Source organism: Flagellimonas hymeniacidonis, assembly GCF_008040165.1.
Lineage (GTDB): Bacteria > Bacteroidota > Bacteroidia > Flavobacteriales > Flavobacteriaceae > Flagellimonas > Flagellimonas hymeniacidonis.
Genome location: NZ_VRUR01000002.1, coordinates 519,045 through 576,715 on the forward strand (window position 1 = coordinate 519,045; position 57,671 = coordinate 576,715).

Annotated in this window: 49 protein-coding genes (2 of these 49 cut by a window edge); 14 read left to right on the plus strand and 35 right to left on the minus strand. The window is 38.4% G+C overall.

Annotated elements, in window-relative coordinates:
- The 5 genes in view from FVB32_RS11230 to FVB32_RS11250 are tightly spaced (at most 44 nt apart) and all read right to left on the minus strand, a layout consistent with a single transcriptional unit that may run on beyond the window.
- Positions 1 to 1,115 carry the 5' portion of an adenylosuccinate synthase gene (locus FVB32_RS11230; protein ID WP_147743890.1) on the minus strand. The gene continues 154 nt to the left of window position 1, outside the view, so 1,115 of the gene's 1,269 nt are visible here — the first part of the coding sequence; the start codon lies at positions 1,113 to 1,115; its stop codon lies off the left edge, out of view.
- Positions 1,116 to 1,127: 12 nt separating this feature from the next.
- Positions 1,128 to 1,583 (minus strand): Fur family transcriptional regulator, encoded by a 456-nt coding sequence (locus FVB32_RS11235; RefSeq protein ID WP_147743891.1) that lies wholly within the window; start codon positions 1,581 to 1,583, stop codon positions 1,128 to 1,130.
- 42 nt (positions 1,584 to 1,625) lie between these two features.
- Positions 1,626 to 3,830: a RelA/SpoT family protein gene (locus tag FVB32_RS11240; RefSeq protein WP_147743892.1), complete on the minus strand. Its 2,205-nt coding sequence runs from the start codon at positions 3,828 to 3,830 to the stop codon at positions 1,626 to 1,628.
- A gap of 44 nt (positions 3,831 to 3,874) precedes the next feature.
- Positions 3,875 to 5,107 carry a M48 family metallopeptidase gene (locus FVB32_RS11245; RefSeq protein WP_147743893.1) on the minus strand — a complete coding sequence of 411 codons (1,233 nt, stop codon included), beginning with the start codon at positions 5,105 to 5,107 and terminating at the stop codon, positions 3,875 to 3,877.
- Between the two features lie 3 nt (positions 5,108 to 5,110).
- Positions 5,111 to 5,914, minus strand: coding sequence for a TrmH family RNA methyltransferase (locus FVB32_RS11250; RefSeq protein ID WP_147743894.1), 804 nt, complete (start codon positions 5,912 to 5,914; stop codon positions 5,111 to 5,113).
- A gap of 66 nt (positions 5,915 to 5,980) precedes the next feature.
- Between FVB32_RS11250 and FVB32_RS11255 the strand changes: the two genes are divergently transcribed.
- Positions 5,981 to 6,784 (plus strand): DUF6503 family protein, encoded by an 804-nt coding sequence (locus FVB32_RS11255; protein ID WP_147743895.1) that lies wholly within the window; start codon positions 5,981 to 5,983, stop codon positions 6,782 to 6,784.
- Between the two features lie 52 nt (positions 6,785 to 6,836).
- Here the strand turns inward: FVB32_RS11255 and FVB32_RS11260 are convergent, their stop codons facing one another.
- From FVB32_RS11260 to FVB32_RS11285, 6 genes are all read right to left on the minus strand, one after another.
- On the minus strand, positions 6,837 to 8,129 hold the full coding sequence (locus FVB32_RS11260; RefSeq protein WP_147743896.1) for an amidohydrolase family protein: 1,293 nt from the start codon (positions 8,127 to 8,129) through the stop codon (positions 6,837 to 6,839).
- A gap of 10 nt (positions 8,130 to 8,139) precedes the next feature.
- Positions 8,140 to 11,082 (minus strand): amidohydrolase family protein, encoded by a 2,943-nt coding sequence (locus FVB32_RS11265; RefSeq protein ID WP_147743897.1) that lies wholly within the window; start codon positions 11,080 to 11,082, stop codon positions 8,140 to 8,142.
- A gap of 64 nt (positions 11,083 to 11,146) precedes the next feature.
- Positions 11,147 to 12,214 (minus strand): DUF3810 domain-containing protein, encoded by a 1,068-nt coding sequence (locus FVB32_RS11270; protein WP_147743898.1) that lies wholly within the window; start codon positions 12,212 to 12,214, stop codon positions 11,147 to 11,149.
- Between the two features lie 156 nt (positions 12,215 to 12,370).
- On the minus strand, positions 12,371 to 13,480 hold the full coding sequence (locus tag FVB32_RS11275; RefSeq protein ID WP_147743899.1) for a peptidylprolyl isomerase: 1,110 nt from the start codon (positions 13,478 to 13,480) through the stop codon (positions 12,371 to 12,373).
- A gap of 13 nt (positions 13,481 to 13,493) precedes the next feature.
- Positions 13,494 to 14,039, minus strand: a complete 546-nt coding sequence (gene gldI / locus FVB32_RS11280) for a gliding motility-associated peptidyl-prolyl isomerase GldI (RefSeq protein WP_147743900.1) — start codon at positions 14,037 to 14,039, stop codon at positions 13,494 to 13,496.
- Positions 14,036 to 15,052: a DHH family phosphoesterase gene (locus FVB32_RS11285; RefSeq protein ID WP_147743901.1), complete on the minus strand. Its 1,017-nt coding sequence runs from the start codon at positions 15,050 to 15,052 to the stop codon at positions 14,036 to 14,038. Before FVB32_RS11285 ends, gldI begins: the two co-directional genes overlap by 4 nt.
- 176 nt (positions 15,053 to 15,228) lie before the next feature.
- On the opposite strand from FVB32_RS11285, the gene FVB32_RS11290 reads away from it, so the two are divergent.
- Positions 15,229 to 15,648 carry a nucleoside-diphosphate kinase gene (locus FVB32_RS11290; protein ID WP_147743902.1) on the plus strand — a complete coding sequence of 140 codons (420 nt, stop codon included), beginning with the start codon at positions 15,229 to 15,231 and terminating at the stop codon, positions 15,646 to 15,648.
- A 50-nt stretch (positions 15,649 to 15,698) separates the two neighbouring features.
- Here the strand turns inward: FVB32_RS11290 and FVB32_RS11295 are convergent, their stop codons facing one another.
- Genes FVB32_RS11295 through recF form a run of 4 tightly spaced genes read right to left on the minus strand, consistent with a single transcriptional unit; the run spans position 15,699 to position 18,021 of the window.
- A complete protein-coding gene (locus tag FVB32_RS11295) occupies positions 15,699 to 16,205 on the minus strand; it encodes a GNAT family N-acetyltransferase (protein ID WP_147743903.1) in 507 nt (168 codons plus the stop codon).
- A 16-nt stretch (positions 16,206 to 16,221) separates the two neighbouring features.
- Entirely contained in the window at positions 16,222 to 16,518 is a 297-nt protein-coding gene (locus tag FVB32_RS11300) for a DUF721 domain-containing protein (protein WP_147743904.1), read from the minus strand.
- Positions 16,518 to 16,940: a lipocalin family protein gene (locus FVB32_RS11305; protein WP_147743905.1), complete on the minus strand. Its 423-nt coding sequence runs from the start codon at positions 16,938 to 16,940 to the stop codon at positions 16,518 to 16,520. Before FVB32_RS11305 ends, FVB32_RS11300 begins: the two co-directional genes overlap by 1 nt.
- A gap of 1 nt (position 16,941) precedes the next feature.
- On the minus strand, positions 16,942 to 18,021 hold the full coding sequence (recF, locus tag FVB32_RS11310) for a DNA replication/repair protein RecF (protein WP_147743906.1): 1,080 nt from the start codon (positions 18,019 to 18,021) through the stop codon (positions 16,942 to 16,944).
- Positions 18,022 to 18,147: 126 nt separating this feature from the next.
- Between recF and FVB32_RS11315 the strand changes: the two genes are divergently transcribed.
- From FVB32_RS11315 to FVB32_RS11345, 7 genes are all read left to right on the plus strand, one after another.
- The gene (locus FVB32_RS11315; protein ID WP_147743907.1) at positions 18,148 to 18,909 is read left to right on the plus strand and encodes a tetratricopeptide repeat protein; all 762 of its coding nucleotides are present in this window, start codon (positions 18,148 to 18,150) and stop codon (positions 18,907 to 18,909) included.
- 3 nt (positions 18,910 to 18,912) lie between these two features.
- On the plus strand, positions 18,913 to 19,395 hold the full coding sequence (gene ribH / locus FVB32_RS11320; protein ID WP_147743908.1) for a 6,7-dimethyl-8-ribityllumazine synthase: 483 nt from the start codon (positions 18,913 to 18,915) through the stop codon (positions 19,393 to 19,395).
- A gap of 117 nt (positions 19,396 to 19,512) precedes the next feature.
- A complete protein-coding gene (locus FVB32_RS11325) occupies positions 19,513 to 19,797 on the plus strand; it encodes a riboflavin synthase subunit beta (protein ID WP_147743909.1) in 285 nt (94 codons plus the stop codon).
- The gene (gene mutL / locus FVB32_RS11330) at positions 19,797 to 21,644 is read left to right on the plus strand and encodes a DNA mismatch repair endonuclease MutL (protein WP_147743910.1); all 1,848 of its coding nucleotides are present in this window, start codon (positions 19,797 to 19,799) and stop codon (positions 21,642 to 21,644) included. The genes FVB32_RS11325 and mutL overlap by 1 nt, the downstream gene beginning before the upstream one ends.
- On the plus strand, positions 21,645 to 22,379 hold the full coding sequence (locus FVB32_RS11335) for a rhomboid family intramembrane serine protease (RefSeq protein ID WP_147743911.1): 735 nt from the start codon (positions 21,645 to 21,647) through the stop codon (positions 22,377 to 22,379).
- A 3-nt stretch (positions 22,380 to 22,382) separates the two neighbouring features.
- Entirely contained in the window at positions 22,383 to 23,249 is an 867-nt protein-coding gene (locus tag FVB32_RS11340) for a rhomboid family intramembrane serine protease (protein ID WP_147743912.1), read from the plus strand.
- Between the two features lie 3 nt (positions 23,250 to 23,252).
- Complete coding sequence (locus FVB32_RS11345) at positions 23,253 to 24,281, plus strand: endonuclease/exonuclease/phosphatase family protein (RefSeq protein WP_147743913.1); 1,029 nt, start codon at positions 23,253 to 23,255, stop codon at positions 24,279 to 24,281.
- Here FVB32_RS11345 and FVB32_RS17825 read toward each other — a convergent pair.
- The 11 genes from FVB32_RS17825 to udk form a co-directional block, all read right to left on the minus strand.
- Positions 24,273 to 24,581: a DUF6122 family protein gene (locus tag FVB32_RS17825; protein ID WP_147743914.1), complete on the minus strand. Its 309-nt coding sequence runs from the start codon at positions 24,579 to 24,581 to the stop codon at positions 24,273 to 24,275. The genes FVB32_RS11345 and FVB32_RS17825 overlap by 9 nt on opposite strands.
- Positions 24,574 to 25,206 (minus strand): WbqC family protein, encoded by a 633-nt coding sequence (locus tag FVB32_RS11355; RefSeq protein ID WP_147743915.1) that lies wholly within the window; start codon positions 25,204 to 25,206, stop codon positions 24,574 to 24,576. The genes FVB32_RS17825 and FVB32_RS11355 overlap by 8 nt, the downstream gene beginning before the upstream one ends.
- The gene (gene lepB, locus FVB32_RS11360) at positions 25,203 to 26,942 is read right to left on the minus strand and encodes a signal peptidase I (protein ID WP_147743916.1); all 1,740 of its coding nucleotides are present in this window, start codon (positions 26,940 to 26,942) and stop codon (positions 25,203 to 25,205) included. The genes FVB32_RS11355 and lepB overlap by 4 nt, the downstream gene beginning before the upstream one ends.
- A gap of 48 nt (positions 26,943 to 26,990) precedes the next feature.
- Positions 26,991 to 27,692, minus strand: a complete 702-nt coding sequence (dapB, locus tag FVB32_RS11365; RefSeq protein WP_147743917.1) for a 4-hydroxy-tetrahydrodipicolinate reductase — start codon at positions 27,690 to 27,692, stop codon at positions 26,991 to 26,993.
- Positions 27,693 to 27,695: 3 nt separating this feature from the next.
- Positions 27,696 to 28,337, minus strand: coding sequence for a DUF5683 domain-containing protein (locus FVB32_RS11370; RefSeq protein ID WP_246139875.1), 642 nt, complete (start codon positions 28,335 to 28,337; stop codon positions 27,696 to 27,698).
- Positions 28,330 to 29,241 carry a ParB/RepB/Spo0J family partition protein gene (locus FVB32_RS11375; protein ID WP_147743918.1) on the minus strand — a complete coding sequence of 304 codons (912 nt, stop codon included), beginning with the start codon at positions 29,239 to 29,241 and terminating at the stop codon, positions 28,330 to 28,332. Before FVB32_RS11375 ends, FVB32_RS11370 begins: the two co-directional genes overlap by 8 nt.
- Entirely contained in the window at positions 29,242 to 30,015 is a 774-nt protein-coding gene (locus FVB32_RS11380) for a ParA family protein (RefSeq protein ID WP_147743919.1), read from the minus strand.
- Between the two features lie 135 nt (positions 30,016 to 30,150).
- Complete coding sequence (scpA, locus tag FVB32_RS11385; RefSeq protein WP_147743920.1) at positions 30,151 to 32,229, minus strand: methylmalonyl-CoA mutase; 2,079 nt, start codon at positions 32,227 to 32,229, stop codon at positions 30,151 to 30,153.
- The gene (locus tag FVB32_RS11390) at positions 32,222 to 33,619 is read right to left on the minus strand and encodes a methylmalonyl-CoA mutase subunit beta (protein WP_147743921.1); all 1,398 of its coding nucleotides are present in this window, start codon (positions 33,617 to 33,619) and stop codon (positions 32,222 to 32,224) included. The genes scpA and FVB32_RS11390 overlap by 8 nt, the downstream gene beginning before the upstream one ends.
- Positions 33,612 to 33,944, minus strand: coding sequence for an FtsB family cell division protein (locus FVB32_RS11395; protein WP_147743922.1), 333 nt, complete (start codon positions 33,942 to 33,944; stop codon positions 33,612 to 33,614). Before FVB32_RS11395 ends, FVB32_RS11390 begins: the two co-directional genes overlap by 8 nt.
- A 1-nt stretch (position 33,945) precedes the next feature.
- Positions 33,946 to 34,554: a uridine kinase gene (gene udk, locus FVB32_RS11400; protein ID WP_147743923.1), complete on the minus strand. Its 609-nt coding sequence runs from the start codon at positions 34,552 to 34,554 to the stop codon at positions 33,946 to 33,948.
- A 297-nt stretch (positions 34,555 to 34,851) separates the two neighbouring features.
- Here udk and FVB32_RS11405 point away from each other — a divergent pair, with 297 nt between their 5' ends.
- On the plus strand, positions 34,852 to 36,060 hold the full coding sequence (locus tag FVB32_RS11405; protein ID WP_147743924.1) for a multidrug effflux MFS transporter: 1,209 nt from the start codon (positions 34,852 to 34,854) through the stop codon (positions 36,058 to 36,060).
- Here FVB32_RS11405 and FVB32_RS11410 read toward each other — a convergent pair.
- The 7 genes from FVB32_RS11410 to FVB32_RS11440 all read right to left on the minus strand — a co-directional run bounded on the left by FVB32_RS11410 (position 36,057) and on the right by FVB32_RS11440 (position 46,654).
- Positions 36,057 to 37,139 (minus strand): anhydro-N-acetylmuramic acid kinase, encoded by a 1,083-nt coding sequence (locus FVB32_RS11410; RefSeq protein WP_147743925.1) that lies wholly within the window; start codon positions 37,137 to 37,139, stop codon positions 36,057 to 36,059. The two genes, FVB32_RS11405 and FVB32_RS11410, sit on opposite strands and share 4 nt — an antisense overlap.
- On the minus strand, positions 37,139 to 37,804 hold the full coding sequence (locus FVB32_RS11415; RefSeq protein ID WP_147743926.1) for a class I SAM-dependent methyltransferase: 666 nt from the start codon (positions 37,802 to 37,804) through the stop codon (positions 37,139 to 37,141). Before FVB32_RS11415 ends, FVB32_RS11410 begins: the two co-directional genes overlap by 1 nt.
- The gene (locus FVB32_RS11420) at positions 37,801 to 39,399 is read right to left on the minus strand and encodes a glycoside hydrolase family 3 protein (RefSeq protein ID WP_147743927.1); all 1,599 of its coding nucleotides are present in this window, start codon (positions 39,397 to 39,399) and stop codon (positions 37,801 to 37,803) included. The genes FVB32_RS11415 and FVB32_RS11420 overlap by 4 nt, the downstream gene beginning before the upstream one ends.
- Entirely contained in the window at positions 39,392 to 40,672 is a 1,281-nt protein-coding gene (locus tag FVB32_RS11425) for an MFS transporter (RefSeq protein ID WP_147743928.1), read from the minus strand. Before FVB32_RS11425 ends, FVB32_RS11420 begins: the two co-directional genes overlap by 8 nt.
- Before the next feature lie 31 nt (positions 40,673 to 40,703).
- On the minus strand, positions 40,704 to 42,215 hold the full coding sequence (locus FVB32_RS11430) for a glycoside hydrolase family 10 protein (RefSeq protein ID WP_147743929.1): 1,512 nt from the start codon (positions 42,213 to 42,215) through the stop codon (positions 40,704 to 40,706).
- An 88-nt stretch (positions 42,216 to 42,303) separates the two neighbouring features.
- On the minus strand, positions 42,304 to 43,635 hold the full coding sequence (locus FVB32_RS11435; RefSeq protein WP_187269561.1) for a RagB/SusD family nutrient uptake outer membrane protein: 1,332 nt from the start codon (positions 43,633 to 43,635) through the stop codon (positions 42,304 to 42,306).
- 16 nt (positions 43,636 to 43,651) lie between these two features.
- Entirely contained in the window at positions 43,652 to 46,654 is a 3,003-nt protein-coding gene (locus FVB32_RS11440; RefSeq protein ID WP_147743931.1) for a SusC/RagA family TonB-linked outer membrane protein, read from the minus strand.
- Positions 46,655 to 46,847: 193 nt separating this feature from the next.
- Here FVB32_RS11440 and FVB32_RS11445 point away from each other — a divergent pair, with 193 nt between their 5' ends.
- The gene (locus FVB32_RS11445; RefSeq protein WP_147743932.1) at positions 46,848 to 47,594 is read left to right on the plus strand and encodes a DeoR/GlpR family DNA-binding transcription regulator; all 747 of its coding nucleotides are present in this window, start codon (positions 46,848 to 46,850) and stop codon (positions 47,592 to 47,594) included.
- A gap of 36 nt (positions 47,595 to 47,630) precedes the next feature.
- Here FVB32_RS11445 and nagB read toward each other — a convergent pair whose 3' ends face one another.
- The gene (gene nagB / locus FVB32_RS11450) at positions 47,631 to 49,574 is read right to left on the minus strand and encodes a glucosamine-6-phosphate deaminase (RefSeq protein WP_147743933.1); all 1,944 of its coding nucleotides are present in this window, start codon (positions 49,572 to 49,574) and stop codon (positions 47,631 to 47,633) included.
- Positions 49,575 to 49,762: 188 nt separating this feature from the next.
- Between nagB and FVB32_RS11455 the strand changes: the two genes are divergently transcribed.
- Together FVB32_RS11455 and murQ are read left to right on the plus strand one after the other, a co-directional pair.
- A complete protein-coding gene (locus FVB32_RS11455) occupies positions 49,763 to 50,512 on the plus strand; it encodes a DeoR/GlpR family DNA-binding transcription regulator (protein ID WP_147743934.1) in 750 nt (249 codons plus the stop codon).
- 5 nt (positions 50,513 to 50,517) lie between these two features.
- Positions 50,518 to 51,327: an N-acetylmuramic acid 6-phosphate etherase gene (gene murQ, locus FVB32_RS11460; RefSeq protein ID WP_147743935.1), complete on the plus strand. Its 810-nt coding sequence runs from the start codon at positions 50,518 to 50,520 to the stop codon at positions 51,325 to 51,327.
- Positions 51,328 to 51,351: 24 nt separating this feature from the next.
- Here the strand turns inward: murQ and FVB32_RS11465 are convergent, their stop codons facing one another.
- Positions 51,352 to 52,470, minus strand: coding sequence for a PQQ-dependent sugar dehydrogenase (locus tag FVB32_RS11465; RefSeq protein WP_147743936.1), 1,119 nt, complete (start codon positions 52,468 to 52,470; stop codon positions 51,352 to 51,354).
- Positions 52,471 to 52,616: 146 nt separating this feature from the next.
- Between FVB32_RS11465 and FVB32_RS11470 the strand changes: the two genes are divergently transcribed.
- Positions 52,617 to 57,671, plus strand: partial view of a T9SS type B sorting domain-containing protein gene (locus tag FVB32_RS11470; protein WP_147743937.1) — the 5' portion only. It continues 3,267 nt past the right edge of the window; only the first 5,055 of its 8,322 coding nucleotides appear in the window; it begins with the start codon at positions 52,617 to 52,619; its stop codon lies beyond the right edge, outside the window.

Consider the following 57,671-nt stretch of genomic DNA (forward strand, 5'->3'; position numbering starts at 1 on the left):
ATTTCGGTATAAACAGGTGTTACGTTTTCACTTTCAATATTATAGGGTAGGTGATGGATTTCTGCTCCCTTGTACTGATACGCAGTGCAAACTTTAATGTTTTTAAATCCGCTAAGCACATCTGCCTTCATCATCATCAATTCCGTAACTCCATTGATTTGTACAGCGTATTTAAGTGCAACCAAATCCAGCCATCCACAACGTCTGGGCCTACCTGTTGTGGCACCAAACTCGTTTCCTACGCGCCCCATGGTCTCGCCATCATTATCGAATAATTCGGTGGGAAACGGACCGCTTCCAACCCGAGTGGTATACGCCTTAAAAATACCCAATACGCGACCAATTTTATTGGGTGCGACCCCCAAACCTGTGCAGGCACCGGCGGCAGTAGTGTTGGAGGATGTTACAAAAGGGTAAGTACCAAAATCAATGTCCAATAGAGAACCCTGGGCACCTTCTGCCAATATTTTTTCACCCTTGGCTTGGGCATTAAAAATAAATTCCTCGCTATCTATGAACTTCAAACGTTTTAGCGTTTCAATACCTTCATAGAATTCAGCTTCGAGCTCCGCTAAATCATATTGGATATCTACATTGTAGAAGTCAATCATGGCCTCATGCTTATTGGCCAAGGCTCTATATTTTTCTTTCCAGTTATCAAATTCAAGATCACCAACCCGCATTCCATTTCTACCAGTCTTATCCATATAGGTTGGTCCAATTCCTTTTAGGGTGGAACCAATCTTGGCTTTCCCTTTTGAGGCTTCAGAAGCTGCATCCAACAAACGGTGTGTAGGTAGTATTAGATGGGCCTTTCTGGAGATAAAAAGCTTGGAAACAATATCGATGTTGAACTGATCTAGATTATCCAACTCCTTTTTAAAGATTACAGGATCTATGACCACTCCATTACCCACAATGTTTATGGCATTTTTATGAAAAATTCCTGAAGGGATGGTATGTAGTACATGTTTTATACCATCAAACTCCAAGGTATGGCCTGCATTTGGTCCTCCTTGAAATCGAGCAATGATATCGTAGTCTTTGGTAAGTACATCAACAATTTTTCCTTTTCCTTCGTCTCCCCATTGGAGTCCAAGCAATAAATCTACCATGAAATGTGTTGGTTATTCTGTTAGGTTTTCTTCTTTGTTTCGGGTTCCGTAGAAATATAAGGAGTGGTTATTGATTTTGATATCAAATACCTCCTCAATGGTTTTTTTGATGGATTGAATGCGAGGGTCACAAAATTCTACAACTTCTCCAGTATCTGTTAGGATTACGTGATCATGTTGATGATCAAAATAGGATTTTTCGTATTGTGCCTGATTTTTTCCAAATTGATGTTTACGAACCAGTTTGCAATCCAATAAAAGTTCAATGGTATTATAAAGTGTGGCACGACTTACCCTGTAATTTTTGGTCTTCATTTTAATGTAAAGTGATTCTACATCAAAATGATCATCGCTATCGTAAATTTCTTGTAAAATGGCATAACGTTCAGGTGTTTTCCGATGTCCCTTTTCTTCTAAAAAAGAAGTGAACACATTTTTTACAATTTCCTGATTTTTATTGTTCCCCATAGCTTTCTCACCTATGCTAAAGGACAAAGGTACAGCTAAAAATTAAATTCTGGATACTTTGTCAATCCCCTCCACTTGCTTCAAATTATTGATCAGCTTTTTTAGAATATTGTTGTTTTTCACAACTAGGGTTATTTTACCCGTGAACGTGCCTCCATCTGCACTAAAATTAAGATTTCGCATGTTCACATGCATGTTGTCCGAGATAATATTAGTGATATCGTTTACCAACCCTAAATTATCTATTCCGGTAATTTGTACGTCTACAGTAAATTCTTCCTGTGAGGAATCTATCCACTTGGCGGACATGATCCTGTACGCATAATTGGATTGCAGTGAAATTGCGTTTGGACAATTCTTTTTGTGGACCTTTATACCGTCATTTACGCTTACAAAACCAAAAACATCATCACCAGGAATTGGATTGCAACACTGGGACAGTTTATAGGTCAACTTTTCCTCCTCCTTTCCAAATACAAGCATATCATATTTGGTAGTGATTTCCTCCTTATTTACCTCCTTTGGGGTAGGGTTTCTTCGGATTCTATTTTTAAAGAAATTAAGAAAGGCATTGTGGTACGAAGAGGCAAAATCCTTGATTCGCTCATTGTCTATGACCCCAATTCCTACACGATAGAATAAATCCAAGCTGGTTTTCAGCTTAAAGAAAATGACCAGTTTATTAATGGTATCCTCGTTAAGCGTTATTTTTTGGGATTTTAGCTTCCTACGGAGAATTTCTTTTCCGTCTGTTGCAATATTTTTCTTCTCCTCACTAAGTGAAGATTTTATTTTGGACCTTGCCCTGGCAGTTTGGGCATAATCCAACCAACTTTGATTGGGTTTGGCACTTTCGGAGGTAATAATTTCTACCTGATCACCACTGTGCAATTCGGATCCTAAGGGTACCAACTTCCCATTTACTCTGGCACCTCTGGTTTTCATACCCACTTCGGTATGAATGTGAAATGCAAAATCCAGAGGAGTTGCTCCTTTTGGCATTGATTTTAATTCACCCTTTGGCGTAAATACAAAAATCTCCTTGGAATACAGGTTAAGCTTAAATTCCTCTACAAAATCTACAGCATTATTATTGGATGTTTCCAGAGCTTCCTGTAAACGATTTAACCAATCCTCAATACCTTGTTCTTTTTGCTCTCCGTGCTTGTATTTAAAATGGGCTGCATAGCCTTTTTCTGCAATTTCATGCATTCGCTCACTTCTAATCTGTACTTCTACCCATTTTCCTTTGGGTCCCATAACAGTGATGTGAAGTGCCTCATATCCTGTAGACTTTGGTGAGGTAATCCAATCACGCAGACGAATTGGATTAGGGGTAAAGTGATCCGTTACAATAGAGTAAATCTTCCATGCTAAAAACTTCTCGTTCTTTCTGTCCGATTTATAGATGATTCTAATGGCAAACTTGTCGTAGACTTCATCAAAAGAAACATTTTGGGCTTTCATCTTTCTACGGATGGAAAAAGTGGACTTCATCCGACCCTTTATATCGTAATTCAACCCTTCCTTATCCAAGGAGTTTCTGATGACATTGGAAAAGTCTTCAATGTATGCCAACTGTTCTTCCTCGGTATCTTCAATTTTGGCTTGAATGTCTTGATAAACTTCAGGTTCCGTGTATTTTAAACTGAGGTCTTCTAAATGGGTTTTGATGTTATATAATCCGATTCTATGCGCAAGAGGGGCGTAGATATAAAGCGTTTCTGATGCAATTTTCACCTGCTTGTGCTCTGGCATGGCATCCATGGTAAGCATATTGTGGTAACGGTCCGCTATTTTTATAATGATTACCCTAACATCATCATGCAATGTCAGCAACATTTTTCTGAAGTTTTCAGCTTGCTGACTGATGTCCTTGTCTTTTTTAAGGTGTGCAATTTTGGTTAGTCCGTCCACAATACGGGCAACACTTTCACCAAACATGCGCTCTATATCATCCAAAGTATAGGCTGTATCCTCGACCACATCATGGAGGAGGGCAGAGGCAATGGAAACAGCGTCCAAACCTATCTTGGAAGCCACAATTTTTGCTACGGCAATGGGATGAAAAATATAAGCTTCGCCAGATTTACGGCGTTGATCTTTATGTGCATCTACGGCTACATCAAAAGCAGAGCGTATCAACTTCTTGTCCTCTTTGGTCAAGGTTTGATAGCTTATACGAAGCAATTCTTTATACTGCTTCGCAATCTCTTTATTCTCTTTTTCAATAGCAGCCTCCGTCATAGTATATTAAAATTACCACAATCTTTAATGGTTACCAACAAAAATTATGCCTTTAAGTTCCTAATGCGCTCAACTAGAGGAGGATGGGAGTAGTGTACAAAAACATAGGCTGGGTGCGGAGTTAGATTGCTCAAATTGTTTTTGGACAGCTTTTTTAAGGACGAGACCAAAGGCATTGCCGCAAAGGTCTTCTTTGCATAATCATCTGCCTGAAATTCAAATTTTCTGGACAAATAATTCATTGCAAGTCCAGTGACTTCAGAAATAGGGCTGTAGAGCAATGCAAAGCCAATAAGTCCTGCATGAAAACTAGGTATTGAAACTCCTATTGCCAACGAAATGTCCGGATTGTTGATAAAGAGCGAAAGGATAAAAAGGGTGAATCCTGTTAACCCCAATGAAACAAACAAATTAACGACAATATGCTTTCGTTTATAATGTCCCACTTCATGTGCCAAAACGGCCACAATTTCCTCTTCATTTAAATCATTGATTAAAGTGTCAAACAAGGTGATTCGCTTTTCCTTCCCGAATCCAGAAAAGTAAGCGTTTGCTTTTGTTGATCTTTTTGATCCATCAATCACAAAAATATTTTTAAGTTCAAACCCTACATTTTTGGCATACCTTTCAATAGCAGTTTTTAGGCTTCCTTCTGATAATGGGGTTTGTTTATTGAACAATGGGACTATGAGTCGGCTGTAGAATAGATTCATGAATAAAATAACGGAACCAATCAAAATCCAGGTATAGATCCAAAAATTAGCTCCTGTCCATTGATAAAAAAGTATGAATAAAGACAGCACGACACCCCCAAATACTATGGAAAGCAACCCTCCTTTAATTTTATCTAAGAAGAACAGTTTTTTGGTGGTTTTATTAAAACCGTATTGTTCTTCAATAACAAATGTTTGATAGTAGGAAAATGGTGTTCCTAAAATAGTACTGCCCAACATTATAAAGCCGAAGAACACTAAAGCCATAGGTATGGTGCTCTCTGTTATTGATCGAGTGATTGTGTCAATCCATTCAAATCCTCCGAAAAACAAAAAACAAAGAGTTAACAGCAGGGAAAATCCATCAGAAAACAAACCAAATTGATAGTTTGCCTTTTTGTATTGCTGGGATTTTTGATATTCTGTATCATCAAAAACATCATTCAATTCTGCAGGAACGTTGGATTTAAAACGCTTTGCATTGAGGTATTCCAACAGTTGATGAATCAAATACTGAACTACTAAGATGATAATGATGATGTAGAAGAGCGTAGTTTTTTCCATAGGCTATAATCCGCGTTGCCGCTTTGCTTCAAATATAAGTATTGCGGCGGATACCGAAACGTTCATTGAATCTATTTCACCCTGCATCGGGATAATTAGGTTTTGGTCGGAACTTTTAAGCCAAGCTTCTGATAATCCTGTGGCTTCCGTACCCACCACTATGGCAGTGGCGCCTTCAAAATTGCAATCCACGTAGTTTTTGGAGGCGGTAAGGGCAGCACCAAAGATTTGAACCTGATTTGACTTAAGAAATTGGATAATATCCTCAGTAGTACCAACCCCGATTTGATTGGTAAACACACAACCTACACTGGAACGAATAATGTTTGGGTTATAAAGATCAGATTTTGGATTTGCAATCAACACAGCATCTATGGCAGCAGCATCCGCTGTTCGTAGAAGCGCACCAATGTTCCCTGGTTTTTCTGGTGCTTCGGCTACTAAAATCAAAGGGGTCTGATTCTTAAATTGAATTTTTTCCAGGGAATGGGTTTTGCTTTTGGCTATGGCCAAAATACCCTCAGTTGTGCCTCTATGCGCTATTTTTTCATAAACAGCTTTGGATATTTGAATGATTTCAGGATTTCCATACTGGGCAAAAGCAATATTGTTTGGAGTTGGTGATATCTCAGGACAAATAAGAATAGTCTGAATTTGATAACCTCCTTTTTGAGTCAGTTCAAGTTCACGTTGCCCTTCCACAATAAAAAGTCCAGTTTTTATACGTTCCCTAGACTTTTCTTTTAGCAGCAATATCTTTTTAACCAACGGGTTTTGGACACTGCTGATTTCTTTGGGTTCCTTCACAGACCAAAAATACGTATTCTTGTAATCTTAAAAAGGTAATCTCGACAAAACGACAAACAAACAACAATGAAAAAAACAACCATCATTTTTCTATTACTAGCAATTGGTGCATGTAAACCAAGTGCTAAAAAAGAGGAGATTAAAGAGAATATTCAAGAAGAAACCGTTGTGCCTGAAAAGAAATTTCCAGAGAAACTTGTGAAGGTTTTTGATGCACATGGTGGATTGGAAACATGGAAGAGTAAGCGGACTTTGGTATATGAGATGCCAAAACCTGATTTTACCGAGACGCATACTATTGATTTATGGTCTAGAATGGATAGGGTAGATTCCGAGCAGTTTGCATTAGGGTCCGAAGGAGAAAAAGTTTGGTTATCCGATGCTGAAGGTAACTACAAGGGAGACGCTGGATTTTATCACAATTTGATGTTCTATTTTTATGCCATGCCTTTTGTTTTGGCGGACGACGGTATTATTTATAGCGAAACGGATGATTTGGAATATGATGGACAAACCTATCCAGGTATTCGTATTGCATATGAATCGGGAGTCGGTACTTCTTCAAAGGATGAGTATTTTATTCATTATGATACTGCAACTGGACAAATGGCATGGTTGGGCTACACCGTAACGTACAGAACTGGAGAAAAATCAGAAACGGTTAAGTGGATTAGATATGATGACTGGCAGACTATTGATGGTCTGGTTTTACCAAAATCAATTACTTGGTATAATTTTGAGGGAAGTAAAATTTTAGATGCAAGAAGTACTGTTCCATTTGAAAATGTTTCGCTTAGTGAAACTTCAAATTCAGATGAATTTTATGCCAAACCTGAAGGTGCGGAGTATGTTGAGGTGAAAAAGAATTAGGAAAAAAATCTAGTATAACAAGCGCGGCGGTCCATGGACCGCCGCGCTTGTTTTATTTTCCTTCGTATTTTTTGGAATAACGTTTCCAAAGTTTCGTTTGGTGGGTTTCCAAGGAAATATCCCGTCCGTCTATAAATGCTTTGGATAATTGATTGGTCCGCATATCCAATGCATCCCCTTCAGAAATAAATAAGGTCGCGCTTTTACCTACTTCCAGTGTTCCATAATCAGTATCAATTCCTAAGATTTTGGCCGTATTGCCGGTTAGCAATTGCAACGCTTTTTCTTTATCCAAGCCTTGTGCTACAACCTGACCTGCATAAAAGGGCAGATTTCTGGTTTGAAAATTGGAAGCTGAAGCATTTTGCAAGCCTACCAACACACCTGAATCCATTAATAGTTTTGGAAGCTTATAAGTGAAATCATAATCATCGTCATCAAAAGTAGGGAGGGAGTGGGTAAAATTTACCAGAACTGGAATATTATGCTTTTTTAAGTAATCTGCTATTTTATGGGCATGATATCCTCCTACCAAAACCATTTTTTCCGCACCTGATGCTTTTGCACTTGCAATCCCATCCATCATTTCCTTTTCTCCGTTCGCATAGATGTACAACCGCTTGCTTCCATCAAAAACACCTTGCATCGCTGCAAAGGCGGCATTATGCTTTGTCGCGTTGCTCTTACCATAAGCATGAGCATTCTGCATAAAGGTTTTTACTTCATTTACCTGCTTTTGATAATTCTTGTTGGGAATGAAACCATTAGGTTCTCCCATCCACCATCTGCCTTTTCTAAAAATAGCGGGCCAATTCAAATGAATTCCATCATCCAATTTTATGGCTGCATCTTCCCAGTTCCATGCATCAAATTGTACAATGGATGAGGTTCCGGAAATTCTTCCCCCTTTAGGTGTCACTTGTCCAAGCAAAACTCCATTGGGACGCATGCTTTCTACAACCTTTGATTCGGCATTATAGGCAATAATACTTCTAATATGGGGAATGATATCTCCAATTTCATCTTGATCATTACTGGCCCTAACAGCATTTACCTCTATAAGACCTAACGATTTTCCAGGGGCGATAAAACCGGGATAAATATGTTTGCCAGTACCATTAATGGTCTCGCCTTTGGCAGTAATCTCTGGACCACCTAATGCAGTTATTTTTCCATTCTCAAAAACTAAAGTGCAGTTTTCTTTAACGGTACCATCACCAATATGTGCAGTGGCTCCTGTAATGGTTATTGCTTCACTCTGAGTGGGAGCTGGTGTCTGTTGGGCAAATGCAATAAAACTGCATAGTAGCCCAAGAATTGTAAATATGGATGTTACTTTTTTCATGTTTTAGTTTTTAAAGGCTTTCGCAGTGGAACCTACTTTTTTTGTTCTGTTTTGGATCTTGCATTTTTTTACCGCTCTCTTTTTCATTTAACATCATGTTAATGAGTTGACTACGTTCTTGTCTTACGGCTTCTCGTAATGCCTTGTCTTTTTCTAAATCGAAATAAACAGCACCTTCAATTATAGTTTTTTCAGCTTTGGCATAAACAGAAAGCGGATGATTGTTCCATAGAACTAGGTCAGCATCTTTGCCTACTTCGATGCTTCCTACCCTATGATCAATATGCAAAAGCTTTGCAGGGTTTAGCGTCACTGTTTTCCAGGCTTCTATTTCTGACATGCCGCCGTATTTTACTGTTTTTGCCGCCTCTTGGTTTAATCTTCGTGACATTTCTGCATCATCACTGTTGATGGCTACGGTGACCCCTTGGCTTGCCATAATGGCTGCGTTATAGGGGATGGCATCATTTACCTCGTATTTGTACGCCCACCAATCGCTAAAAGTAGAACCACCAACACCATGTGCGGCCATTTTATCGGCCACTTTGTATCCTTCTAAAATATGGGTGAAGGTATTTACGCGGAAGTTGAATTTCTCCGCTACTTTCATTAGCATATTAATTTCACTTTGTACGTAGGAGTGACAGCTTATGAAACGTTCACCATTTAGGATTTCTGCGAGGGTCTCCATCTCTTCATCCATACGGAAAGCTTGGCCGCTTTTCTTTTTATTGTCGTATTCTTTGGCTCGTTGAAAGTAGTCCACGAAAACCTGTTCCACGCCCATTCGCGTTTGGGGAAAACGGGAAAAACTCTGCCAATTGGATTGTTTTACATTTTCACCCAGCGCAAATTTTATAAACTTAGGGGAGTTCTGAAAGATAAGGTCATCAGCACTTTTACCCCATTTTAATCGTAGAATCGCAGAACGCCCCCCAATAGGATTTGCGGAACCATGCAGCAGTTGAATGGTGGTGACACCTCCGGCCAGGTTACGATAAAGATCCATATCCTTGGAATCAATAACATCGGTCATTTTAACTTCTGCGGAAGAATTATGCCCCGCTTCGTTTACTGCAAGTGCACCAATATGGGAGTGTTCGTCAATGATGCCTGCTGTCAGGTGCTTGTCGGTTGCATCTACAACTTTGGCATTTCCTGCGCTAAGTTCTTTTCCTATTTTGGCAATCTTGCCATTTTTAACAAGTACATCAGTAGCTTCAATAATACTTTCCCCAGTCCACACCGTAGCATTTTTAAAAAGCATGTTTTCTTGGGTAGGGATGGCTTTATAGCCATAACCAACATTAGGGTAGGTAAGAGGCATCATCTTGGGAGCATCAGCTACACTATCTTCTTTTGCTTTTGCTTCAAAATTCTTTGTTTTAATGGCTTTTGAAGAAACTTCTTTTCCATTAGGAAGTAGTATTTTTCCATTGATATCATCTGAATCTGATGCAATTTGGGCTATTAAGCGATACGCATCTCCTTGCTTATCCGAAAAAGTTACATTGAGCCAGTCACTAGTATAGGTGATTTTAGCATCGAGCTGCACAGTATCTTTCTTTACTGTTGCTTTTGGTTTATTGTGCTCCCCAGAAAGGGAAATGGAATAGGTACTTCCATTTACAGCAAGATTGTAATCGCCTCGTACGTCTTTTTGGTCTTTGGAATTGATTACATGTTTTCTGCCTTGCACCCAATTTTCATGAAGCGTGGTTCCTTTTTCAAAAATATCCCCTGAAGTAATTAAAAAATTGGCCAATCTTCCAGATTGTAAGGTTCCAAGCTGTTGGGATTTCCCCAAAATGGCTGCTGGAGTAGTTGTTAGAGCTTCTAACGCTTTTGTTCTTGAAAGACCATAGTGGATAGCTTTCATCAATTTTGAGGTGAAATCTGAAGGTGATTTTAGGCCGTGTAAGGTGAGCGAAAATGTGATAGCATTGTCTTCTAATGCTTTTGGATTGGAAGGTGCCAAGTTCCAATGACGCATATCTTTTAAGGCCACATATTGTGCTTCATGCGGGTTGGATACATCGTATGCCTTTGGAAAGTTGATGGGAACAATCAATCTGGCATTGGTTGCTTTAATAGCTTGAATGTCTTCATACTCATCCCCACCGGCCAATATAGCATACTGAATTCCAAACTGGTCACCTATCTTATCTGCTCTTAAAACATTTCCATTGCTTCCAGCAGCAAAGATTTGCATCATGCCTTTGTTTTCAATAAGCGCTTCCAGTGCGCGATCTTTAGTATCCACATTTCCTTTCTCGTACCAATCCATATCATAATACAACTGACGCATTAATGCAGTAGCTCCCATTAAAGAGGTTGGATAAGATTGGTTTTTGGCGATACTTTTTTTGAAGGAGAAATACTGAGCAGATTTATCATTCAATATTCTTTTTGATTCGTTCCCTTGATCATTAAGGGTTACCAATACCCCAGTGCCCCTGGCGATTCCATCTTGAATATGGGAATTCACGACTCCAAACCCCACTTTTCGTAGTTCACCGGCTTTTTTGTCATTGTATGTGAAATTCGAAATGGCATTATTTTCTGGCATAACATGATCGTTCCAATAAAAACCTTCACGGGAAGGGCCGTACTGTGCAGATCTCCCTTGACTTTTTGACTTCTCAGGTTGTTTTACACCAAAATTGGAGAATACATCAATAAAAGAAGGGTAGATGTATTTCCCTTTCAAATCTTCTATCACAGCATTTTTAGGAATACTTATTGTACCCCCAACTTGTACTACTTTACCGTTTTGGATTAGTAGTGTGCCGTTTTCAATGATTTGTGTGGGAGTAACATAAATTTTCGCGTTGGTAAACGCTGTATAGTTGTTGTTTTTTGTTTTGACACCGTCATTTTTTGGAAAATAATCTTGTGCAAACAAGGAAGCACTACCCAAGAGGAGGGTTAGTGCAAATAGTTTCATTTTCATATAAAATTAATTGTATTAGTCGCTTTAAAGGTAGCGGAAGTAGCAATACTGTACAAGCTCCATTTTAGAAGCCATAATTGTTGTGATAGCTTATTAAAAGTCCAACCACGGAATTATAACTTTTTATACCTTCTTCTTGGTTGTTTGCTTTCAAAAAAATATTGAAAATAGATTTAAAAACAGGCTCTAAAGGATTTTCATATTGTTTCCAAAAGTCAGATACTTCTTGAAAGTTCTTTTTAACGCCAGGATGTAATTTTTTTACGACTTCCTTAAACTTCGTCTCATCTCTTCTTGATAAATCGGAAAGACAATATCCCAAAGCATGGGAATATGCAGCATATTTAAAATAAGTGTCCTCATTTTTGGCAGTAACCAAAAAACCAATAAAATTTGTGGCGTCTTCGGCGGAATAGCCCAGTTGGTGTCCCACTTCGTGCCCGCTAACTGTTGGAAGTCTAAACAGTGGAGTTACCCCGTTTACCTGCGCTTCATTGGAAAAAGGATTTAGATACCCTCCATACCCCATATAAGTTAGTGGTAGGCTAAAGAGGGATGTTTTAAGGCTTACGGTCTTATATTCAAAGTTAGGATAACTTTTCTTTAATGCTTTATAGCCTTCTTCAGTTTTTTTGAAAATTTCCTTTTTAGAATATGGGATTTTGACTGGGTCAATACTATCACCAGTGATTTCGGTTTGATAATGATTCGCTTTTTCCACTAAATAAGTAGTGAACATTAGTAGTTCTTCTTTTGTATAGTCTTTTTCAATTTGCAATTTCCATGTGATGGGTTGTCGGTAATAATTCATTCCCCAAAGCAAGTGAAATGCAAAATATGCTACGGACACTACCACCAATATATCTTTAAGGAAAAACAGAGGCTTTTTTGTGATGGATTTCCAATTTCGGTATACATATCTTCCAGCTAAAATGAAAAGGATAAGATAAAAAAGGTCGCCAATGGAGAAAGGTATCCACCCAAAAAGCACTCTAAAAAACTTGGAAATTCCAAGATAGAGGCCATTGCTATAATAGTCTTCTACCAACTCTGGGTAACTGCCAATCCATTTTACCAGAAGTATCTGTAATGGGAGCGATAAGACTAATATGGTCTTTGTTTTTTGCTTCATTAAAAATGAAAAAGGGTATGGGTTTTAATATGAACCTCTAAACTAGAGCTTAATTGTTAGATTCCCAATTGGGTTTTGGCTCTTAACAAAGCTTTATATAAAGGAATAAAAAAGGTCGCACCACTGTGCGACCCTTTGAACGTGTTTTTTAAGAAACTATTCCTGAATTCCAGTGATTTCCAAATCAAAAATTATATCAGAATTGGGTGGTATTGGGCCGCCACCTTGAGCTCCCAATCCTAAATGGGGAGGTAAGTAAATTCGTATTTTGTCACCTACTTTCATAGAGAGGAGTCCTTCTCTAAACCCTGGGAATAGTCTGGCTTCTGGACTAAATTCCATAGGGGTTGGTAAATAACCTCCACCTTGCTTTCTTCTCTCATCATACTTCTGAAATTTTCTGGCTACGTCCTCATAATTGCTGTCAAACAGCTCCCCGTTGGTTAACCAGCCTGCATAGCTTACCAAAACCTTTTGCCCTATTTTGGGTTGCTCCCCATCTCCTTTTGTAATGGAATAAATTTTAAGACCGGAGGCTGTTTCTTCCGCTTCTTCTTTTTGGCTGTTAAGTTCTGCAACAAAATCTTCTTTCATCTTTTTGAAGGCTGCAATAGCCTCTTCTTCTTCTGCGAAATAGGCAGTCATGATTTGGATGGCGTCAAACTTTTTGGCCGCTTTGCCATTTCTAACAATTTCCACCTTATTCATTACTACATCAACCTTTGGCTTGTTTGAAGGGGGGACAACCTCAACACTTGCGATGGTGTCCACAACGTCCATTCCCTGTACTACTTCACCAAAAACAGAATGCTTTCCATTTAACCAAGGTGTCTCTTTATGGGTAATGAAAAACTGACTTCCATTGGTTTTTGGACCTGAATTGGCCATGGACAAAATTCCTTTTTTGGAATGGGAAAGTGAATCATGAAATTCATCTTTAAATTTATAACCAGGGTTTCCACGTCCTGTTCCTGTGGGATCACCGCCCTGAATCATGAAATCCTTAATAATTCTATGGAAAATAATACCGTCATAGTACTTTTTTCCTTTAAGGCTATCTTCTACAAAAGGGTTGTTTCCTTCAGCCAAGGCCACAAAGTTGGCAACGGTTACTGGAGTTTTTTCATGTTCCAATTTTATGATAATATCTCCTCTGCTGGTTTGTATGTCTGCAAAAATGCCATCTCCTAAATCGGCATATTGACTGGATTTGCATCCTAAGAATGTAATTGAAAATAAAGTAATTAAAACAAATGCTTGTTTCATTGTATTTCGGATTTTAATTTAAACTGTCTTGATTTATAATGATTGTATGAAGTTCTACTGTAGATTTTAATGGTGTTCTCGGGCCAATACGATTTCCATCACCGTGATACCCATAAGCTTGTAGTGAAGGAAACAAAAATGTTGCTTTTTCGTTGATTTTAAGCAGTTTCACCGCATTTTGTAAGCCAGAAAACAATTGCTCCTTATCCACAACATAGGAAGTGGGTCCAAAGTCTTCCATGGAATAAATGGTATCATTTTCTAATGTGGTAAGATTGTATGAGAACAATATTTGATCATTCGTTTTTGGCGAATACGAAGCAGTATCATTTTTAGTCTCAAAATAATACCAAAACCCACTTGGGCTTGCTGTATACGAATGGATGGAATCCTTTTGAATTATCTCCCCAATTAATTTTTCTTCCTTTGCGAGTAGTATCTTATTGCGCTCTACGGACTCTTTAAAAAAGCTGCCTGATTTTACCTCTACGGGTTTTCTAGGCTCAGGACCACCACAACTTCCCAGAATCACTAATGCTATTAAAAAAATGAATCTCATGGATTTAATTGCGTTTTATACGTTTTAAGGATGTCATTAAACTTTGTAATTGTTGCTTCCATGCTAATTTCACTTCTTCCTCCAGCTGCATTGTCATGTCCTCCACCATTAAAATGATTTCTTGCAAATTCATTTACTGAAAAGTCACCAATGGATCGTAAAGAAATTTTTATAATACCTTCCTCACGATTCTCAATAAAAATTACGGCAAAAATAATACCTTCTAAAGTTAGGCCGTAATTGACAAAACCTTCTGTATCACCCTTTTTAAAATCGTTGTCATCCAGTTCTTCTTGAGAGAGCGTAATATAGGCTGTTTTATATTGTGGCAAAATGACCATATTGCTTAAGGCCACTCCAAGAAGATGTAAGCGAGATGGGGAATTTGTGTCAAAAACCCGTTGATGGATTTCCATGTTTTCGGCACCGCGATCAATAAGGTCGGCAACTACCCTATGCGTTCTGCTGGATGTTGACCGGTATTTAAACGAACCGGTATCTGTCATGATTCCCGTATACAAATTAATGGCCATGGCTTTGGTAATCCTATCGGTTTCGCCCAGATATTCGATAAAATTATAGACCATCTCACAGGTCGAACTCATACTAACATCTGAATAGGTTACTATGGCATAATCGTCTGGTTGCTGATGATGGTCAATCATAATAAAATCAGCTTCTTTTGCCTTTAAAATGGTTTCTAACTGTCCTGTTCTGGAAAGGTCATTAAAGTCCAATGTAAATATTACCGTAGCCTCATCCAAAGCTTTTTTGGCTTCTGAGTTTTCCTTTTCAAAATTCAGGATTTGCTCATTTCTGGGCATCCACTTTAAAAATTTTGGATAATCATTTGGAGCAACCACAACGGCATTTTGCCCTTTATCTTTTAAGAAACCCAATAAACCCAGGCAAGAACCAATGGCATCACCATCAGGATTTTTATGAGGTATGATTACGATGTTTTGGGGCTTGGAAAGAATAGACTTAATCGTCGTGATGTCCTCTAAATTCATGCATGCAAAGATACAATAATATACTATAGAGGTTAATCAAGATTGGCCATTTTTGAGAACACATCCGCTTACCTTTTCAAGTCAGACAAAAAGAATCATTTTTCAATAACTAAAACCGTCAATTTATGCCTTGCTCGTTAGTTGAAAAAGCGTAAGTTTGCGCAAAATTTAAAGAAATGACTGGAAATAGAACGTTTACCATGATAAAACCAGATGCCGTTGAAAATGGACATATTGGTGCAATTTTGGAAAAAATAACCGCTGCTGGATTCAAGATTGTGGCGATGAAATATACACAGTTAAGTAAAAGGGATGCGGAAGCTTTCTATGCGGTACATAATGAGCGTCCTTTCTTTGGGGAACTCGTTGCTTTTATGACCAGAGGTCCAATTGTATCAGCCATTTTGGAAAAAGATAATGCTGTTGATGATTTTCGTGCGCTTATCGGTGCGACAAATCCTGCTGAAGCAGCTGAAGGAACAATACGTAAATTATTTGCAACAAGTATTGGAGAAAACGCGGTTCATGGATCTGATAGTGATGAAAATGCAGCGATTGAAGGTGCTTTTCATTTTGCTGGAAGGGAAGTGTACTAGTTAAAAATATATAAGTGAAAATTAAAGCCACTGGATATCCAGTGGTTTTTTTAGTTTGAAAATAGCAAAAGTTCTTCTTCACTTCCTGTTGGTTTTACAGTCCCAATCTCAGATAGACCACTTTTTTTAAGGAGTCTCTGTGATTTGGTATTCTCGTGAGAAGTAATGGCGAGAATAGATTCTAATTTCAAGATATCTTTTCCATAATGTAATAAGGCTTCACAAGCTTCAGAAGTGTAGCCCTTTCCTTCATATTCTGGTAAAATGGCAAATCCAAGATCCGGATGCTCTAAATAATCTCGCTTTAAAAAACCGCAAATCCCAATAGGGATGGATGATTCTTTTAAACACATTTTAAAAAGCCCATAGCCGTTTTTTTGATAGGAACTAATTAAACTGGATTCAATATATTCGGTAGCCTGCTCAATTGTTCGTATTCCTCTATCTCCAATGAATTCAATCCAATTTGGGCTATTCAATAGCTTATAAAAGAATGTAGCATCGCTTATTACGGCCTCCTCCACTAATAACCTTTCTGTTTCGACAATTTTTTTCATTGTATTGAGAAGCTCGTTAACGCAGCACCAACTTTTTCACCAATTCCTTGCCTAATTCCTCATTGAGCATGGCAATAATTTTGGTTTTTCCCAAGCTTAACTCCTCCCTAAGTACAGAGGAGGAAAGGGAAATAAAAAGCGTTTCATTTCTTAACTCAATGGCAGTGGTATAATTATTTACTCCGTTCCCCATCAATTTTACCCAGGCATCCCTTGCATCTACCTTGTCCATGCCTTTTTGGAGTTTATTCTCTTTGATGAACTCATTTAAAGCATCACCCAAAGGAAGGTGGGAATTATGTCTTTTAGCCATTATTTTGATATTACAATGGGTTGAAATCGCTTGTAAGAATATTTTATTCCTTCTTCATTGAGCACAGAAAAAGAGGAGGAGTCCAATTGTACTAATTTTTCCTCCCACGCACTTAAATTGTTTTCATATTGAAGGATGATCACTTCATTGCTATAGTTAACCTTGAAGGATTCCGTGATATTTGAAGTGTTGAAGCTACCATCGAACTTGGGTTGGACTTTTTTTCGAAAACCTTGGTTATTTTCTAGATGTATGAAATCAATAGTTGGGTTTACCGTATAATTCTTTTTTGTTCCATCTGCAAAGGCCACCTCTGTAATCTCCCAATACCCATTTAAATTACTCAATTCTTGTTCTGGGATGACGTTGTTTTTGCATCCCAGAAATCCAGTAATCAATAAAAAGAGTACTATTCTTTTCATACTACAAGGTAAAGATTTTATAGCTCTGGCGAATGTTTTTAACTACATTTTCGGTACGCTCCGCATGGGTGTCGCTAATAAAAATCTGTCCAAAATTGTCATTGTCCACCAAGCCGACTATTTGTGATACCCGATTTTCATCCAGTTTGTCAAAAATATCGTCCAACAGCAAAATGGGAGTCGTTTTTGCTTGCTCCTTTATAAAATGAAATTGTGCCAGTTTTAGTGCAATTAAAAAGGATTTTTGCTGCCCCTGACTTCCAAATTTTTTGATGGGATGACCAGCTATGGTAAAGTTGAGGTCATCTTTATGAATTCCAACACTAGTATACTGGATGGCTCTATCTTTATCGATATTGGATTCCAATAAGTCCAATAATCCTTTTTCAGAAAGTTGACTTTCATAGGAAAGCATGATTTGCTCATCTTTTTCTGAGATATGAGCATATTGTTCCTTGAATATGGGAGTAAAGGATGAAATAAATGAAACTCTCTTTTCATGAATCTTGGAACCTAATCCGTGTAATTGCTCATTGTAAATAGAAAGAGTGTTTGGATCAAAAGTGTTATTGGCGACAAAGTATTTTAGCAACGAATTACGTTGCACCAAAACCTTATTGTATTTGATGAGTGTTTGTAAATACTCCTTGTCTGATTGGGAAATCACCCCGTCCATGAACTTTCTGCGGGTATCACTTCCTTCAATAATAAGGTCACGATCAGAGGGAGAAATGATCACTAGGGGCAAAAAACCAATATGATCTGAAAATTTTTCATAGGCTTTGCCATTGCGTTTGATCACCTTTTTCATTCCCTTTTTGAAACTACAGATGATTTTTTCGGTTCGTTCTTCCTTTTCAAATTCACCTTCCACTACAAAAAAATCAGTGTCGTGTTTAATGTTTTGGGTAGAAACCGGATTAAAGTAGCTTTTTCCAAAGGAAAGGTGGTAAATGGCATCCAAGATGTTGGTTTTTCCAACACCGTTATCACCCACCAAACAGTTGATAACCGGATCAAATTCCAATGTTTTGGAAGCAAAATTTTTATAATTAACTAAAGACAAGTGCTTTAAAAACATAAAAGGCTAGAGAGCTATGGCAATTTTAATCACATAGTGATCGATTAAAGATTCCAAAAATAACGAATAAATTAGCTTTTGGTTTTGGATAAAAACTTTATTTTTGCGCGATTAATTAAATCTAGAATGGCAACATACAAGAAGCGAGGCTTTAAGCCAAAAAATAAGGTTGAAGAAGCTCAACTGGATGAGCAGAACAGCACAACGGCCGAGGTTTTTAGTACCTTGGATGAAAGTGCTTCCAAAACCGAGGCTTGGGTTCAGAAAAACCAAAATTACATTTTAGGCGTTATTGGTGTTATAGCCATTGGTGTTCTTGGTTATTTGGGATACAATGAATTTATTCAAAAGCCTAAAGAAGCTTCTGCAGCTAATGAACTTTTTTATCCTCAACAGTATTTTGATCAAGCTTTAGCAAGTGAGACCGCTAAAGATTCCCTTTTTACATTGGCCTTAAATGGAGCCGAAGGTAAATACGGTTTCTTGGATATTATAGAGGAATATAAAGGGACCAATGCTGCAAATTTAGCTAAGTATTCTGCTGGAATGACATACTTGAATATGCAGCAGTATGATGAGGCAATAGCACATTTGGAAAGTTTTTCTTCTGATAATAAAGTTTTTGGTGCCATGGCTAAAGGAGGAATGGGAGATGCTTTTTCCCAATTAAATCAGCCTGAGGATGCTTTGGAATACTACATAAAAGCATTTGAACATGATTCAAACGGATACACCACTCCAAGATTTTTATATAAAGCTGGTGTTGTTGCTATGGATTTAGGTCAGAAGGAAAAAGCATTAGGTTTCTTTGAGCGAATCAAAAATGACTTTTCCACTTCACAAGAAGCAAACGGTATAGACGTACTTATAGGTCTGGCCAAAAACTAGACCATGGCAACCGAGAACAAAAATCTCTCCGCATACGATAAAACTGCAATTCCAAATGCAGCTGGACTTCGTTTTGGTATTGTTGTCTCGGAATGGAACGATACCATTACAGAAGGGTTGTATAAAGGGGCTTTTGACGCATTGGTAGATTGTGGGGCTTCCGAAGAAGATATCATTCGATGGAATGTTCCAGGAAGTTATGAGCTTACTTTTGGTTGCAAAAAAATGTTCAAAACTGAAAAATTGGATGCTGTAATCGCTATTGGAAGTGTTATCCGAGGAGAAACCAGTCATTTCGATTTTGTTTGCAGTGCAGCAGCACAAGGAATTAAAGATCTTAATGTTGCTTATGATATACCTTTTATTTTCTGTGTGTTAACGGATAATAATTTACAGCAAGCTATAGACCGCAGTGGAGGTAAACATGGCAATAAAGGTACTGAAGCGGCTATTGCTGCCATAAAGATGGCTACCCTGGGCAATTAAATTCCAGAAATTCAAGAAAATCAAAATTATCCCTTGACTGTTAACATTTTTTAGCAGCGCTTCCCTATTCTGTTTTTTGAATTTAAGTACCTTTGAGACTACACGGAAAAGGATGTAATGCGAAATTTTCTAAAACTTAGAAAAAATAGAACATACGATTATTCACCTAGGTATTACAAAGGTGAAGGCAATCCGTATAAAATAGAACATAAACTAGATAAATACAGAAGTACAGCCCATTCGCAAAGAGGTTTGAAAAACAAAATTACCTCGGCGGTGGATGATTTAAAGAATGAAGGTGATCGAAATCTAAAAATTCGTTTCCTTGTTATTGTGGCTGTTTTGATATTGTTGTTCCTCTTCATCATCGACTTTGATTTATCCATATTCCTGAACCCCTAATGGCGGACATCATAAAACTTTTGCCAGACCATGTTGCCAACCAAATTGCAGCAGGGGAAGTGGTTCAACGGCCGGCATCTGTAGTTAAGGAATTATTGGAAAATGCCATAGACGCCGGGGCTACTTTGGTAAAACTGATTGTTAAAGATGGGGGTAAAGCGTTGATTCAGGTAGTGGATAATGGTTTGGGAATGAGCGAAACAGATGCTAGACTTTCATTTGAGCGGCATGCCACATCCAAGATTTCCAGTGCCCAAGACTTATTCAACCTACAGACAAAAGGATTTAGAGGCGAAGCCTTGGCATCCATTGCCGCCATTGCCCATGTTGACATGCAAACCCGGGTTGAGGGTTCAGAAATAGGGACACATATAAAGATAGAGGGCAGTAAAATAATAACCCAAGAGGCGGTGGCAACTCCAAAAGGGACTTCAATTTCCGTTAAAAACCTCTTTTTTAATATTCCGGCAAGGCGTAATTTCTTGAAATCTAATCAAGTGGAGTTGCGGCACATTACAGATGAATTTCACAGGGTTGCTTTGGTACACCCAAACATTGAGTTTCATTTTTATAATAACGGGTCCGAGATTTTTAACCTACCCAGAGCCAAACATAGACAGCGAATAAGTCATGTTTTTGGTAATAAAATGACTGACCGACTAGTTCCAGTGGAGGAAGAAACGGAAGTGGTAAAAATATCTGGATTTATTTGCAAACCAGAATTTGCTAAAAAGAGTAGGGGGGAACAGTTTTTCTTTGCCAATAGCCGATTTATTAAAAGCCCCTATCTCCATCATTCTGTAATTGCAGCTTTTGAAGGTCTTATAAAAAAAGAATTATATCCAGGCTATTTTTTGTATTTGGAAGTAGATCCATCATCCATAGACATCAACATACACCCAACAAAGACAGAAGTGAAATTTGATGATGAAAATACGATCTATGCCATACTTCGCTCTACCATAAAACATAGTTTGGGACAATTTAATGTGGCACCGGCCTTAGATTTTGAACATGACCCTAATCTAGATACGCCCTATGCGTATAAAGAAAAGGGTGTTGTGCTACCAAAAGTTACTGTGGACACTGCATTTAATCCATTTCAAGAAACAGCGGAAAGAAAGACAAGTACGTCTACCTATCAAAAGGCGAGTGCCAAAGGATGGGAAAATTTGTTTGAGGGTGCAGATGCTTCTGTTAATACAGAAGATTTTAGCAGTGTTGAAATAGAGTCGGATGATGCGGTGCAGGGAACCTTTTATTCGGAAACGGAAAGCGATGCACAAGCTGGCATGACCTTTCAGCTTAGAAGAAAATTTATTGTGAGTACCATTAAATCGGGGATGCTGGTTATCCATCAAAATAGAGCGCATGAACGGGTGCTTTTCGAAAAGTTTTTGGGAGAAATTACCGTTAAGGAAGGAGTAAGTCAGCAACTTTTATTTCCTTTGGAGCTTAGCTTTTCTAAACAGGAACTCATTATTTTAAAAGAAATAAAGGAAAGCTTGAACAATGTTGGTTTTGCTTTTGAAAGCTTGGAACAAGAAACTGTAAAAGTGACAGGTGTACCCTTGATTGTTTCTGAAAGTGGAATTGGCACGGTATTGGATCAATTAATAGCGAACTATAAAGAAGGGTTTGAAGGAAACTCCATATCCCAGGCAGAACTGCTAGCAAAAGAACTTGCTAAAAATTTAGCAGTGAAATCGGGGGAAGTATTGGATTCTGAATCTCAGTTGGCATTGGTGAATGATTTATTCGGTTGTAAGGAACCTAGCCTAAGTCCGTTCCAAAAGTTGACATACACAACAATCTCCGAAGGAGATATAGATAAAAAATTTAGTTAGATGGGTAGATTGACCGAAGCGGTAAAACACTTGTTGATAGTCAACGTTATTTTGTTTTTTGCCACTCAGTTATATGGGGAACAGATGTATCAGCTTTTATCGCTGTGGTTTCCTCTGAACACTAATTTTCAGTGGTGGCAGGTAATCAGCCATATGTTCATGCACGGTGGGCTTATGCATATTGTGTTTAATATGTATGCTTTATGGGCGTTTGGTACTCCTCTAGAACAAGCTTGGGGGAGAAATAAATTTTTGTTCTTTTATTTTTCGGCGGGATTAGGTTCTGCTTTGCTTCACACAGGGGTCAACTATTATTTGTTTAATGAGGGACTTAATGCATTAGTAAATTCTGGGATGGCGGAAGAACAAGTGTTGGATATTATCTCAAAAGGACAATACAGTCCAGATTGGTATAATCTAGCTTCGAAAAGTACAATAGACAATTTTTTAAGCGCCTATAATACTCCGGCGGTAGGGGCATCTGGAGCAATTTATGGGATTTTAGTGGCCTTTGCATTTATGTATTCCGAAGCAAAATTGATGTTGATTTTTCTTCCTGTACCCATTAAAGCAAAATACTTTGTGCCATTGTTATTGGCTGCGGATTTATTTTTAGGCATTGGTAATGTTAACACAGGTGTTGCTCATTTTGCACATATTGGAGGGGCATTGATAGGTTTTATAATGATGTGGTATTGGAAAAAGAATCAGTTTAACCAAAACAGGTGGAATTAAGATATGGCTACTGGTGGACTTCAATATAATTTTGCTCGTCTTAATATTGCTGAGAAGCTTATTGCGCTAAATGTGCTTGTGCTTATTCTCGATGGACTCTCATCGGCACTTTTTGGGACTTCGGTAGCAGATTGGTTTCATTTGCCAAAGGATTTAATGGAATTTTTTGGACAACCATGGTCGTTGGTCACTTATTCTTTTTTTCATGCTGGTCTAGGTCATATCTTTTGGAATATGATCATGCTGTATTTTGCTGGTAGGATTTTCCTAAACCTTTTTGATAACCAACGCTTTATTAATGTATATTTTCTTGGGGTTATTTTAGGTGGGATAGTCTTCCTGTTGAGCTATAATGTTTTTCCAACCTTGCTGAACACCAATACCGCTTTAATAGGGGCATCGGCTGGGGTAACAGCAGTATTAATTTTTGTTTGCGCGTATATCCCAAACCAAGAAGTACGTGTTATCTTCTTTAATGTTAAGCTTTGGCATGTGGGCGTGTTCTTTGTTTTAGTCGATTTAATTCAGATTAATTATGGCGGAAATGTAGGAGGTAGGCTAGCACATCTTGGAGGAGCGTTATTGGGTTATGTCTATGCACGACAACTCTTAAACGGAAAGGATATTGGTGCAGGTTTCACGAAATTTAGAAGTGCTATTTTGGAGTTTTTTAAGTTCAAAGAAAAAAAAGCACCCCTAAAAACAGTGTATAAAAAAAATAGCTCTAAAAGAAAAAGTGCGGTTGATTATGATAAAGAGGCACATCAGCGTAAAATAGATACTATTTTGGACAAAATAAGCAAGTCGGGCTACGAGAGTTTGTCCAAGGCAGAAAAGGATTTTTTGTTTAAGGCGGGAAAAGAGGAGTAAAACGTGAAGAAAACCTCACCTTTAATAAATCGTGGGATTTATATAGCTAATCTATTAGTTGCAAGTTTACTGCTTGTTGCTAGCGTGTTCTCTTTTTTGACCATCCAGATTATTCCTGCGCTCTCTTTATTAAGTCTATTCGTCCCCTTTCTTTTTCTTCTGAATTTTCTTTTTTTGGTGTATTGGCTGTTAAAACGAAAACGAAAGTTTCTGCTTTCACTTGTAGTTTTGGTAATTGGCTATTTGATTTTTGGCTCATTTTATAAAATTGGAAATACTACAGAGAATGTTCTGGATTCCGATTTAAGTATAATGAGCTATAACACATGGGGATTTAACAAAAACGGATGGATAAAGGAGCCCAACATAGGGGACCGAATCATTGATTTTATTAAGAAAGAAGATCCAGATATTGTTTGTATTCAAGAGCATAGCAGAATACGATATCAACAACTAAGACAATATCCATATCGAAGTGAAACCCCTTATTCTGTGCCAAGAACCACTCAAGCCATTTTTTCAAAGTATCGCATTGTGAGAAGAGGGTCTCTTGATTTACCTGAAACCATCAATAATATCATATATGCGGATATCCTTTACAGGAACGATACCATACGTGTTTATAATGTACATCTGCAATCTTTTAATATTGTGCCCTCATCTGAAACATTTTCAGAGGAAGAGTCAGAACGTAATTATAAGCGACTCATTAAGACTTTTGCGCAACAATTGGAGCAGGCAATAATCTTTAAAAAGCATTTGGAGACCAGTCCCTATACTAATTTAATATGTGGAGACTTCAACAATACTCAATTTTCAAACGTCTATAAGACTATCAAAGGAGATTTCAATGACACTTTTCTTGAAAAAGGAAAAGGCTTTGGGAGGTCATACAATTTGCTGGGATTTCCTATAAGAATAGATTATATCCTTTCCGATCCTGAATTTGAGGTGATTTCCCATGAAAATTTTGATGAAAAGCTATCCGACCACTATCCTGTAATGGCAACATTAAGACTCAAATCAGATTAACAAGCAATCAGTTATATCAGCAATGATATGAATAATTAAAGCCAACCCTATTAGTCGAGTTGGTTTAAAGAAAGGCAAAATACAATACACTACAATAGCCCAATAGCTGTGTAGAGGGTGAAAATTGATACTACACCGATTAGGGTCAAATATCGGTTCGGCTAAAAGATGATCTATATCAATAAGCATTCCTGCCAAAAGAATCAACGCAATTTTTAGTCTATGTTCTTTAAAAAAAAGAAAGGCAATTAAAATCGGGACAATAAAATGTATTCCATAATGAAGTACAAACCTAAACATCTACAAAAGATAAGGATTGCGATTTTAAGTAATCCAGTGTATTAGTGCCTTCATTAAATAGAAGATCCAATATGCTTAGATCAGGTATAAAACCATGGCGTTCTTCAAAAACCTGGGAATAACCTGCCGGGGTAAATGATAGCGGTTTTTTGGCTTCCACCAAAAACCTAGCATCCATATCATTGCTAGTGGACATCTCGAACATTTTGGTTCGCTCGATAGGCATGGGAATACCAAGACAATCAAATGTGGTTTGTATGGTCTTTAAGTTAAAATCGAAAAGGAATTTTTCTCTTTTTTCAAACAAAGGTCTCAGGTCATCTTCGTAGAACTCAAAAAAAGGGGAGGTACGGTATGCTGTTTCCAAGGTACGCCAATGTTGCTTTTGCCAATTGTAAGTGTGGTCTATCTCAACATCTCGATATTTTTGTCGCCCTTCTTTTCCACCAACATGCTTTATGGGTATGTTGAGCATATGTTTTCCTTGATCCGTGCAGATATAACAACGGTTTCTATAGGTCTGCTTCTGAAAATTATCATGGGCTTCCCATATAACGGTATGTTGCGCTAGCACCGAAAATGTGGCAATATTTGGAAAATAAGCGGGATGAACTATTAAATTCAAGAATTCTTTTTTCTTCGTTTTCTAAAAAAGTCAAACACAAACCATCCTCCAAGTAGCATTAGAAAATACTTGAGATAGGAAACAGGTTCTCCGCTACCACCAACAGTGGTAAAGATTCTATCCCAACGAGGACGCCAGTTAACAAGGCCTTCTTTGAAATTGTCAAAGCTAAGCCATAAGAAAACGGGCTTGCCCACAATATGGTTGGCAGGAACATATCCCCAGGTTCTACTATCCTCAGAATGATCACGATTATCACCCATCATCCAATAATAATCTTGTTTAAAGGTATAGGAGTTAGCTTCCTCTCCGTTGATATAAACCTTTTCTCCAGTGACTTTTACGTCATTGTACTCATAATCTCTAATGATTTTCTTGTACAAAGGAATGGTCTTGTAATCGATTTCAACCGTTGCTCCTTCTTCTGGAAGGTAAATAGGACCAAAATTGTCGTTGTTCCAAGGATAAAAGTTTGGTTTTTGTGGATAAGCTCCGCCGTAAACACCTCGCCCTTCATTGGTCATAACGACTGAATCTATACTTTGTTCGTCTTTTAACCTAGCTACCATTTCATCGGTTAGGTTAGCCGTTCTTGACCGTGGTTTTTCTTCGGTTAACGATAGCCTTAATTGTCTTATAACTTCTGTTGGAATCCCTTTTTCCCTTGTAATCAATTCAACCTTTCCATCCGGGGTTCTATTGGCGCCCAAAACAAAACCTGATAGGGCATTATACTGCTCTTGACTTATGTTCCCTGCAATATATTTTCTGATGTAATCTGTGGCATCCACTTCTGCCAATAGTCTGCTAGAAACTCCATTTTGACCATAAATCGTGTAATCGTACATCACTTTAGCTCTATCGGAGAGTTGAAGTTTCTTTCCATTAATATGAACAAAGCCATCTATTACCGCAAGAGAATCCCCTGGCGTTCCTACACATCTTTTTACGTAGTTTGATTTTTTATCGATAGGTTTTTTTACCGCCTTTTCTGCTCTAAAAAATTGATATAAGGTATCCGACGGTAAACTAAAAACAACGATATCATTCTTTTTTACCGTGTTGAAACCTGGCAAGCGCATGTACGGCAATTGCAATTTGTTCTTCCATGACGTTTTGTAAGTGGCAGGGTCCACATCCGCGATATAAGATCGTTTTTTAAGCCCAGGAAGTGTGTCGTGCACCATAGGAGCTGCCAAAGTGGTCATGGGAACTCTTGCGCCATAATGGAATTTGCTAACAAATAGGAAATCCCCAATTCTTAAGGTGCGTTCCAAAGAACCTGTTGGGATTACATAGGGTTGAATGAAATAGGTATGCACAAAAGTTGCAGCAACAATGGCAAAAACTATAGAACTTACCCATTCTCCAAGACCAGTTCTAGGTTTTAAATCTCGGTCTTCAATGTATTTTACATCCTCAGCGTAATTTATATAATAGATATAAAATCCAAGGGTTAGGATTACAGCCCAAGTATCTGTCAACTTGTTTTTTCCAAAACTTCGTATGGTTTCAACCCAAACTACGGGAAACATAAGCAGATTAATGATGGGGATAAACAAAAGCAATACCCACCACCATGGTCTATTGATTATTTTCATTAAAACGACACCATTGTATATTGGAATGGCGGCTTCCCATGCTTTTCTACCGGCTTTTACATAAAGTTTCCAGGTTCCTAAAAAATGAATAACCTGAATGATCAAGATAAAGATGATCCATTGTGTACCGTTCATATAAAAGTTTATTTGTAAGACTACAAGTCTATATTGTTGTTACTTTTTTTATCTCAGATTTAACACATCTTTCATAGAAAACACCCCCGATTTTCCCTTAATCCATTCTGCTGCAATTACCGCACCTAAAGCGAAGCCTTCACGATTATGTGCAGTATGCTTGATTTCAATATCGTCTACCTTACTTTCATAAGAGATGGTATGGGTGCCAGGAACAGTTCCTTCCCGTTTTGATGTAATTGGGATAGTTCTTTCGTTTTCCTTTTCTGAATTCCAAGCTACGTAATCAGTATTTTCAATAATATCTTCTGCCAATGTGATGGCCGTACCGCTTGGTGCATCCAGTTTTTGTGTATGATGAATCTCTTCCATAGTAACACCATACTGATTTAGACCAGACATTATTTTGGCCAGATAGGAATTCAATTCAAAAAAAACATTTACCCCTAAACTGAAGTTTGAAGCATAAATAAAGGCTCCATTCTTCTCATTACAGAAGCTTACTGCCTTATCATAGTCTGAAAGCCATCCGGTAGTGCCAGAAATAATGGGAACTCCATGTTCAAAACAGCTGGTAATGTTATGAAACGCAGAATCTGGAGTGCTAAAATCTATGGCAACATCCATCCCGTTGTAATTCACATCCGTAGTATTTACATCCACTTTGGCAACAATCGTATGACCGCGTTCTAAAGCAATTTGCTCTATCATCCTACCCATTTTTCCATAGCCAAACAAACCAATATTCATATACTAAAATTTTACAACCAGAGCCATACCATAGTTTGGTTTGTTGGTCAAAGGATTAAGATCTAAATAGGGTTGAAAGTCAATTGCCAGGTCATCATCAACATTGTACTGTTTAAGGTGTGCATCAACGTTGGCGTCTATAATATTTAATGCGTAGAGGGCAATGGTGATCAAAAGTGATAAATCCCGATCACGTTGTCTGGCTTCTTGGGCATCCTGGAGTGCTTCCAATGAAATATCGGGGCCATTTCCATCTCCATTTATATCAAAGAACTCATCATCTAAAAACCCAGCACGCCTCCTTTTAAAGGCATCTCTTGCGGCATTATATTCTGTATTGTTAAAAGAGTATACATAAATCCCGGTTCCAATGGCACCCCAAACTATAGGAACCTTCCAATAGCGTTTGTTATAGATTTGGCCCAGTCCGGGAAGTATTGCAGAATAGAAGGCAGCCTTGCTTGGTGCAAGCGGATTTATCCTTTTCTTTTCATAGGTGACTTCCTCAATGGTAATGCCCTTGCCTTCCAAATCTTGGGCTAAGGAGTCAATCTCGGCAGGATGTGGTTGTACTTCTTCATCTTGAGAGAACCCAAAGTTTATAGCCAAGAAAGAGAAGAACAGAAAAAAGAGGTTTTTAGTCACCTGTAAGTAATTTTCTTAAACGCTGAAATTCTTCTTTGGAATGAAAAGGAATCACAATTTTACCCTTTCCATTTTGCGAAGTAGTAATGTCCACTTTGGCTGATAAGTGCTGTTTTAGAGCGTCGATACCTTTAGAAACAAAGTTGGGGACTTCTTTTGATGAAGCTTGTTTTGCCTTGGGACTTCCTTCATTCTTTGATTCTTTATACGCTTTGACCAACTGCTCCGTTTCACGTACAGATAAACCGTCAGAAACTATTTTTTCATAAATATTGATTTGGTCTTTCTTCTTTTCAATATTGATGAGCGCCCTTCCATGCCCCATGCTTACAAAACCATCTCGCATTCCAGTTTGTATAATGGGATGCAATTTTAAAAGGCGTAAATAATTGGTGATGGTAGATCGTTTTTTGCCAACCCTATCACTTAATTTTTCTTGAGTGACCTTAACCTCATCAATCAAGCGTTGGTAGGAAAGTGCAATTTCAATGGGATCAAGATCTTGTCTTTGAATATTCTCGACCAATGCCATCTCCAAGGATTCTTGGTCATTGGCAATTCTAATATAAGAGGGAATGGTTTTTAATCCAACTAGCTTGGAAGCACGAAACCTTCGTTCCCCAGAAACAAGCTGGAATTTGTTGAAATCGAGCTTTCTTACGGTGATGGGCTGAATAATACCCAACTCTCGAATAGAGCTTGCAAGTTCCTTCAGGGCATCATCATTAAAATTGGAACGTGGCTGAAAGGGATTCACTTCAATAGAGTCAATATCCAGTTCCACTACATTTCCAATGACCTTATCCGCGTTTTTGTCCGAAACAGATTGGATATCATTTTCGGGATCTTTTAATAGAGCGGACAGGCCTCTTCCTAAAGCCTGTTTTTTGGTTGCTTTCGCCATTTAAACGGTCTCCTTATTTTTCTTCAACACCTCGTTGGCCAAGTTCAAATAATTAGTAGCTCCTTTACTGCTGGCATCATATTTTATGATACTTTCTCCATAGCTGGGTGCTTCACTTAGCCTAACATTTCTTTGTATAATAGTATCGAATACCATGTCCGCAAAGTGTTTCTTCACTTCTTCAACAACTTGATTGGAAAGGCGTAACCTTGAATCATACATGGTCAACAACATGCCTTCAATATCCAAATCGTTATTGTGTATTTTTTGCACGCTTTTAATGGTATTCAATAGTTTCCCAAGACCTTCCAATGCAAAATATTCACATTGAATTGGAATCATTACTGAATCTGCTGCCGTAAGCGCATTCAAAGTCAATAATCCTAAAGAGGGAGCGCAATCAATTAATATGAAATCATATCGATCTCCCAAATCTCTGAGGGCTTCCTTCAACATGTATTCCCTATTGTCCTTATCCACCAATTCAATTTCGATGGCCACAAGGTCAATATGTGCGGGAATCAAATCTACATTTGGAGAATCGGTTTGAACAATAACTTCATCAACTGCCTTTGTATGTTCCAATAACTGATAGGTTCCCTGCTCAACACCGTCTACATCAATACCTAAGCCAGATGTCGCATTGGCCTGTGGGTCAGCATCTATCAACAATACCTTTTTTTCAAGTACACCAAGCGAGGCAGCCAAGTTTACTGTCGTTGTTGTTTTACCTACGCCACCCTTCTGATTTGCAATAGCAATAATCTTGCCCATTTCATAGTAAGTTAGGTGCTAAAAATACGATTATTTAGGACGCTAAAAAATGTATTTTGTTAACACTAAGTGAATAACCTTAACATTGCACGTTAAAGAAAGTTAAAGTTATAATTACTAGAGTATTAAGATAGGTTAGTCCATCAAAATCTTTAAGATTTCGATGGCTGCATTGCTGATTTTTGTTCCCGGTCCAAAGACAGCTACTGCACCATGATGCAGCAGGTGTTCATAATCTTGTTTAGGAATTACACCACCTACGATGACCATGATATCCTGTCTTCCGTAGTTTTGTAATTCTTTTATAACCTCTGGAACCAAGGTTTTATGACCACCTGCCAAAGAGGATATTCCCAAAACATGAACGTCGTTTTCAACGGCCTGTTTTGCTACTTCAGAAGGGGTTTGAAATAAAGGTCCTATGTCTACATCAAAGCCAAGGTCGGCGTATCCAGTGGCAACTACTTTGGCACCACGATCATGACCATCTTGCCCCATTTTGGCAATCATAATACGTGGTCTTCTACCTTCGGCCAAAGCAAAATCATCAGCCATTTTTTTGGCTTTTTCAAAGCTTTTATCGTTTTTTATTTCTTTGGAATACACTCCTGTAAATGATTGTATTTTTGCTCGGTAGCGCCCAAATGCATCTTCCATTGCATTACTGATTTCCCCGAGTGTTGCACGCGCTTTTGCCGCCTCCACAGCTAAAGCTAATAAATTTTCTCTCTCTTCACTGTTTTCCATTACTTTATTGGAAGCCTTTGTGATTTGTGCAAGTGTTTTTTGCACTTTTTCCTCGTCTCTGGTGGATTTGATTTCTTGAAGCTGTGCTATTTGTTGTTTGCGTACTTTGGCATTGTCCACTTCTAGTATTTGAAGCTCATCCTCATCTTCAAGCTGGTATTTATTCACCCCGAGGATGGTATCTTGCCCACTATCAATACGGGCTTGTTTCTTAGCGGCAGCTTCTTCAATCCGCATTTTTGGAATCCCAGCTTCTATCGCCTTGGTCATTCCTCCTAATTTTTCTACTTCCTGTATGAGTTTCCATGCTTCTGAGGCTATTTCAGCGGTAAGATTTTCCACTACATGGCTGCCTGCCCATGGATCAACTGTTTTGGTAATATGGGTTTCTTGTTGTAGAAAAAGTTGGGTATTCCGTGCAATTCTGGCAGAGAAATCTGTAGGTAGGGCAATGGCTTCGTCCAACGCATTGGTGTGTAAACTTTGAGTGCCTCCAAAAGCAGCAGCCATGGCTTCAATTGTGGTGCGAGCTACATTGTTAAAAGGATCTTGTTCTGTTAAACTCCATCCACTGGTCTGACTATGTGTGCGAAGCATTAACGATTTTTCATTTTTTGGGTTAAAAGTCTTAACCAATTTGGCCCAAAGCATACGCCCAGCACGCATTTTTGCAATTTCTGTAAAATGATTCATTCCTATTCCCCAGAAAAAGGAAAGGCGTGGCGCGAAATCATCAATTTTTAACCCTGCTTTTATGCCTGTTCTAATGTATTCAATGCCATCAGCAAGGGTATAGGCCAGCTCTAATGCTGCAGGTGCCCCAGCTTCGTGCATATGATAGCCTGAGATACTAATACTATTGAACTTTGGCATTTTTATACTGGTAAATTCAAAGATATCCGCCACTAACTGCATAGAGGGTGCAGGTGGATAGATATAGGTGTTACGAACCATAAATTCTTTAAGAATATCATTCTGAATGGTTCCAGACAGCTTTTCCATGGGCACACCTTGTTCCTCCGCAGCAACAATGTAAAATGCCATGATGGGGAGAACTGCCCCGTTCATGGTCATGGAAACGGACATTTTGTCCAATGGAATTCCGTCGAACAAGACCTTCATATCTTCAACAGAATCGATGGCTACTCCTGCTTTTCCCACATCACCGACCACTCGGTCATTATCACTATCATAACCCCTATGCGTTGGAAGGTCAAAAGCTACGGAAAGTCCTTTTTGACCAGCCTCTAGATTTCTTCTATAGAACGCATTACTTTCTTCTGCCGTAGAGAACCCTGCATACTGCCTTATGGTCCATGGTCTTCGAACGTACATAGTGGAATATGGACCACGTAGAAAAGGTGAAATGCCAGCGGCAAAGTTGAGCTGCTCATTTTTTGAGGTTGCTGTTTTGCTGAATTCCTTTACTGAAGACAAGCCAAGATTTTGAATGCTCTTTCTACTCATCGCTAAGTCTTTTTTGTTCCAATTCTTCGGCTAACCGGCTCTCTATAATGGGTTCTATAACCGTTTTTCTGGGTTTGATTTTGACAAAAGGGTATAGCTCTAAGTCATCTTTCATCTTATCTAGACCATTTTGATGCTGATTAGTGCCTATAAGGGTAAGTTCCTTTTTGTCAAAAAATTCCTTTTCTTTTAATGCACTCTCTTTAATTTTCCGTTGGATGGTTCCATTTTTCAATTCGCTTAAAAAGCCTCCTGAAGATTCAATTTGTTTGAACAATGCGAGTGCTTTTTCCGCCAATTGGTTCGTCAGGGATTCGACATAGTAATTGCCTTCGGCTGCTTGGGAAGCTTGATCAAAATAGCTTTCCTCTTTTAGAAGTACTAACTGATTCCGTGCTATGCGTTCACCAAATTCATTGTCTTTATGGTAGATGGCATCATACGATAGGTTGCAAACGGTATCTGCTCCTCCAAGGATACTTGACATGCATTCCGATGTGGTTCTGAGCATATTTACATTATAGTCGTATAGTGTTTTGTTCCTTTTTGTAGGCATTGCAAGAATATGGCAATCACTTTTGATTCCGTACACTTGAGCCAAACTTTTCCAAAGCCATCGCAAAGCTCTTAATTTGGCTATTTCAAAGAAGTAGTTGCTTCCGACCGAGACCTTGAAAGTCACTGGAATATGATTTTCAGCATCACTTGCATGAAGATTGGCAAAATGATTTAGATATTCATTGGCATGTGCCAAACCGTAAGCCAATTGTTGTACCATGTTGGCACCTGCATTTTGGTATAGGGAAATATCTACACCTATGGTATTGATTTCTTTTTGTGTGGATGTTGAACTACAGATTTTCTCTAACTGTGAATGGTCTTTTTCAAGGGAGTGGAACCAATTTCCAGTGCGGGCTAAATTGCCTATTAAATCAATATTCAGATGGATGTTGTGCTTTTTTCCATCTAAAAACTTCAACAAACTCTCAATTTGTTCAGATTCCAAAAGTTTGAAATTGAAATGGAGCGCAGCCTGTTCTAAATTAATGTTCAACAGAAGGTCCTTAAAATTGACACCGTTATCGGGAATAGTAAATAAGATGCTTTGAGCTCCTCTTTTTAAACAATCCAGAGCTTTGTTATTCGCCAATTTTGAGTCCCCGACATAAATAGATTGGGCAATTTTCCAGTGATGTTCTTTGGCAAGATGAAATGTTTTTAAGCTCTCTAGGTCTTCAGCATGGTAAAAGGGTTTTACTTTAATGCCTTCCAAGGATTCCCAAAGTAAGGTTTCATTGTAATCTGCTCCTTTTAAATCAAATTGGATTTTTTGTTTCCATTGTTTTGCAGAAACTTCGGGAAACTCGTCAAACAAACCTTGATTACTCATTATTTTTAGTCTTTAGACTGTCCTCATATTCAATCAGAAAAATCTCCTCATTCTCTTTTTTCATATAGTATTTTTCGCGTGCGAACTTTTCCAATTCCTCTTTGCTAGATAGCTTTTCAAGAATTTTCTTGTCCTTTTTGATTTCACCTTGTAAAAACTCTTTCTGTTTTTCCAATTTTTTAACTTCTTTTCTGAGTTCCAGATGAATCATCAGGGAGTTGGTGTCAAAAAATGCCATCCAGATTACAAAAATGGTAAGTACCAGTATGTACATATTGGTCATGACCTTAAACCATTTTTTATCTTTAAGTTTTTTTAACCCCATTTTATCCTAATCTATCATTTATTATGGTTCTCACCATATCCACCGCAACGGTGTTGTAATGGTTGTTTGGAATAATAATATCCGCAAACTCTTTAGAAGGTTCTATAAATTGTTGATGCATAGGCTTTACAGCAGTTTGATATCTTGTCAATACCTTTTCTAGGTCATGTCCACGTTCCTTAATATCACGCTGAAGTCGTCGGATTAAACGTTCATCGGAATCTGCGTGAACATAGATTTTTATATCGAACATTTCTCTTAGTTGGGGATTGCTCAAAACCAAAATGCCTTCAACTATCATTACTTTTCTGGGTGGTGTTAAAATAGTTTCATCCAAGCGTGTTTCTTCAACAAAAGAGTAAATGGGTTTGTCGATAGACCTACCATCCTTTAATTGTTGAAGATGCGAAATCAACAAATCAAAGTCTATGGAATTTGGGTGATCAAAGTTTACCTTGCTCCGTTCTTCTTTTGTTAAATGGGAAAGATCGTTGTAGTAGGAATCTTGGGATATTACCCCCACTTCATTTTCGGGCAATTCATCTACTATTTGATTTACAACGGTGGTTTTTCCACAACCTGTACCTCCGGCAATTCCTAAAATCAGCATGACATTAATTTAAATCTCAAAAGTAAGCATTTGATAAGATTTTCCCTGTGCTAATATTTGGGCATAGTTAGTGCAGATTTATTTGAAAATCAATGATGGTTGTCATGATTTATAGAAGCTTTCGAGATTTCAGCCCTTTGGGATTGTATGTTGTTATAGGCATTTGTGTTTTTAATTCAAAGGGATTTAAAAGTATATAGCTTTTGGTTTTTAGGAATGCTCATAATTGTTGAAAATAGGAGACAAATACCTTCTTAAAAAGTTCTCTGTTGAAACGGGTATGCCTAATTTTGCAGGATGCAAAAAGATACCCAAAAACCCAATTTTGAATTTGTTGCGCTTATGGCTGCCTTGATGTCAATTGTAGCATTGGCTATTGACGCATTGTTACCAGCAATTTCCAATATTGGAGAGGCCATAAATAGTTTGAATTCAACCGATAATCAATTATTGATTACCATGATATTTTTAGGCCTAGGGGTCGGGCAATTGTTCTTTGGACCACTTTCCGATTGCTATGGTAGAAAACCTATAGTCTATTTGGGATTTGGTATATTCACTGTTGCTAGTTTTATTTGTTTGTTCTCAACATCTTTAGAGGTAATGATCTTTGGAAGAATTCTCCAGGGTATAGGACTTTCTGCCCCTCGAACCTTAGCTATTTCTATTATTCGCGATACATATAAAGGTGATTATATGGCCAAGGTGATGTCTTTTGTGGTGGCTTTCTTTATTCTTATACCTGTTGTTGCCCCCGCTATTGGAAAGGTTATTCTTGACAGCATGGGCTGGCAGGCAATTTTTTACGTACAATTGGTTTTCGGTTTTATTGTGTGCATTTGGTTTTGGAAAAGACAGGCTGAAACCCTTCGACCAGAATTTAAAATTCCATTTTCAAGTCATGTTTTTGTTGATGGTGTAAAAGAGTTTTTGAAGTTTAGGGAAACCATCGTTTTTACTATTATCTCAGGTTTGGTAACCGGTGCATTTTTGGTGTATTTAAGTTCATCGCAGCATGTTTTTGAAAACCAATATGGATTAAAGGAGGCTTTCCCGTATATTTTTGCAGGACTGGCAATTTCTATTGGGTTATCCACATTTTTAAACGGTACCTTGGTAATGAGATATGGAATGCGCAAGCTTTCGCTCATGGCACTTATTGCTTTTTGTGTAATTGCACTGGTGTATACTTTTCTATTTTGGAACACTCCAAATCCAAGTGTCATTGTTTTGGTAGCTTTTCTTTCCGCGCAATTCTTTTGTCTAGGTTTTATGTGGGGAAACTTCCGTTCCATAGCTATGGAGCCCATTGGACATATTGCAGGAATCGGTGCGGCTATCAATGGGTTTGTATCTACATTACTTGCAATACCTATTGCTACATTTATTGGTGATTTTGTGGAACATAGTGTTTGGCCGCTTTTTGTTGGTTTGGCTATCTGTGGTCTGGTTTCCCTTTTAATTGTAATGGCAACCAGAAAACCAAAAAGCGTGGCAACCGCCTAGGTTTTTACAGGGAAATAAATTTCGCCACTACAAGAATTTTCAATTGCACCAGTAACAGAGCTCAAAACATTTGTTTTTTCCTGCAAACGCAGTACTCCCATTAGGGCGAAAACCAATGCTTCTTTAAATGCTATTAATGTTTTAGAAGGGATAACAATATTTATTGATGTCCCCAATTTTTCTTTAAGTGTGTCAATAAAGAAATGATTCAGGGCTCCACCTCCAGCAACAAATAGTTTGTTATGTGGTTTTGTTGCATGCTTATGCACCTCCAATGCAATTTGTTCGCTGTTATGGTGAATGAATGTATGCAACAAATCAATATGGGAAGCATCAGCGTCCTCAATCAATGGGACAAATTGTTCAGTAAACAGCTCGTATCCTGTAGATTTAGGGTGGGGCAGTTTATAGTAATCCAATTGATTAAGCTTTCTTAATAATGGCTTGTTTACTCTTCCGGTTTTAGCCAATTTGCCTCCTTCATCATATCCCAACCCCATTTTTTGGGTAATATAATTTAATGGCATATTGGCCATGCCAATATCATATGCAATCCTTTCCCCATTTTTTTCAAAAGAAATATTGCTGATTCCTCCTAAGTTCAGGCAAAAATCATACTCATGAAATAACAACCGATCTCCAATAGGAACTAGCGGGGCTCCTTGTCCGTTTAGGGAAACATCCTTTGTTCTGAAATCACAAACCACTTGCTTCCCGCAGGTATTGGCCAATAATTGTCCATCCCCCAATTGAAAAGTAAAACCATCTTCAGGTCTATGATGAGAAGTATGCCCATGACTTGCCACAAAATCAACTTCTAAATTCTCATCTTGCATAAAGGTTTTAGCCTGTTCGCCTAACCAAACACCATAATCTTTATGCAACTGGGCATGATCATTTTCCGATAGATAGATGGCATTTTTAAGGTAGTCTTGCATTTTTTTTGAATAGCCAACTTCTTTGGTGTGTTCAATAGAGAATTCCCAATTTCCGTTTTCCTGCCAAAGGTGGCAATATGCTAAATCCAGACCGTCCAAAGAAGTACCGGACATTAATCCTATCACCTTGAATTTTGTCATTATATTTTTCTTATTTTAATAATCAATGAAACAGGCTTTCCCTCATTGCTTATGACTTCTTTTATAGAGAATTTCACCATGGTGAGCGAATTCATGGTACTTACCCAATCCTCAAAAGTTCTGGCATACCATCTGTGACCATCTTGAAAATTCCCAGGTAGACCCTTCCACGAATCTGATAACCATTGACTTTTGTAGGTTACATTATTTTGAATTAGGAAAAATGGGTGCAAGGTTTGAATAAGAATATAGCCTCCTGCCGAAATGGATTTTAATGTATTTTCCAACAGTTCTTGAAGCCCTTCTTTGAGATAAAGACAAAAGTTGAAAACCGCAACATCAAAAGGAGCTTTGGGAATAGGTTTTCCGGCTATGATGTCTTCAAAAGTAAACACATGGTAATCCTCAGTGCCTTGTTTTCTTGCTTCAATCAATAGGCGTTCAATGGCATCCAATCCTGTGCATTCATATCCTTTTTTGCCTATCTCACGAGTCAACCAACCCTCCCCGCAACCAATATCTACAAACGTGTTAGCCTTGATATCTGCAATCGTATCCAAAATTGCCCTGTTGGTATGTTCCCTTGAAGAAATACTGTTATTTTGAATTACCTTGATCCATTCCGAGGCATTCTTTTCCCAAGATGAGATAATATCAGTTTTCATAATTGAACTGTTTTAAGTTTTATTGGAAGCTTTCCTTTGGCCTCTATTTTATCAATGAAATGATGATATGCTTCTTCTTGAAATTCTGGAAAATCTTGATAGACTATTACCGCATTTGAATGTGATTTTAAATCCAACACATCAAGCACATAGGGATTTCCAAAGAGGTAAAGAAGAACATTTTTTTGAGCTATTAGCACTTTTATAAAATCCAATAGTTTTTGAGGGAATCCAAAATGGTCTTTTGGTTTTATTGAAGGAGGAAAAAGTGCCAACACAACAGTATCATGTTCCAAGGCTTTAAGCCCTACTTCATCCAGATTATCTAAACTTAATTGGTAATAGTTCTCTCCAATTTTGTTAGAGAAAGTATTTTTTGATTGATTTTCAATTGCAAGATTGAGAAAATGGGAGTTTTTTACATTCTTCACTTCTGCTGTATTTCCATACAGTTGGGTGATTGCGTTAACCGCGATTCTTCTATTTAAGTCTGAAGGGGACAGGTGAGGTTTTATATCACTGTTTTTAAGATTCAAATAAGCATGCTCTTTTAATCTCCAAACTCTTTTAAAACTCTCTTCTATTCGGTTTGGAGATGAGCTCTCCAAAATCTTTTGGATACCTTCTGCAGCATGTTCTGAAAAGCACATCACATCCATTCCCGCTTCAAAAGCAGTTGCCTCAAGTTTGCCTTTTTCTGGAAAATCTTTGGATACGGCATGCATATTCAGGGCATCGGAAATAATGACTCCATCGAAACCCATTTCTGTTCGCAATAAGTCTGTAATAATTTTAGTCGAGGTGGTTGCAGGCTGATTTGAACTATCTAATTCAGGAACAGCTAAGTGCCCCACCATAACAGCATCCACGCCATCCTTAATAAGCTGTTGATAGGGGTAAAGTTCGTTTTTTGATAGATTTTCCTTTGACTTATGAATTATGGGCAACCCTAAATGGGAGTCCGTGTTGGTATCTCCATGTCCTGGGAAGTGTTTTATAGCGCCTTGAATACCTACACTTTTCATGCCATTTAGATAGGCCTTGGATGAAGAAAGGACGTTGTTTTTATCATCACCAAAAGAGCGATAACCGATTACTGGATTCTCTGGATTGTTATTAATGTCAACAACAGGGGCAAGATTCCAATGTACTCCTGCCTCTTTGCAGTCCATTGCAATGTGTTTTCCAACTTCAAAAACCAAATCATTGTTGTCCTGCACAGCTCCCAAGGTGATGGCGTAAGGATATTGAGGTGTATTTTCAATTCTCATAGCCAAACCCCATTCAGCATCAATTGCGATCAGTAATGGAATTTCTGAAGCTTTTTGATATCTGGCTATGAGATCTTTGAAACGATTATAGCTGTTCTCATTATAAACTACCTTCTTTTTGCCTTCGAAGTTGGTGGCAGCACTAGCTCGGCTATGAAAAAAACAAATAGCGCCTATAGCATTTGTTTTCAGTAAATGCTCAATTCTTGTTATTTCTTCTTCTGTATCGTTTATAAAAACGGCAGGCATAAAAAGTTGCCCTACTTTTTGAGCCAGACTCAGTTTTTCCTTTGCGTCTTTATATGAAATTAAGGTGTTAGGCATTGTCGATATTCGTTTTCTTCCCGTAATCTTCGGGATATTTTAAATATTTGAGAACCAAAAATGCTGGTAATGCGGCTATCACTACCCATAGAAAGAAACCATCGTATCCTAACCATTCTTGAATATACCCACTTAACATTCCAGGAAGCATCATGCCTAATGCCATAAACCCGGTTGCAATAGCATAATGGGAGGTTTTAGAAATTCCTTCAGCGATATAAATCAGATAAATTAAAAAGGCGGCAAACCCAAATCCGTAACCAAATTGTTCTATAATTACCGTACCTACTACTGCAAAAAGACTTTGCGTTTGGGTGATGGCAAGTATGGCATATAATACATTGGGTAAATTAAGGGCCAGCAGCATTGGAAACATCCACTTTTTGAGTCCATCCCGTGAGATTAAAATCCCTCCGATAATCCCACCTATGGAAAGCATGATAACACCAACAGTGCCATAAATGGTACCGACTGCTTCTGTTGAATACTCCAATCCGCCTACCTCTAAGGTGTCCAATAAAAATGGAGAGGCCATTTTAACCAATTGCGATTCTCCTAATCGATAAGTAAGGATAAACAATAATGCTACGCCTATCTGGTTTTTCTTGAAAAATGATGTAAAAACTTCCAAGAAACTAGCTGGTTTTTCTGTAGACTCCTTTGCTGATTCTTCATACTTTGGTGTAACAAAAAAGTTGGAAATGGTCAGTATCAACATTAACACTGCTGCGCAAATCATGGTCATGGACCATGCCTTGGTATTGTCTCCATATTTATGCTCAAGATATCCCGCAAAAATGACCAAAAGGCCTTGGCCGGTTACCATGGCAAGACGGTAAAATGTACTTCGCAACCCTATAAAAAAGGACTGCTTTTTTTGTGTAAGCCCAATCATATAATAGCCATCGGAAGCAATATCATTTGTGGCTGAAGCAAATGCTGCCATCCAAAAGAATGCCAGCGTAATAACGAAAAAGGAATTAGATGGCAGGAAAAAACCTATTCCCAAAAATGCCAATGCCACTACCAATTGCATGCCCAAAAACCATTTTCTTTTGGTGCCGTTTAAATCAACCAAAGGACTCCAAAGTGGTTTTAAAACCCATGGCAAATAGAGCCAACTGGTGTATAAACCTATCTCCGCATTGCCTATTCCCAGTCTTTTGTACATGATTACTGATACGGTAACAACAAGAATATATGGAATGCCCTGAGTGAAATAGAGTACAGGTATCCATGCCCATGCTCCTTTATCTTTTTTAACTGTGTTCATTTCAAATACCTCTTGTTTTTTGATTGCATGATCAATCTGATTTTAAGGTTAATGGTTGCACTTTACTTTGATTACCATACGTATCTATAACCATGATATAAATATTTTTTTTTCGCAATTTTGGGGTTAGTTGTATTCGGTTGCAGCTAGAATTTTGACCTACGGAAAGATACTGCTTTCTTATGAGCTGTTTTTGATTTGGAATTTTCGGTGTTGCCTTGTAAAAATGCAAAAATCTGGGAATATTGTCCTGATGTGTAATGCAAATGTTTAGATATTCGTTTTGTATTTGGCTAGATGTTATTGTGGGAGCATTAACCTTTCTTTTTTCTTTAGTAAGCCCAATAGGGTTTTGTGAAGGATACAGATAAAACTTTCTTTTTAGAGTCTTTGAAACGTTTTCATGTTTTCCAATGAGGGACTTGGCACTGAAGAAAACATTTCCATTAATTTCTTGTTGCAATCTTGCTAAAACGAGTTGTTTTGGAATCTCATTTTTTCGTTTCCAGGCTTTGTCTTTGTTGTTTTTTATTTTGTAGGTGCCATTGCCAATATAGAGGTTGGTGTTTTTGGTATTATTTGCCCACCATTTGGTGATGATACGATGTGATGCTGGGGGATAATCCATGCTCCAATATGCTTGAGGGACCAGGTAATCCAACCAACCTTCCCTAGACCACAAAAGGGGGTCGGCGTACAAATCTTCATAGGTTGTTTGTCCTGCTTTGGTATTTGAACCTTTTGGGTCTGTGGAATTATTTTTCCATACTCCGAAGGGGCTAATACCAAATTGAACCCATGGTTTATTCTTTTTGATGACTTTATGCACGTTTTTTACCAAGGAGTCTACATTGCTTCTTCGCCAGTCTTCCATGTTTTGATTTTGTAATCCATGTTTTTTAAAAGAAAGTGAATCGTTGAAGATTTCACCCTTAATTTTATAAGGATAGAAATAATCATCAAAATGAATTGCATCTACATCGTAATTTGATACAACTTCTTCTATAATATTGGTCAGTTTTTGTTGTACCTCGGGCAAGCCAGGATTGTAGTAATATTTTTTACCATATTTAAGCATCCAATTCGGATGTTGGTAAAAATCATGCTCTTTGGACAAAGCCATCGTGTCCAAATCAAAAGTAGCACGATAAGGGTTGAGCCATGCATGAAATTCCATTCCTCTTTTATGAGTTTGGGCAATCATCCATTCCAGAGGTTCATTGAAATCTTTTGGTGTTTCTCCTTCAACACCAGTAAGGTATTTAGACCATGGCGCTAAATCTGTTTTATAAAATGCATCTCCAGCGGTCCTAATTTGCACTATTGCGGCATTGAAGTTTAGATTCTGATAGAAATCCAAGATTTCAATGAAATCCTTTTTTTGCTTTTCGGATGAGTCATTAGCGTTTTTAGGCCAATCAATGTTCTTAACCGTTGCAATCCAAACTCCTCTAAATTCAATCTTTGGAGCTGTATAGGTCACTCGTGATACCGAACAAGAGATGAATAAAAAAATAAGGATTAAAGATGCGCTTCTAAACATAACAGATAAATAAAAAGGCCTACTTCTGGACTAAATGTAGGCCTTTTCGCTTGATTAACTAAAAACTAACAAACTCAAACAAAGTTGTTTATATTGATGGGTCAGCAGGTGTATTTGGATTGCTATTTCTTTCCAAATCGGGGTACGGATAAAAATTCCTGTTCCGTTCTTCATCATAGTTCATGGCCGCACCACTTGGTTGTGGTCTATCAAATCGTCTACTGTCCTCCAAACTCATTCCCGTAAGAAAAAGCTCTGATCGTCTATTTCTTAATACTTCGATAAGCAAAGCATCTACGGTATTGTCACCTGCATATGCAGCTACATTTGCATTTACTTCGAATGGATCATCAGTATCCGTAAGCACTTCATCCAAAGCGGCGGTTGCTGCTGCTAAATTAGGAGTACCTTGTCTTAGATTGGCTTCCGCTATAATAAGATTCATTTCATCTGGAATATACACGGGCAATGAACCTGTATTTACATTAAAGAATCCTGCTAAATCTTCTATGGGTAACCCATTCTGGTTCGTCTCATCTAAAGCGACTAGATAGAAAGCGAGTCTACCATCAGCAGCATCAAAAACAAACTCTGCAGGTAATCCAAAATTGTCTCTAGGTTTAAAGTTAGGGGCATCATTTTGAAACACTCTTGCCCAAATAGGATTTAGATTTTGTGAATCGTATGCAAAAACCGATGTGGAATTCAAATCAACACTATTGGCTGCAGCGATAGCCGCATCATAGTTGCCCGCAAACAAATTGTAACGTGCAGTCATAGCCAATATGGTATTTTCCAAGTCTATATTGCCTAGGGTAATGGCATCGGTAAATTCATCCGAAGCCGCATTTGAAGAAAGTTGGCTACTTGCCTCATTTAAAAGCGTAATAGCAGTCAAAAAACCTTCATTCCTTGATACGAATGTAGCATCGTTGTTATTACTTGTTTCCACAATTACTTGCTCATAGTTTTGTGCAAGACTACCTATGGCCATCGCTTTAAAAAGCTTGGCGTGAGCAATCAACCCACTTTGCGTTCCTGACTCTAGTTCAATGGTTGCTGTGTTTGCTTCAATATCCTCTGCAATTTTTATCACACGAAGCATGGTGGACCATAATCCTTGAACATTTGAATTGAAGTTGGGTAGGGTAGCCCCTCCATCTTCCAATTCTATCATGTTCTGGAATGTAGTTGTAATTCCACCTTCTCTTGTAGTGATTGCAGGTGTCTCCACAATCCATCTTACACCAGTGGTGGAAAATAATTGTTGTAGCCCTACGGCGGTGGCAAGGATTCCTTCACGAGAAGAAAATGTTTGCTCTTCTGTTGCTGCATTTGGATTGTCAAAATCAGTTTCACAAGAGACAACTCCCAGGTAAAGTGAAATGCAAATGATACTATATTTTATACTGTTTTTCATCGTAGCTTTTTTTTGATTAGAAACTAACATTGATTCCTAGTTGATATGTTCTTGGAATTGGGACTCCGGCAAAATCAAAACCTCTTACTCCATTACTTTGACCTGCTGTGTTTATTTCAGGATCCCATCCTGAATAATCATCCCATGAAATTAAATTTCTTCCTACTAAACTCACCTCAACATTATCAATTCCTTCAAGAGGAGGTTTAAATCCGTAGCTGATAGCCAATTCTCTTAATTTTACAAAAGAACCGTCTTCCACAAATTCTTCGAAGATACCTGCCTGCGCACCTCCAAATCCTTTAGGTCTATTGCCCAACAATTCTTGTCCGACATTATAGCCTCCGCCAAAAATCACATTGTCTAGAAGCCTTCTATTCCAATTGAAGACATCGAAACCTTGAACAGCATCCAACTGTATGCGGAGTTTAAAATTTTTGTAGGCAAATTCATTAATCAACGAACCAAACCAATCTGGGTTAGGATCTCCGATTACTTTAGAGCTCTCACCATCTGGTGTGGTACCTCTAAAAGGATATCCATCTGCATCTAAAGAAATACTCCCATCCGCTTCGCGAGCGTAAAATTGCCTAAAAAATACACCTAAAGGCTCACCTTCTATGGCAAAATTAGTTGAGAAACTTCCTGCAAGAGATAATTGTCCTCCTCCCGCTATACGGGTAACTGTGTTTTCATTCTTCGAGAAAGTGGCGGTAACATCCCAAGAAAAATCATTAGATTTTACTGGAGCACCTTTTAACAGGATTTCTATACCCTTATTTTCCAAGTCTCCCACATTTTCAATTCTGGAACCAAATCCGGTGGAAGGTGCCAATTCTCTTGGCAGGAGTAAATCCGTTACATCCTGCTTATAATAGGTAAATTCGATACCTAATCTATTGTTTAAGAATCCTGCATCAAAACCAAATTCAATTTCTTCTTGTCTTTCAGGAGCAATATTTAAATCACCTTGTTCTGGCGCTGAGTTTATATTGCCGTTACCCGCTGGAACTAAGCTTGGAGAACCATTTATGGAAAATGGAGTTAATGTTGTAAATCTTTGGAAAGCTGAAAGGGCGGTTAGGTTACCAGCCTGTCCCCAAGAACTTCTTATCTTGAAAGTGTTAAAAGCGTCTCCAAAAGTATTCTCCCAAAAATCTTCTTCTGATATTACATAGGACAAACTAGCTTTTGCATACAACTGATTTCTTTCGTCCTCACCAAAAGTAGAGGCGCCATCTAATCGTAATGCTCCATTAATATATAGTTTGTCTTTATAGCTAAAGGATTGTTGTAAAAAAGACCCCCAATAGGAAATTTGAGAACGGGTTTCCCCTTGGGCTAATATGCTTCCATCTGAAGCGACTTGCACCACTGGTGCCAACCCATCAGCCTCAATACCTATTCTTTCAAATTCTTCATACTGCCATGAACCACCTAAAGTGGTTGTAGATTCGATATCTTCATTGATTGGTGTCCTGTAGGTAAGGTTTAAATCACTGTTGTATTGGAAATTGTTGATGTCTGCTCGTCTTGAAAAGCCGTTTCCGTTTGGTGAGGTATTATTTATAGGAATAAATGCCGTAGCTGACTGATTGTAAAAGTCAATCCCTAGAAGGTAATTGGCACGCAACTTTTCAGTGATTTTTGCATTTAAACCAACACTGGTAATAACCCTGTTTACTTTTTGACCAAAATCGAAACGGTTAACCGCTTCGGCAGGATTTGTCCTTGGTACCAAAAGTGAGGTGACCGGATAAACACCGGATGCGTCTGGTGCAGGGTTTATAGAATTATCACTAAATACAAAACCTGTTATGGCTCCATACGCAGCATTGATACCACCATTTGGAATATCGTTGCTTACGCTTCGTGTGAAATTCAGACCGGCATTGATATCCAACCAATCAAAAGCTTTTTGCGTGATGTTGGTTTTAAAACCAATACGTTGGAAGTCAGTGTTCTTAATAACTCCTTCATTATCCAAAAAGGAACCAGAAATGTAATAGGAGGTTTTTTCATTACCTCCAGTTACTGAAAGAAAGTTTTCAATCCCAAATCCTGATTGGAAGAATTCATCTTGAAGATTAAACCGCTCTACGGCTACAGTTTCCAAATTTTCACGATCAAAAGGATCAACCCATGCTAAAGGAACTGTATTGTAATCAATTTCTTTACGGAGTTCATTTACTCTTATATTGGTGGTAAAAGTGAATTTGGGATCTCCAGAAGTTCCTCTTTTAGTGAAAATCTGAACGACACCGTTACTGGCTCGTGAGCCATAAATTGCTGCTGCCGCTGCTCCTTTTATTACTTCTATACGCTCAATGTCATTTGGGTTTAGGTCCACCAATCTGTTTTGGGAATTACCGCCTAAATCAACTAAAGCATTACTGTTACTGGAATTGCTTATTATAATTCCATCAACGATATATAAAGGATCAGAATTTCCTAATACAGTACTGGGTCCCCTTAGGCGAATACTAATACCACCTGCAGGATCACCAGAGTTTTGCTGTACCAAAGCACCTGATATTTTACCAGAAATAGCCTGATCTACCGCTATGGCTCCATTGTTGACTAAATCTTCTGCTTTAACAGAGGAGATGGCATTACCTAAGGTTCGCTTGTTTACACCAGCAGGGTTACCGGTTACAACCACTTCATCCAGACTTAACAAGTCTTCAGACATGGCAATGGCATTTGTTACCTCACCGCTTGAAAAACTGACACTTACTTTTTGGGTAGAATACCCTAGATAACTGGCAATAAGCGTGTAATCTCCTGGTTGAAGATTTACTTGAAAACGGTAGTTTCCGTCAAAATCGGTTACAGCTCCGTAAGAAGTGTTTTCAATAAAAACGGAAACCCCCGGAATGGGTGTTCCATTTCTACTGTCGGTTACTGCTCCAGAGAAGGAGCCTGAATTTTGGGAAAATGCACTGGTGCTAAGCACCACACACACCAAAAACAGTACTTGGCGTAAAATTTTTCCATTCATAAAATTAATTTTTTCCATTTAGTGTTGGAGTTAGTTACAAATTCAAGTTCTCGTTTTACTTAATTATTGTAGAGTTCATATCAAAAATATGCAAATAATCGAAAATCTTGCAATGTTTTGCAATTATTTTTGTTAGATATTTCAACGTAAGCCAATTTTTGCATTATTTTACATAACTGTTAATTTCTATTTTTGCCTAAACCAACAACCCATGCTAAAAGAAGAACGCCATCAGGTAATATTGAATGAAGTGCGAATACACAATAAAGTGTTGTTGACCGATATTGCCGAGTTATTAAAGGTGTCTCCGGATACTGTGAGAAGGGATATCAAGGAACTTCATGACGCCAATAAACTTAAACGTGTTCATGGAGGGGCAATTTCGTTAGGGTTTAATCATTACAATTATGCCAATAGAGAAATATATTCTTTAGAGAAAAAATCAAAGATTGCAGAAAAAGGCATTTCGCTGCTTAAGGAAGGTCAGGTGGTTTTGTTAAGCGGTGGTACAACAAACCTGGAATTGGCCAGATTAATTCCGCCTTACCTCAAAATTACATGTTTTACCCCGAGCCTTCCTATTGCGGTTCAATTGTTACCAAAACCAAATATTGAAATCATATTTATCGGGGGGAGGATAAATAAAGATTCACAGATTACCATTGGGGGAGGTCCTTTGGCTGCTTTGTCAGAGTTGAAAGCTGATATCTGTTTTTTAGGAGTTAACAGTATACATCCATCCGATGGTGTAACTGAATTTGATTGGGAAATTGTTCAGTTAAAAAAGGCGATGATAAAGGCTTCTAAAAAAGTAGTTGTACCATCTATATCAGAAAAAATTAATTCTGCTCAACGCTATAAGATTTGCGATGTGGATGCTATTGATTTGTTGATTACGGAATTGGATAAAAAAGATCCATTGTTGCAATCTTATGGAAAAAACATTGGGTTAATGTAAAAAAAGAGGCCCATTATAATGGGCCTCTTTTGGGACTTATTTAAACTTGTACCTTACAAAACCTTCCATGGCCTCGTATTCTGCCATACCTAATTGATTGTACTTTCTGGCTGTTTCTGTATTCCGTTGCTCCGCACGTTGCCAAAATTCGCGTTCATCGTTTCCTGGGAACATGGCGGCATCTTTTTGGGATTGATGCTTAAAAATGGCATTTTTCTTTCGCTCCATGTCTTTTGGACCAATGGGCACTGCCATTTCCATATCTGCAATGTCCCATTCTTGCCATGCACCGCGATAAAGCCATAAATAGCAATCGTCTATCCAATCTACTTTGTCTGCCACCAGTCGGTCTACGGCTTCATATATAATTTGCAAGCATACCCGGTGTGTTCCATGTGGGTCTGAAAGGTCACCTGCAGCAAATATCTGATGAGGTTTCACTTCGTTCAAGAGGTCGTATGTGATTTGAATGTCTTCTTCGGAGTGAGGTCGTTTCTTTACCGTACCCGTTTCATAAAATGGGAGGTTCTGAAAATGTGCATTTTTTTCTTCGACACCGCAATATCTGCAAGCCGCTAACGCTTCTCCTTTTCTTATTAGACCTTTTATTTGTTGAATTTCTGGACTATCAACCTGGCCAGGAGATTTGGAGCTTAGAAACGCCCTGACTTCTGAGAATTTTTTCTCCAGCTCAGTGTTTCCTTCTTGTATATCGGTTGCAAAATCCAGAAAGCGAATGACTTCATCATCAAAAACGGCAATATTTCCTGAAGTTTGATAGGCCACATGTACTTGATGACCTTGATCTACTAGGCGTAATAATGTCCCTCCCATAGAGATCACATCATCATCTGGGTGTGGACTAAATATTAATGAACGTTTAGGGTAGGGGTCCTTTCGCTCTGGACGCTGACTATCATCCGTGTTGGGCTTTCCTCCAGGCCAACCTGTGATGCTGTGCTGAAGTTCGTTGAAAACTTTAATATTAATATGCTCGGCAGAACCTATTTCAGCAACCAAATTCCCCATTCCATATTCATTATAATCTTCGTTGGTGAGTTTAAGAATGGCTTTGTCCAATTTTTCGGAAAGCCATAGGGTCGCTTTTTTGATTAATTTGTCATTCCATTCGCATTCCGTCACGAGCCATGGTGTTTTAACACGAGTAAGGAAAGAAGCTGCTGCGGAGTCTATAATGAACTCACAATTTTCATGATACTGCAAGAAGGTTGCAGGTACACTTTCCCTAATTTCACCTTCAACGGATTGCTCTATTACTCTGGATTTACCCTCACCCCAAGCCATTAAAATCACTCTTTTGGCGGCCATGATTGTACCAACTCCCATTGTAATTGCTTTGGTGGGTACATTTTCTAGCCCAAAGAAATCACTAGCGGCATCTAATCGCGTTACCCTGTCTAGGCGTACTAAACGGGTTTTACTCTTTAAGGAAGACCCAGGTTCGTTAAACCCAATATGCCCGGTTCTACCAATTCCCAAAACCTGAATATCTATACCTCCAGCTGTATTTATTTTTTCTTCATATGCTTTGCAAAAATCGCGTACATCTTCTTTATCCAAAGTTCCATCAGGAATATGTATGTTTTTCTCTTTGATATCAATATGATCAAAAAGATGCTCATTCATAAAGCGGACATAACTATGGACGGAATCTGCTTTCATCGGATAGTATTCATCCAAATTAAAAGTGATTACATTTTTAAAGCTAAGCCCTTCTTCTTTATGAAACTGGACCAAATAGTCATAAACCTTGGTGGGTGTAGACCCAGTTGCGAGACCTAAAACGGCATTTTTGCCCTGTTTTTGCCGTTGTCTTATGAGTTGGGCGATTTCATTGGCTACCCAAAAAGAAGCATCTTGAGAACTCTTGTGGATGTGTGTTGCTATTTTCTCAAACTTTTTGGATTCATCATCATTAGGGTATTCTAATCCTATTGATTTTGGTACTGCTTGTGACATAAATGAAATGGTTTAGAGCGACAAATGTAGGTAAAAAATTCAATAAATGCTTTTTTTTGCAGTATTTAATGCTGCTATGTGCATTTATTAACCTTTCATTAATATTTGTGAATAGAAAACAGAATAAAATGGCATGAGTAATATTTTCATATATTTGCCTTTTGAAACATGGTAGAGTAAGGTGTTTTATGCTCAAAGAGGAACGTCAGCACATAATTTTGAACGAGGTTGCGCTTCATAACAAGGTGCTATTAACAGATATTGCCGAACTTTTGGATGTGTCGATTGATACCATTCGTAGAGATGTTAAGGAGCTTGATGGAGAAAATAGACTGCGTAAAGTTCACGGAGGTGCTATTTCTTTGGGTTTTACTAGTTCCACCGTGCAGAATGCCAATATTTATGCCCTTGAAGAAAAAAGAAAGATTGCCGAAAAAGCGGTAACCATGTTAAAGGAGGGTGGGGTAATCTTTATTGATGGTGGTACAACTTGCTTAGAATTGGCAAGACAGATACCCGAGACCATTAAATTAACCTGTTTCACTATGAGTCTTCAAGTGGCTATGGAACTACTGAGCAAGCCCAATGTTAAAGTGATTTTTGTAGGTGGGGAGATTTCTCCAGATTCCCAAATATCCGTTGGGCTAAATACTATTCATCAATTGTCAGAAATACAAGTAGACTATAGTTTTATTGGGACAGGTTATGTAGATTCTATTTTTGGATTAACGGAATTTGATTGGGATATTGTGCAGGTTAAGAAGGCCGTAATAAAGGCTTCCAAAAAAACTGTACTTTTGTCGATATCCGAAAAACTGAATTCCCAACACCGCTATAAAACCTGTGATATAAACGCCATCAATACGATGATAACCGAATTGAATCCCAACAACAACCTTTTAAATCTTTTTAGAAACCAAGAGATTCATCTTTTGTAATGGAAATGGATTATAAGAAAATTACAGAGAACCCTTCAAATTATGATAATTTGGAGCAAATGGACACCCGTACCATTTTAGACAGTATCAATAATGAGGACAAAAAAATTGCGGAGGCTGTTGCGCAGGTTATTCCAGAAGTAACAAAACTTGTGGATTTGATTGCCGAACGTTTTTTAGATGGAGGCAGGCTATTTTATATTGGAGCTGGCACCAGTGGACGCTTAGGTATATTAGATGCATCGGAGATACCGCCTACCTATGGTATGCCCCACAATAGGGTTATAGGCCTTATTGCAGGAGGGGATGCTGCCATAAGAAAGGCAGTGGAATTTGCGGAAGATAGTACAGAACAAGCATGGAAGGATTTACAGAAGTTTGATATAGACAAAAACGACGTTGTCATTGGCATTGCAGCTTCTGGTACCACACCATATGTTTTGGGCGGAATTAGAGAAGCCAAGAAGCATGGATTGTTAACAGCGGGTATTACTAATAATCCTGGCTCCCCTTTAGCTGTGGAGTCTGATATTCCAATGGAAATTGAAGTGGGCCCCGAGTTTGTGACTGGAAGTACTCGTATGAAAAGCGGAACCAGCCAAAAACTTGTATTAAACATGATTTCTACAGCCTTAATGATTAAGATAGGAAGGGTAAAAGGCAATAAGATGGTAAATATGCAATTGAGCAATACCAAGCTGGTAGATCGGGGCACGCGATATTTAGTTGAAGAATTGGGATTGGACTACAGCGAAGCAGAAAAGGCGTTGATAAAATATGGGTCTGTAAAACGTGCTATTGAAGAAATGAAATAAACCTCTGAAGTTTCATATTCCAGCTTAGTTAGGTATTAGCCTGTAAATACCTTTTCCTTCAACACCAACATAGATGAACCCGTCGGGTGCTTGACGAACATTTCTGATTCTACCCATCCCATCTAGTAATTTTTCCCGATATACTACCTTATTTTCTTCAATGATAAGTCTTTCCAAATATTGAAAGGCCAAGGAACCAACCAGAAGGTTTCCTTTCCATTTGGGATATTTTTCTGAAGTTACAAAGGTCATTCCACTAGGTGCAATGGAAGGCGTCCATTGATAAGTGGGCTGTTCCATACCGATTTTAGTGGTTTCGCTGGTAATTTTAGTGCCACTATAATTGATTCCATAGGTGATAACAGGCCATCCATAGTTTTTTCCTTTTTGAACAATGTTGATTTCATCTCCACCTCTAGGACCATGTTCATGTTCCCATAACTCTCCAGTGTCTGGATGTTTGGCCAACCCCTGTGGATTACGGTGTCCATAGCTAAAAATGGCCGTTTTCGCACCAGTTGCAGTCACAAAAGGATTATCAGTTGGGATACTACCATCAGCATTGAGCCGATATATTTTGCCCCCATCTCTAGTTACGTCCTGAGGATTAACGTCTCTATTTCCTCTATCTCCAACGGAAAAGTATAAAAACCCTGAATTGTCAAACTCAATCCGAGAACCGAAATGTTGTCCTCTACTGGTATTGGGAGATGCTTTATAGAGCAGTTCTTTTTCTACTAGCTTATTTCCAGACAGTTTAGCCCTCATTATAGCAGTGTTTCCACCTTTATCATTACCTTCAGAAGATGAAAAAGAAAGGTATAACCATTTGTTATTGTTGTAATTAGGATGGAGTTCAATATCCATAAGCCCTCCTTGACCACGAACATAGATATCAGGAACTCCCAATATTTCCACACTTTTTCCGTTATTAAAATGAAGTAATTTTCCTGACTTTTCCGTAGTTAAAATACTACCATTTGGAAGGAATGCCATTCCCCAAGGGTTTTGAATATTCTTAACCACGAGTTCAGTACTAAAATCAATGGTTTTGGGAATATTTATGCCTTTATCAGATTTTTGGGCACAAGAAGAGGTGAGCATTACAACGAAAAAATAGGTAACTATCGCACTTTTTTTCATAATTTCACGTTGAAATAATAGATTTTATAGACGAATGACGGCTTTTAATAGTCGAAGATAAATAGAAATATATAAGATTAGATAATTACTATTAGAATATTTAGGTCCCAAATCCGAACATATTCTACCTTAACAAGACTTAACCTATGCTCCCTCAAAAAACAAGGCATTTGCTATATGCCGTGTTGTTGGTGTTCATATCAATATTTTGTTCCACGGTACTAGCAAAAACAGAGGTCAACAGGATACTTACTAGTATAGTATCCACAGTTGTTGAACCTGATTCTGAAAAAACTTCGGAAACTTCAAAAGGAAATGTTTCTACGGACAAAACCCAGGTTTTTAGTTCCGCTAGTATGTTTATGACCATTATACAAGGCGCCAATGAAGAAGTGGTTTGCCCCAACGATGGTAGTACCTTGGCAAAATTCTTTTTGTGTGGTACCAGTGATATTAGAACTCTTACGCTTAGTCAATCGGGTAGTTCCTATGAATGGCAACAGTTGGACCCAAATACATGTGCGCCTACTGTGGTCGATGATTGTCCTACTATTAACGCAGCCTGTACTTGGAATACAGTAGGTACTGGAGCAACTTATAGTTTGGACTCGGCCGGAGAGTTTCGAGTTCGTGTGGATTCTGGACAATTCTTTTATTTTAAGTCTACTTTAAACCCATTGGATCCCCAATTGATTAAGGAAGATATTATATGTGGAAATCCAGGTAGGGTAGAAGTGACCAATGTGCCAGCGGGCTATGAATATAGTTTGAATAATTCTGGTGGACCTTACCAAGACGATCCATTTTTTGATGTGACCACACCAGGAAACTATATGGTATGGGTACGTTTAAAAAATGTGTCAGCAAGTGCATGTCTATTCCCTTCAAACACAGTAAACATTCAAAACTTGGATATTACAGTAGATGTAACTGCCAATGATATTTTATGTAGTAGTGAATTAGGAAGTATAGATGTTCAAGTTTCAGGAGTTCCAGGTTTTTATACCTATCGCTTAATTAAGAACGGCGTAACCGTAGATACTTTCGGTCCAAATGGATTGGATTCTTACACCTTTGCCAATGTGAGTCCGGGTGTGTATAGTATTAGGGTAGACACCAATGATTGTTCCGAAACGGTCACCACGGATACAGGTGGAGCAACTATTGAAATAGGAAATGGAATAAGTCCTTTGGATGTTTCGGCAACAGCTTCAGCTAGTTTTGGTTGTGGAGCTGCTTCTGTTGATGTGGATTTGACCACTTCTGGAGGTACCGCACCATATCGTTTTAGTGTAGACGGAGGACCATTTGGTCCAACATACACAAGCCCTACATCTTTTACAGTGACTACGGCAGCTACTTATGCCATTTTGGTGGAGGATGCCAATGGTTGTCAGAGAAGTGCATCTGTAAATGTGGCAGATATTCCACCACCAATTTTTAATATTACTGAAGAAGATGCCAATTGTGGAGGTTCAAATAATGGTAGAATTACTGTAAATGTAACCAATGGCTTCGGGTATGAAATAGAATACAGTAATGACAATGGAGCAAACTATCAAACCAGTAATGTGTTTTCCAATCTCGCACCTGGAACATATGATATCGTTTTAAGATACGAACAAGATTCTTTTACTTGTACCACATCTCCGATAGTGGGAACCATTGGAACCCCATCAAATATTACGGCTACCGCTACTCCGGATTCTGTGCCTACCTGTACAGATGAAAATGGTGGACAGATTACGATTTCTGGAGTTTCGGGTGGAACAGGACCCTACGAATATAGTGTAGGTGCCGGATTCGGCCCAAATCCAGTATTTGCTAGCTTAGGTGTTGGAACCTATACACCATTAATACGAGATGCAAATGGATGTGTTCAGCCTTTACCAGATATCATTTTTAATACTTTGGACAAACCTACAGATATAGCCTTTACAATCTCTAGCTTAGATTGTATCACTACTACAGCTTCTGTGGGATTGGTTATAACTGGAGGTACGGGACCTTATAATCATGAAATTATTGCCCCAGTGGGGAGTGCTGTGAATAATGGAACAAATAGCACATTTACCGGATTGGGACTTGGAACATACACATTTAGAGTAACAGATAGTGAAGGATGTTCATATGATGAAAACTATGCCATTACAGATATCAGCTCTATAGGTGTTCAAGCGCAGCAAACCAAAGTGGTTACCTGTGTTGGAGATACTGATGGAGAAGGTCGTTTCTTAGTCGATGGATTTAATACTACGTATAGCTACGACATAGACGGAGGAACATTGTTTACAGGTCAAAATAGCGGTATCATACCATTGACAGGACTAGCTGCGGGTAGTTATTTAATTACCGTTACCGATGAAGATACAAATTGTACAGATACTTCCACGCTCGTAATTGAAGAACCCACAACAGCCTTTGCTATTTCCAGTTTGGATGTTACGGATATGAGCTGTCAGAATGGAAATATCGGTGCGGTTAGGGTAAATACTGTTGGAGGATGGGGAGGTAATAGGTATACCTTAACCCAACCCGATAGCTCCACAAGAGGCCCTAAAAATGGAAGCGTTTTCTCCAATCTTTCACAAGATGGATTGTATCAAGTAAGTGTGACAGATGCAAACGGTTGTACTGTAACGGATAACTTTACACTTACTACGCTACAAGCACCGACATTAACGCTGGATGCTGGAGCATCAGATTTTTGCTATGATAATTTTACAGCCGCGACTTTGGTGGTCAATGCAACTGCAGGTACGGCGCCATATCAATATAGAATAAATGGAGGTGCGTTAGGTGCAAGCAATAGTTTTTCAGGTCTTACACCAGGAAACTATAGTATAGAAGTAGTGGATGCAAACGATTGTAGAGACACAGTCACTGCAACTATTGAACCTCAGGTAACTGCATTGGCAACAACCATTCAAGAATTGGATTGTGCCGGTCCCCCTGCACAAATTCAAGTGAATATTAGTAATGGATATACCTCTGGTGGTAATTATGATATTTATGAAGTACAGATTAATGGCGGGGGCTATTCATCAGATAATAATAACATTACAGGAAATTCCTTTACCTATAGTATTCCTAACGACGGTTCAATCACCTCAGATACCACGTATCAGTTTTTGATTACGGATAGTCAAGGATGTACCACAGAATCGAATATTGTAACGATTACCCCTCCTGAAACCATAGCAGGTTCGGTTGTTGGAATCGATACACAATGTGGTGATGCAACCAGTGGAATTGTAGAGGTAATTGCCGATACTACCCAAGGAATTCCACCATATGAATATAGTAATGACAATGGAGCAACGTTTGGTCCTCAAAATATTTTCTCAGGTTATGGCCCAGGAACCCATGGAGGGTTTATCGTAAGGGATAGTAGGGGCTGTGTAAGTCCAGCATATAGTGTTACCATTGCTGCAAGTGTTGCATTGGATGCTACCGCGACTCCTACAGACGCAGTGTGTTCTTCAGGAACTGTAAATGGTTCAGTATCTGTAGCAATTACTGGCGGTAGTGGCGTAGCACCTTTTGATTATATATTGTTGGACGTAAATGGCGTTCCTATAGCATCGTCCATAGGAACTCCCAGCCTTACAGCTAATTTTCCAAATCTTCCTTTAGGTAATTATACTATAGTAACTACTGATGCTCAAGGGTGTGAGGATAGGGATGAGTTTATCATAGATCAGAATGTTTTAGATTTAACACCACTTGATTCACCTCCTGCATTATGTTCGGATACATCATTTCCATATAGGGTCCAAGCTAGTGGTGGTACAGAGCCTTATGAGTTTAGATTGGTGGGTGACCCAACATTTCAATTGGGAACGGGACTAAATAACGATATTTTTGATGTTACTGGTCTCGTGGTCCCAAATGTGACTTACTTTGTCGAAGTAAGAGATGCAAATGGCTGTACTTATATTGAAGAGATAGATTTCTTGACAGCACCGAGTCCTGTAACTGTCACCGCTACGTCAACTACAGCTTCTTGTAATGTCGCAGGAAGTGGTGGAATAGATTATGAGGTTTCAGGGATTTCATCAAACCCAGGAGACTTCACCGTAACACTTGAAAACACCGATACTGGTGCCACCATATCTGGGCCTACATCACATACGAATGAACCTATTCCGTTTAATGATACGTTTACAGGATTGGCACCAGGTAATTATCAAATCATAGTTTCGGATGATGTTACTGGTTGTAGTTCTAGTACTTTGGTATTTATAGGGTTTAGCTCACCTTCTATTGTTATAGACAATAATGTTGAAGCCACCTGTAATACTGGAGCATTTGTTACCGTAAGAGGATTTGGCGGAACTGCACCATTCGGATATGCTTATGTTCCTAACGGAGATCCAGCGCCAACAGTGTTTAGTACGGATACCACATTTGAAATCCCTGGACCTTATGCTTCGGATTATGATTTTTATGTACAAGATGCTAATGGATGTACCGCTTTAACGACTGCAACCGTAACACAGGAAGCGGGAATTCCAACACCTGCCATAGATGTAATCAATCAATGTACAGCAACAAGCGGGTATCAAATTGATGTAACCGCTCCTATATCTACCGGATCAGGACTACCCGAAGAAACCTTTATGTATGATATTGGTAGTGGTTTCCAAAGTAGTGTCAATTTTGTGGTTCCAAACCCAGGAAGCTATGTGATTACGATACGAGATGGGAACGGATGTACCGATACTATCACCGCAGAGGTCTTTGACTTTTTTGCGATTACCGCTGATGCTACTTCTTTCCCAACCTGTAATGCCGGTGATGGTGAGATAACAGTGAATACTACCGGAGGTAGTGGCAATTTTGAATACCAATTACGAGATGCTGGAACATTGGTCAATATTGGACCAGCACAGAGTTCCAATACATTCACTAGCGTATTACCAGGGGATTATAACATTTTGGTTACTGATTTAAGTTCTAATACATTACCGCTATGTTCTGATGAGGCCATTGTTAATGTATCCACTGTAAATACGCCCGTTATCACTGCGACCCCAAGTACAGATATCTCCTGTAATGGCGCTAATGATGGTACAATTGTGGTAGAGCTTCAACCAGGTAGTGATACAGACACGCCAATAAATTATATTTTATATGACGGTGCTAGCGCAATAGTAATGGCAGGGCCTCAACCATCTCCAGTCTTTGATAATTTGGCA

Excerpts from the sequence above, each read along its gene's own strand:
- FVB32_RS11300 (WP_147743904.1), bottom strand. The coding sequence starts at position 16,518 with ATGGCTAAAAGACATAATTCCCACCTTCCTTTGGGTGATGCTTTAAAT.
- FVB32_RS11440 (WP_147743931.1), bottom strand. The coding sequence starts at position 46,654 with ATGGAAAAAATTAATTTTATGAATGGAAAAATTTTACGCCAAGTACTG.
- FVB32_RS11465 (WP_147743936.1), bottom strand. The coding sequence starts at position 52,470 with ATGAAAAAAAGTGCGATAGTTACCTATTTTTTCGTTGTAATGCTCACC.
- FVB32_RS11435 (WP_187269561.1), bottom strand. The coding sequence starts at position 43,635 with ATGAAAAACAGTATAAAATATAGTATCATTTGCATTTCACTTTACCTG.
- FVB32_RS11270 (WP_147743898.1), bottom strand. The coding sequence starts at position 12,214 with ATGAAGCAAAAAACAAAGACCATATTAGTCTTATCGCTCCCATTACAG.
- mutL (WP_147743910.1), top strand. The coding sequence starts at position 19,797 with ATGGCGGACATCATAAAACTTTTGCCAGACCATGTTGCCAACCAAATT.
- FVB32_RS17825 (WP_147743914.1), bottom strand. The coding sequence starts at position 24,581 with ATGTTTAGGTTTGTACTTCATTATGGAATACATTTTATTGTCCCGATT.
- FVB32_RS11430 (WP_147743929.1), bottom strand. The coding sequence starts at position 42,215 with ATGTTTAGAAGCGCATCTTTAATCCTTATTTTTTTATTCATCTCTTGT.
- scpA (WP_147743920.1), bottom strand. The coding sequence starts at position 32,229 with ATGAGTAGAAAGAGCATTCAAAATCTTGGCTTGTCTTCAGTAAAGGAA.
- FVB32_RS11295 (WP_147743903.1), bottom strand. The coding sequence starts at position 16,205 with ATGAAAAAAATTGTCGAAACAGAAAGGTTATTAGTGGAGGAGGCCGTA.
- dapB (WP_147743917.1), bottom strand. The coding sequence starts at position 27,692 with ATGAATATTGGTTTGTTTGGCTATGGAAAAATGGGTAGGATGATAGAG.
- FVB32_RS11390 (WP_147743921.1), bottom strand. The coding sequence starts at position 33,619 with ATGAGTAATCAAGGTTTGTTTGACGAGTTTCCCGAAGTTTCTGCAAAA.
- FVB32_RS11410 (WP_147743925.1), bottom strand. The coding sequence starts at position 37,139 with ATGACAAAATTCAAGGTGATAGGATTAATGTCCGGTACTTCTTTGGAC.
- FVB32_RS11265 (WP_147743897.1), bottom strand. The coding sequence starts at position 11,082 with ATGAAAATGAAACTATTTGCACTAACCCTCCTCTTGGGTAGTGCTTCC.
- FVB32_RS11315 (WP_147743907.1), top strand. The coding sequence starts at position 18,148 with ATGGCAACATACAAGAAGCGAGGCTTTAAGCCAAAAAATAAGGTTGAA.
- FVB32_RS11285 (WP_147743901.1), bottom strand. The coding sequence starts at position 15,052 with ATGAATTTAGAGGACATCACGACGATTAAGTCTATTCTTTCCAAGCCC.
- FVB32_RS11290 (WP_147743902.1), top strand. The coding sequence starts at position 15,229 with ATGACTGGAAATAGAACGTTTACCATGATAAAACCAGATGCCGTTGAA.
- FVB32_RS11405 (WP_147743924.1), top strand. The coding sequence starts at position 34,852 with ATGCAAAAAGATACCCAAAAACCCAATTTTGAATTTGTTGCGCTTATG.
- FVB32_RS11260 (WP_147743896.1), bottom strand. The coding sequence starts at position 8,129 with ATGAAAAAAGTAACATCCATATTTACAATTCTTGGGCTACTATGCAGT.
- FVB32_RS11445 (WP_147743932.1), top strand. The coding sequence starts at position 46,848 with ATGCTAAAAGAAGAACGCCATCAGGTAATATTGAATGAAGTGCGAATA.
- FVB32_RS11420 (WP_147743927.1), bottom strand. The coding sequence starts at position 39,399 with ATGCCTAACACCTTAATTTCATATAAAGACGCAAAGGAAAAACTGAGT.
- lepB (WP_147743916.1), bottom strand. The coding sequence starts at position 26,942 with ATGAACGGTACACAATGGATCATCTTTATCTTGATCATTCAGGTTATT.
- udk (WP_147743923.1), bottom strand. The coding sequence starts at position 34,554 with ATGCTGATTTTAGGAATTGCCGGAGGTACAGGTTGTGGAAAAACCACC.
- FVB32_RS11380 (WP_147743919.1), bottom strand. The coding sequence starts at position 30,015 with ATGGGCAAGATTATTGCTATTGCAAATCAGAAGGGTGGCGTAGGTAAA.
- FVB32_RS11305 (WP_147743905.1), bottom strand. The coding sequence starts at position 16,940 with ATGAAAAGAATAGTACTCTTTTTATTGATTACTGGATTTCTGGGATGC.
- FVB32_RS11425 (WP_147743928.1), bottom strand. The coding sequence starts at position 40,672 with ATGAACACAGTTAAAAAAGATAAAGGAGCATGGGCATGGATACCTGTA.
- gldI (WP_147743900.1), bottom strand. The coding sequence starts at position 14,039 with ATGAGATTCATTTTTTTAATAGCATTAGTGATTCTGGGAAGTTGTGGT.
- FVB32_RS11375 (WP_147743918.1), bottom strand. The coding sequence starts at position 29,241 with ATGGCGAAAGCAACCAAAAAACAGGCTTTAGGAAGAGGCCTGTCCGCT.
- FVB32_RS11240 (WP_147743892.1), bottom strand. The coding sequence starts at position 3,830 with ATGACGGAGGCTGCTATTGAAAAAGAGAATAAAGAGATTGCGAAGCAG.
- ribH (WP_147743908.1), top strand. The coding sequence starts at position 18,913 with ATGGCAACCGAGAACAAAAATCTCTCCGCATACGATAAAACTGCAATT.
- FVB32_RS11415 (WP_147743926.1), bottom strand. The coding sequence starts at position 37,804 with ATGAAAACTGATATTATCTCATCTTGGGAAAAGAATGCCTCGGAATGG.
- FVB32_RS11325 (WP_147743909.1), top strand. The coding sequence starts at position 19,513 with ATGCGAAATTTTCTAAAACTTAGAAAAAATAGAACATACGATTATTCA.
- FVB32_RS11235 (WP_147743891.1), bottom strand. The coding sequence starts at position 1,583 with ATGGGGAACAATAAAAATCAGGAAATTGTAAAAAATGTGTTCACTTCT.
- FVB32_RS11275 (WP_147743899.1), bottom strand. The coding sequence starts at position 13,480 with ATGAAACAAGCATTTGTTTTAATTACTTTATTTTCAATTACATTCTTA.
- FVB32_RS11245 (WP_147743893.1), bottom strand. The coding sequence starts at position 5,107 with ATGGAAAAAACTACGCTCTTCTACATCATCATTATCATCTTAGTAGTT.
- nagB (WP_147743933.1), bottom strand. The coding sequence starts at position 49,574 with ATGTCACAAGCAGTACCAAAATCAATAGGATTAGAATACCCTAATGAT.
- FVB32_RS11395 (WP_147743922.1), bottom strand. The coding sequence starts at position 33,944 with ATGGGGTTAAAAAAACTTAAAGATAAAAAATGGTTTAAGGTCATGACC.
- FVB32_RS11340 (WP_147743912.1), top strand. The coding sequence starts at position 22,383 with ATGGCTACTGGTGGACTTCAATATAATTTTGCTCGTCTTAATATTGCT.
- murQ (WP_147743935.1), top strand. The coding sequence starts at position 50,518 with ATGGATTATAAGAAAATTACAGAGAACCCTTCAAATTATGATAATTTG.
- recF (WP_147743906.1), bottom strand. The coding sequence starts at position 18,021 with ATGTTTTTAAAGCACTTGTCTTTAGTTAATTATAAAAATTTTGCTTCC.
- FVB32_RS11335 (WP_147743911.1), top strand. The coding sequence starts at position 21,645 with ATGGGTAGATTGACCGAAGCGGTAAAACACTTGTTGATAGTCAACGTT.
- FVB32_RS11455 (WP_147743934.1), top strand. The coding sequence starts at position 49,763 with ATGCTCAAAGAGGAACGTCAGCACATAATTTTGAACGAGGTTGCGCTT.
- FVB32_RS11255 (WP_147743895.1), top strand. The coding sequence starts at position 5,981 with ATGAAAAAAACAACCATCATTTTTCTATTACTAGCAATTGGTGCATGT.